Below are 57,103 nucleotides of genomic sequence, written 5' to 3' on the forward strand. Positions count from 1 at the left end.
GGCCTTCCTGTTCCTGCCGATCATCATTCTCGTGGGCTCTTTGTTTCTCGGTTATTCGGTGATCCGCGCCGGAACGCTCGCGATTGCATCCGCCGCTGTCGTGAGCTGGCTGACACCTTTCAAGATGGGTCCGCGCGAGATCATCGAGGCGCTGCGCAATGCCTCGCAAATGTCGATCCAGATCATTTCGGTCTGTGCGACCGCAGGCATCATCGTCGGCGTGATCTCACTGACCGGCGTTGGTGCGCGGTTTTCATCCCTTCTTTTCGAACTGGCCGAAACAAGCAAGCTGCTTGCACTCATTTTCGCGATGATCATCTCGATCATTCTGGGCATGGGAATGCCGACCACAGCGGCCTACGCGGTCGCCGCTTCGGTCGTGGCCCCCGGCTTGATTGAACTTGGCATCGAGCCGTTGATCGCACATTTCTTCGTCTTCTATTTCGCGGTCGTCTCGGCGATCACACCGCCGGTGGCGCTCGCCGCCTATGCGGGCGCAGCGATTGCCGGAGCCGAACCGATGCGCACCTCCGTGACCGCATTCCGTGTCGGCCTTGCCGCTTTCATTGTTCCTTACATGTTCTTCTATAGCCCCGGCCTTCTGATGGAGGCGGGCTGGCTCGAGATCATCCGCAACGCCATAACCGCAATCATTGGTGTCTACTTCCTGTCAGGCGCTGTGCAGGGTTACCTGATGGGTCCGCTTGGACCCATCTGGCGCGTTCTGTTGCTTGGAGCAGCGCTCTGCATGATTTCGGGAGACTGGCGGACCGACGTGATCGGCGTTCTTCTGGGAGCGGGTCTCTGGCTGAAGTCGCGGCGCGAGACGCCGCTTTCGTCCGCAGCCTGACTGCATTAGGGAACGGATTGCAGCGCGGGTCTCACCGGGTCCGGTGGCGGTTCAAAACGCATTCAGACACGCGCCGCAGAAACCCTGACAAGAGCTTCGTTAGCCCGCCTGCGCGACCTGCGCCTTTCCGCCCAGATCCGCCTCGGCACCCGTTTGTCTGGGGAAGCGCGCGAGCGCGCTGAGCATCAGCCAGTCCGGAAGGGCGCGACGATACTTTTCCTGGCCGACCACGGTGATGTGCCCGTTGGCGATTTCGCTGCGCAGATCACGCAGGCCACGCCAGGCTTCGACGAACCGCCTTATATCCGACGAGATCGACAGATCCTCTTCAAAGCCCGGATATTTCAGGCACATGTCGACCTCACCGTCCTCCACCACCAGCCAGAAACGGCTGAAGCCCTTGTGGGTACCGGAAAACGCAAACTCCATCACGATCCGCTTCTCGGGCATTGCATCCACGTTCAGCCTTGTGTGCATGCTCCAAGCGAGGAAGGCGGGGTCGAGATCTTCCGTTTCCATGTCCCGGGACCACTTCTGGCCCCAGACCGCCAGGTTCATGATGATCGGATCGAGATCCCGCCCGGCATCGGTGAGTTCGTAGGCAAAACCGCGGCCGTTATCGAGCGCACGGCGCGTGATCAGCCCTGCGTGTTCCAGGCTCGACAGGCGCTGGCTCAACAGCGTTGCGGAGATCTTGGGCACACCCCGGTGAATTTCGTTGAAACGCGTGCAGCCATCAATCACCCGGCTGATGACAAGCAGGGTCCAACGTTCGCAAAGGACTTCTGCAGCCAAGGCAAGCGGGCAGTACTGTCCATAACCCTTATACGGCATCCGGCACTCCTCACGTCTGGCATCATTTCTCAAAAAGAGTACGGCGGGGCCTGAAGCCGGACAACTCCAGAATCTGGAGTTACTGCATATTCATGAGTTTTTCGCGTCCGCAATTCCCGGCACGCTGCTGCCAAGATCAACGGAAAGCGGACACTGGACGACGGTATGGAAGACCTTCTCATTTCCCGATTGGCGGAACGTCTCGGCTCGCTTGCCGTCTTTCCCGGCGATGCCGGTTACGACCAGCGCAGGCAGGTTTGGAACGCGTCAATCGACCGGTTCCCCGCCGTTATCGTGCGTGCCGGAGATCACGACGATATCCGCCACGCTGTCACGACCGCCGCTGCGTGCGGCCTCAAGGTCTGCATCAAAGGCGGCGGCCACAACATCGCCGGGTCGGCCGTTGCCGACGGTGCGTTGATGATCGACATGTCGGACCTGAAAGACATCGAAATCGATGCCGAACACTTGATTGCCCGCGTTGGCGGTGGCGCAACCTGGGCCGAATTCGATGCTGCCGCACAGGCCCATGGTCTGGCCGCGCCGGGTGGCGTCGTCTCCTCGACCGGTGTCGCGGGGTTGACCCTTGGCGGCGGTTTCGGATGGCTGGCGCGGCTACACGGTCTTGCGATCGACAATCTTCTTTCAGCGGAAATCGTGCTGGCGGACGGTACGGTCGCGGTCTGCTCGCAGGATGAACACCCGGATCTTTTCTGGGCGCTTCGCGGTGGCAGCGGCAATTTCGGTATCGTGACCGAATTCACATTCAGGCTGCATCCGGTCGGGCCACAGGTTCTCTTCGGCCCGACCTTCTTTGCGCTGAAAGACGCGCGAGAGGTTTTGACCGCTTACGCGGAACACGCTCCCTTGCTGCCGCGAAAGGCCTGCGTTTGGGCGAACCTGATGACCGCGCCGCCTGTGCCAGTTCTGCCCAAGAGCGTTCACGGGACCAAGATCCTGACGCTAATGCAGTTTCATGCAGGCACCGTGGGGGAAGCGCAAGCTGACCTGCGATCTCTCTACGCCGGTTCGGAACCGCTCGGAAGTGCACTTACGCCCAGGCCCTATACGGAGGCGCAGGGCTTTCTCGATGCCGCCTATGACTTCGGCGCGCGCAACTACTGGCGTGCGCACAACCATCACACCCTGTCACCCCCCTTGATCGATCTGCTCGTGGATCTGGCCCACGGTCTCCCGAGCCCGGAATCGGAACTGCTGATCTGCCTCCTTGGCGGTGCCGTCGCCGACGTTAGCGACGATGCCACCGCATTCCCGCATCGTCAGATCCCGTTCATGACGACGCCGGGTGTGCGCTGGCACAATAAGCAAGACGACGCCCGGATGATCGGCTGGCTGAAGCACGTTTCGGAACAGATTGCGGTACATGCGGTACCCGGATCCTATGTCAATTTCATCGCCGAGACCGAAGGCAACGCGCCGCGCGCCTATGGCGGCAATCTCGCCCGTCTTGCCGCGATCAAGCGCAAGTACGACCCGGCCAACCTTTTCAGATTCAACCAGAATATTGCGCCAGACGCCCTTTCCACCGGCTAGCGCACTCTTTCCCGCTGAAGACCCACGCTTGAAAGGACCAGACGATGTTGACTTATTCCAGATTGATCCGGCAGGCCTTCCTCTCCACAGCCGGCTTTGCCGTCCTTGCAACAGGAGCCCACGCGACCGAAGCGGTGATGATCTCGCGAACGGTGGAACACATGGCGACGGCCGAGCAACCGGCAAAACCGATCAAGAGCTCGGAAGCCCGGCTGTCGCGAACGGCCAGCGGGGCAACAATGACCCTGCGGACGTCCGAACTCGTTCCCGGCCATGTCACGACGGCGTGGTGGGTGATCATGACACGGCCGGAGAACTGCTCGGCAACGCCCTGCACCGCAGAGGACGTCATCGGCAGAGCCGCAGAGGTCGGCACGCAGATCGTTTACGCCGACGGGGTCGTCAACAGCCCCGACGGGCGTGCACACTTTGCCGCATACCTTCCCGCCGGCAGCGTTTCCGGTGGTTGGTACGACCAGCGGTTCGACAGGCCGGAGACGAGCGAGATCCATCTGGTGCTCAACGATCATGGTGCGCTGCTGCCGGACATCGCCGCCTCGATGCTCACGAGTTATCGCGGCGGTTGCCGGGACGACAGCCTGCCGCCCCCATTCCCCGACACGGCGAAGGCCGACGGAACGGCCGGCCCCAACGCCTGCCGCTTGATCCAGGACGCCATTTTCACGGCACCGGTGTCCAAGGCGAAATAGTCGGCTTTTTCATAGAAAGGCGTTTTCAAGATGTTGAGGGCGTTTATCACGACTGCCGCAATTTGGGGGTTCCTGTCGAGCGCCGCGGTTGCGGTTCCCGTTGCCGCGGGTGATACGATCCGGGGAAGCTAAGCCTTTGCAACATTCGGCGCCCAAGAAATTGAACCGAACTCGCTTCTCCTGAGGCTCTCCCCGGTCGACCTGTTCGGAGGCGGCGATGCGGTCGGTGTCCGTATTCTGGATTTCAGTCTGACGCCGTTACTCTTCACCCAGGCCGACGCCCTTACTACAGCGCAAGATGCGACAGTCGGCCTCTAGACAGAGCGGCCGGAGGAACCGGTTCAGGACGGTCTGAATAACCGGGCGCGGCCAAGCTCCCTGCCGCCGCGCACGTCAACAGTGGCAGGTAACAGAATCGTATCGCGCAAGGGGTGGCCAATACCGGGCACTCGGCTAAAGTGAAGGCCTACCGTGTCTTGTGAAGAGGGTCTCATGTCCGATCGTATCAACCCCGAAACACTCTACAACAGCGTCCAGTGGGGTTTCTCCCACGCAGCCGTTTCGGAGCCGGGCAGGCTCCTGCATCTTGCCGGCCAGGTCGCCTGGGACAAGGACTGCCAGCTTGTTGGCGGCGATGACCTGAACGCACAAGCCAGGCAGTGCCTTGCCAATCTCAAGGCGGTTCTTGCCGATCTGGGTCTTGGCCCGGAGCACCTGATCCGCCTCAGAACCTATGTCGTCAACCACTCTCCGGAGAAGCTCGAACCTGTCGGCATGGCTCTTGGTGAATTCTGGGGCGATGTCACCCCGGCTCCCAACACCTGGCTCGGCGTCCAGGCGCTCGCCCTTCCCGAATTCCTAGTCGAGATCGAAGCCACGGCGGTGATGCCGTAGCGGCCACAAAGACAAGCGAGCGTTCTGTTCGTCTCTCGCATCTGTGTCGAGACTGTTCAGACACGCAGCCTAAAACGACCCATCATAGGCGCGGCGCGGGATCCGGCAGGCCAGCATCGTGAAGCCGTCTCGTGCCAGCGCGTCGGCGGTTTCGCGCCTGAGATCGGCCTCCGTTTCAATCCAGACGCCGTGACCGCCATAGGCGCGGGCAACGGCGGGAAAGTCGGTTTCGCCGAAATCGACACCCACATTCGGACGCTGGCTGCCGCGCTGTTTCAGCTCGATCAGTGCCAGACTTGTGTCGACGAGGACGCAGATGATGACCGGGATTTTCAGATCACGAAGAGTCGAGAGTTCGCCCAGGCACATTTCCAGCCCGGCGTCGCCGACAAAGGCGATGACCGGCGACTTGCCCTCAACCAGCCGGTGTCCCATGGCCAGCGGCACCGCGCAGCCCATGGTGCACAGGGCTGACGACTGCAGCATCTGGCGCGGCATCGGACAGCGCCAGATCTGGCTGACCAGAATCCTGTGGGCTCCGCTGTCGGCGGTTGCGACCGTGTCGGCCGGCATGACATCGCGCAGGGTGTGAAAAACGGTTCCCGGCCCCCAACCGCTTTCTTCCGGGGCGAAGGCCGCATTGAGATCTTTCCGAACCGCCTCCGGCTCCCCCTCCCGCCATGAGACCTGTTCCGGGTTTCGCGCATTGCCTAGAATTTCCAGGACTGGCGTCACAGCGCTCCGCAGAGTTGCTGTCACGCTGTGCATGCCGTGCGTTCTCAAGACCGGCGTAATATCAATGACCGAGGCATCATTCTGCCACGGGTTGCGCCAGTTGATGCGCATTTCAATCGGGTCGTAGCCGAGCAGCAGGATACAGTCGCTTTGATTGATCAACGGCAGAAGATGCCCGTCGGCCTTAGGCGACAGTCCTGCGCCGCCAAGTGCAAGAGGGTTGTTCTCGTCAAGAAGCCCCTTGCCCTTGTAGCTCGTTACCAGCGGGATATTGAATTTTTTGCAGAACTCACTGATCGCCTCGGAAGCACCTTCATTGACAGCATCAACACCGGCAATCGCAATCGGCCGCTCCGCCCTTGCAAAGAGCTCAATGGCCGTATCAAGGTCAGCTCCCTTTGCCGGCGCGCTTGCGACAGGTGCCGCTCGAAACGTGTTTGTCCAGGCTTCAGACGTTTCGGTCTCCGCAACCTTGATCGGGACATCGATGTGAACCGGTCCCTGCTGGCCGTCGAGAGCGATTGCGAGCGCCTTTTCCATAATGACATCGAGTGCTCCAAGACGCGCGGAGAAGCTGGCCTTGACGATCGGGCGCAGCAATTGCTGATGATCGAAGACCTGGTGTGTGTAGCTTTCTGCCTCTCCCTGGTCGACGCAACCGGTCAAGAAGATCAGCGGGACCTGGTCCTGCCAGGCGTTGGCAACGACATTCACTGCATTCGCCGCGCCCGGCCCGATCGTCGCAAGAAGGACACCGGGCGCACCGTCCGCATGCCAGCCGCCTTCGGCCATGAAGCCACCAGCGTTTTCGTGTTTGACCAGCACGAAGTTCATGCCTGCCTGGTCCAGCGACTGCATCAGCGCCAGAACCTCGCCTCCGGGAATGCCGAAAGCATGGCGGCAGCCAGCAGCAAAAAGCTTGCCAGCGATAATGTCTGCACCGGTTGTCATTTTCTTGATTGTTCCTTGCTGTTCGACATCGTTCCGAGATCCAGAACGCCCTTGTCGGAGAGGTCCGTCAACGCCTCGTCAGTCAACCCGAGATGACGTTTCAATATATCGGCGGTGTCAGCCCCGAGCATCGGCGGTGCCTTGTCGTAACTGACGGGTGTCTTTTCCAGATTGATGGGTGAGCCGATCAGGTCAACCGATCCGCTCAGTGGATGCGGCATCGTGATCCGCATCCCGCGTTCCAGTACCTGTGGATCGGAGAAAACCTGACCGAGGTCGTTCACCGGACCGCAAGGGACGCCCGCCTCTTCCAGACCCGCAATCCATTCGTCGGCGCTTCGTTCGATCGTCAGGCGCCGGATCAGCGGGATGAGTTTTTTGCGATTACGCACACGGTCGGCATTCTTGGCAAATAGCGGGTCATCGGCCAGTTCGGGAGCGCCCGCAATCTCGCAGAATTTCCGGAACTGGGTGTCGTTGCCGACTGCAATGATGAAGGACTGGTCGCTCGCCGGGAAGGTCTCGTAGGGAACGATGGTCGGATGGCCGTTGCCGAGCCGCCCGGGCACGTCGCCGGACACCAGGTAGCCGGCGCCCTGGTTGATCAGCCAGGACACTTGCGCATCCAGCAGTGAGATGTCGATATGCTGGCCTTCACCGGTCGCATGGCGGTGATTGAGTGCAGCAAGAATTGAAACGGCCGCGTACATGCCGCACATCACATCGGCGATACCGACACCACATTTGGTTTCCGTGCCACCCTCGTCGTCCGGGAACCCCGTCAGCGACATGATCCCGCCCATGCCCTGGATCAGAAAATCATAGCCGGCGCGGTGGGCATAAGGTCCGGTCTGGCCGAAACCGGAAATCGAGCAGTAGATCAAACCCGGATTGACTGCCTTGAGCGTGTCGTAGTCGAGACCACGGCGCTTCAGGTCTCCAACCTTGAAGTTCTCAAGCAGAATGTCGGCTTTTGCCGCGAGATCGGAGATCAGTTTCTGGCCCTCTACGCTCGCCAGATCGACGGCGACAGAGGATTTGTTGCGGTTGGAAGAAAGATAATATGCGCTCTCGGCGGTTTCGTTGCCGTCGGCATCTTTCAGAAAAGGTGGGCCCCAGCCGCGCGTGTCATCGCCACGGCCCGGCCTTTCGATCTTGATCACTTCAGCGCCGAGATCACCAAGCACTTGCGAGCATGTCGGTCCAGCCAGAATGCGCGATAAATCGAGGACAACGAGGCCTGACAAGGCACCGGGTTTGTTGGAAGACTGGGGCACGCAACACCTGCTGACTGACGTTTCACCGGGACAAGGACATATAGGCCCTTGCCCGTCAACTCCAGCCCCAGCGCTTGCACAACACCTTGCCTCACATTCCTGTCAGGCTGAGGTGAAGGGTCAGAAGCCGCGCTCGTTCGTTCGGCAGGTTATACCCCCACCCCTAACCCCTCCCCACAAGGGGGAGGGGAATTGAGCCCGTGCCGTTGCTTTAAGCTTGGTTCAAAAAGCCTCCGATCGCCAAAGGCGCGGCGAAAAAATGAGGCCTGGTTCCCCTCCCCCTTGTGGGGAGGGGTTAGGGGTGGGGGTCCACAAACGTCAAAGGCAAAACGAAAAGAGCAGTTCCGGCGCCAATCAGGTTTTCCGGTCCCAGCCCTTTATCTCTCCAAGCTCGGTCCAGGCGCGCTTGATCCACTTGGCCTCAATGCTGTGGCCGCCGTCGTGAAGGCAGAGTTCAAACAGCCCGCCTTCCGGTGCCCAGCGTTCGCACTCCAGATTGCCGTCGGTCAGTTTCTCCGGCTGGGCATCGGCAAGGTCGTTCTGCCGCCGCCAGACGTCGAAGCTTTCGAAAACGTCACCCTGCTTCCACTTACCGCCACCAAGCCATCGGCCTGCAAGAGGCACTACGGTGTCGCTGGTTCCGTGGACATGGAAAAGATAAGGGTTCTCCGCCGGGCAATTATCCGGGAGCGGCTCCCAGAATGCGCCGGCGATCGGGGCATAGCCGGAGAACTTGCCAGAATCCTCGCAGGCGACGTACCAGGTCATGAAGCCACCCGATGAGAAACCGGAAAGCATCGTCTTGTCCCGGTCCACATTGAACCGGTCCTCAAGGTCGGACAGGACGGTGTCGAAAAAGACCGGTTCATCCCGCAGGTTTCTCGGCGCTGTCGGAAACGACCAGGTGCCGTTGACGCCCTGAACGGCAACGAATGCGACACCCAGATCATCCGCCATCTGCTGGAAGCCCGTGTTGCGGATGGCGTTGACGGCCTTGCCGCGATGACCATGGAGATAGAAGATCGCGCCGAGAGGTGCGCTTTCGTCGCGATTTTCCGGCAGATGAATGTAATATTCGCCATTGTCGAGAACGCACGGGGTTTCGTCACCGCACGTGTTCTGATCATCCGCCGACACGGGACCTGCCGCCAGCACGGTTGCCAGAACGGCCGCACTCGCGGCGAATGGGAACTTGTAAGCTGTCAAGACCGGCTCCTATCGAACACGTTCGCCTTCTCCTTGCGGAGAAACAGACAAAAGAGAATGGTTTTCGAAGGCGATTTGTCCAGCGCAATGTCATCACAAGTCGGCGAGATCAGATAACCGCGGCGATGGTCTAATCCCACGCGCCTTCTGTCGGGATGTTCAACATGCGCCCGCAGTGTTTGCAGTGGATCGCGTCGGTGTCGTGCCGGTTCAGACCACAATCCGGACAAGCGACCTGCGCCTTGGAAGGGCGGAAGATCGTCTGCACTAGGCGCAAGAACAACGCGACACCGAAAATCATGATGAGCACGGTCATCAACCGGCCGACGCTGTCGGTCATGGTGATGTCCCCGAAACCGGTCGTGGTCAGCGTCGTCACGGTGAAATAGAGCGCATCGAGGTAGTTGTTGATGTTCTCGTTGCGGTCGTCTTCGACAACGAAGACGATGGCGGTGACGACAAAAATGAACACGACCAGATTGACGGCGGACTGAAGAATGTCCTCGTTCCGCCGGAACCAGCTCGAGGCGTCGCGCAGCTCCTTCAGGAGATGATAGGACCTGAGAAGCCTGAGCATTCTGACAACACGAAGGAAGGCAAAGTTTTCAAAGAAGGCGGGAATGACCAGCGAGACGATCACGACCACATCGGCAATCGAGGTAAAGCTGAAAATGTAGCGCGCCGGGGTCGCGGACGCGATCAGCCGCGCAAGGTAGTCCAGCATCAGAACGCCGGCGATGGCATAGTCGAGCGTGTGAAAGTGGCGTTCCGGATCAATGACGGACGACACGATGAAATACCCGATGGTGATCAGATCAAAGCCGAGCAGAACGAACCTGAAAACCCGCGCTCTGGTGGAATGACCGAAATAAAGCTGGCGCAGGAAAGTCTGTAGCGCCGGTTTTTCTGCCGCCATCAATCGTGCCCCGCCATGGTTTCGGTCTCCAGATCAGATCGTCAGGAGAAGGTAGCGACCCACAAACCCAGCTTTCAAGCATTCGTGCAGATTTTGCACGAAGTTGCTGCGAACGAGCTGTTTATTCCCCAGCCTTCTGACACTAAGTTGGCGCCGAGTTCAACAGGGACTGCACAGGTCCCCCATAGTCGAGGACGGTATATGTTTGATTTGTCTGGACAAGCAGCCCTGGTAACCGGCGCCAGCCGTGGTATCGGCGAGGCAGCGGCCAGAAGCCTGGCGAAATATGGTGCCAAAGTGGTGCTGGCAGCCCGCTCCGGCGAGCATGTCGACCGGATTGCTTCGGAAATAAATGACGCCGGCGGAGAAGCGGTCGCAATCACTTGCGATGTTGCCGATTACGCCGATGTCGAAAAAGCGATCCGGCACTGTATCGAGAGCTTCGGGGCAATCGATATCCTCGTCAACAATGCCGGGGTCATCGAACCCATCAGCCGGATCGAAAGCTCAGACCCGGAAGACTGGGGCAAGGTTATCGACGTCAACGTCAAGGGCGTCTATCACGGCCTGCGTGCGGCTGCGCCCCACATGATCGAAAATGGTGCAGGGACGGTCATCAACATCAGTTCCGGTGCCGCTACCGGTGCCCTTGAGGGCTGGAGCCATTATTGTTCGTCCAAGGCGGCCGCCCTGTCCCTCACCCGTTGCGGCGAAAAGGAATTCGGCGACAAGGGTGTGCGCGTCATCGGCCTCAGCCCTGGTACGGTCGCAACTCAAATGCAGGTCGACATCAAGGCATCCGGGATTAATCCAGTCAGCCAGCTGGATCCGTCCGTGCATATTCCTGCCGAGTGGGTCGGTGAAGCAATCTGCTGGCTCAGCACGGATGCCGGCGACACATATCGCGGTATCGACTGCTCCTTGCGCGATGAGGACGTGCGCAAGGCTGTGGGACTGATCTGACAGCTTTCAGAATCAAAAGAGGGCCGCACAGGGCGGCCCTCCCATGAGATCGACGTAGACCCAAGGTCCGGATCAGATCCCAGTGAAACCGTTCAATACCAGAGGCTGCTCCAGCACCGTTCCATTCCACCCAGACACCCGGGCCACGTTCCGATACTCACTAGACATGGGCATACCTCCTTTCCGTTGTTAACGACGCGATCAGTGTGGCGCTCGAAATCTTGCATCACAAGCCAAATCGCACATCATGCCTAACGCGTGCACAACAAAGAAAGCGGCGTGTTACTGTGATGCAACAGCCTTGTCGGCGATGGTCTGGAAGACTGCGTCCAGTTCGTTGGCCAGTTCCGCAAGGGCATCGCCTCCCTCTTCCATGTAAGGTGCAAACACGAACCCCGGTGTCTTCCAGGAGAGTGTGGCCGTGCCGTCACTGTTTTCGGTGACGTAGAACCTGATCGGCGCTTCGATCCCGGCCGCAACTGAAGCTTCCAGCATTCTGATCGCATAGTCATTGCGATAGACACCCATGACGCGGTTGCCAGGGATCGTAAGTCCGCGGCCTTTCGCACCGGCGGACGCACTTGCCTGGGTGACCAGCAGCATCTTTTCCGCCTTGATTGCCGCTTTCAGGTCATCGACGAGGGTCTGGTACTGCTTGGATGTCGGGACCACCTGCCAGCCCTCCCGGTCGGTGATGCTGTCCGACAGGGCAGGACCGGCTGCAACTGAAACCAGAAAAATGAGCGAAAGCAGAAAACGCATGTGCTTGTCCCCCGTGATCAAGCCGTGGAAATGTCGAGACCCTAACCTGTGTGAGGTCACGGCGCGCTCACAAACGGGTGTTCGTTTTGCAGCTGTTCAACCCATCCCGAGGCGCAGTCTGATACGCGTTCCGAGAAGACTGCCCAGAAATCCGAAGAGCAGCCACAACCAGCCATGCAGCGATCCGGAAACCAGTCCTCCGAGGTAAGCTCCAATGTTACAGCCATAGGCAAGACGTGCGCCATATCCCATGAGCAAACCGCCGGCAATTGCCGTCAGCAGGTCACGCCGGCTCAGGCGCCAGACCGGTGCAAAGCGGCCCGCGAGTGCAGCGGCGATCATGGCGCCCAAAATGACGCCGAAATCCATGACCGAGGTCGTGTCCCTCAGAACTGACGCTTCCAGCGCGCCGCCCTGCCACGTCCAATAGGGCCAAGTGTCGACCGGAATTCCGACTGCGTGAAAGATCTTCCCGCCCCAGAGCGCGAAAGCCGAGGTAATGCCCCAGGGGCGGCCGACGACAATGAAGGTCGCAATGCCGACAAGCGCCAGCATGACCGCACCGAGCATGGGAGACCAGGGACCGGTCAGGAAGGACTCTGTCGGGCGCGACGCGGCAAGCTCACCATGTGCGCGTCGTTCGATCCGGATCGTTGCAAGGGCAAACGCCCCCAACACCAGTGCGGTAACAAGAAAGGCACCATGCGGTCCGAATTCGCGGATTAAAGAGACCGGCGGCAGTTTCGGCAGTTGCCCCCACAGATGCAGGTGCGCGGTTGCGAGCACGGATCCGAGGACAAAGGCCGCCAGTGTGATCATCATCCGGGTCGAGCCGCCACCGGCGGTAAAGAGCGTCCCGGACCCGCAGCCACCGCCAAGCTGCATACCGGCTCCGAACATGAAAGCGCCAATTGCAGCGGCGATGCCGAACGGAAAGACGAAACCGCCGGTCGGCCATCCGAGCTGAGCCCCCCAGGCAATCAAGGGAAAGGACACGGCGCTGGTCAGGAGGATCAGGACAAACTGCGCCCGCAGTCCGGCGCCCCGTTTTTCGGTCACGATCCGGCGCCATGCAGCTGTGAAACCGAAGCTCGCATGGTAGAGCGACAATCCGGCGACACCGCCGATGAGAACTGCGACAGCCTGTCGCGGTCCGGCCTCGCTATAGGCGCCAAGAGCGATCAGTGCCAGCAGGCCCGCCGCCACGGCGATGACCGGACCTTGCGACTTTGCGATGGAAACCGCCATTTAATCCATGTCCCTATCCGGTCCATGACCTCTTCGTTAAGGGTCCGGAAGCTGCTGAAAGATTGAGCATTATCCTCGCATCAACCCCCGTTCGATCACAATTCACGTGTCGTTTTTCGCACTACACATTACCAACACCTTTTTGTGTTTTGCAGTTCATGAGAAGGCTGCGGATTTTTAGCGGTGAGTATTCATTCGGCTGTCTGCCGCCGTTTGCATTTGCAAGAGCGATGCACGGCTGTGGTCAGCATGGGAAACGAAAAGGCCAGACATGCGTCTAAGTGATCAATTCGGGTACGATCTCACTCTTACCGACAAGGGTGCCCTCGAGGCATGGAATGCGACCGTCCTGGCTTTTTTGGCACACGGAAAAACAACGCCCCAGCATCTTGAAGCCTGCCTGAGCCTCAGTCCCGATTTCGCCCTCGGTCACGCGACGCGCGGATTGTTCTGCCTGCTGCTCGGCCGCAAGGAGCTCGTTGCCACGGCGCGCGAGTGCTGCGCAGTTGCCAAGGAGTCCGCGCAGAACACGCCGGTCACCGAACGCGAAACGGCGGTCATCAACGCTCTTGACGCCTGGCTCAAGGGATTTCCGACGCGGTCCGCTGATTTACTGGATGCAGAGCTTGTCAAAGTGCCGCAAGACGGACTGATCATGAAGCTGGTGCATGCCATCCGCTTTGTGCTTGGCGATGCCCCCGGGATGCGTCAATCCATCGAACGTGTTTTCTCCGCCTACGAAGAGTCCCATCCCACTTACGGTTATCTCCTCGGCTGCCGTGCCTTTGCGCTTGAAGAAACCGGTGATTACCGTCTTGCCGAGGCGTCCGGCCGCAGAGGACTGGAATTTGCCCGCGACGATGCCTGGGGCCTTCATGCGGTTGCCCATGTCCACGACATGACCGGCCGATCCGAGGAAGGCGCAGGCTGGCTCGAGAACCACCCGGACGGCTGGGCTCACTGCAACAACTTCGGCTATCACGTGTGGTGGCACCTTGCGCTGATGTATCTGGATCAGGGTCAGGGCGACAAGGCTCTTGCGCTGTACGATGCCGACATCCGCAAGGACAAGACGGACGATTACCGCGACATTTCGAACGCCGCGTCGCTGCTGGTCAGGCTCGAGCTTGAAGGTGTTGACGTCGGTGCGCGCTGGGAGGAAATCGCCCAGCTTTCCGACAAGCGCGCTGAAGACGGATGCAACGTATTTGCCGATCTCCATTACCTGCTGGCGTTGCTGAACGGCGGGCGCCGCATGGGAGCGGACAGGCTGCTCACCGGCCTGAAGGAACGCGCCCAGCACGAAACGGATATCGGCCGGATTTCGGCAGAAGCCGGCCTGCCAACCGGGCTTGGACTGGAGCAATACCGGAAAGGCAACTATGCGTCCGCCTTTTCCCTGCTGACCTCTGCCCGCGACAACCTTTATTCGATCGGCGGCTCCCACGCCCAGCGCGACGTCTTCGAACGGATTACGATCGATGCTGCCCTGAGAGCGGGCTTTTCGACGGAAGCCGAAACCATTATCAAGAGCCGCACCAACAAGCGTGGTGCGCTTGACCGCTTTGCCGAACAGCGCCTTGAAATCTGCGGCAAGATGCAACGTGCCGAGCAGGTGATGGAAGACGAGAAATTGCGTGCGGCCAACTCCGTGTGACCTTCCCCGGCACGGATTGACCGAACTACCCTGGATCTGACGTGAACGCACATACTCAAACGAAACGCCCACGCGACCCGCGTTTGGATTTTTTCCGCGGGATCGGCATGTTCATTATTTTCATCGCCCACGTGCCCTGGAACTGGTGGACGCTCTGGATCCCTGCGCGTTTCGGATTTTCCGACGCGACGGAGATGTTCGTCTTCTGCTCGGGAATGGCGTCTGCGCTTGCCTTCGGCAAAACCTTCGATGTTTACGGCTGGGGCATTGGAACCGCGCGCATCGTGCAGCGTATGTGGCAGGTTTACTGGGCCTTCATCGGGCAGTTTCTGATCATTGCCGTTGGTCTGGTGATGCTCCACAACAGCGGCTTTTTGAACGACTGCTGCGGTCTGACCCAGGACTACGTCAACTCGCTCAACCTCTGGCATCTTTTCAACAAGACCGAAATCGCGCTTCCCGGCCTGATGACGATGACCTGGGTTCCCAACTACTTCGACATTCTGCCGATGTATGTGGTGATCCTTGCCCTGATGCCGGCAATCATGCTCGTTGCGCGCTACTCGGTACCGGGAGCCTTTGCACTTTCTATCGGCCTCTGGCTCGCTTCGCAATTCGGTCTGCTCGACCTGAGGGCCGAGCCCTGGCTGAATTCGGAAGGCGAACACCGCAAATGGTTCTTCAATCCGTTCGCATGGCAACTGCTGTTCTTCACCGGGTTTGCGTTCATGCGCGGTTGGATACCCGCGCCGCCGGTTAACCGGAAGCTGATCCTGCTTGCGATCGCCATCATCCTGGTCTCGATCCCGTTCGCCTACTTCCGCGTATATGGCGCCAATCATCTCGATCTGGTCTGGGCGCGGGAAGTCCGCGAGGCCATCAGACCGCTCTGGGTCAAGACCGAGTTCGGCATCCTGCGCTACATCCACTTCCTGGCGCTTGCCTATGTGGCCTGGGTCGCAGCCGGTGAACACGGCAAATATCTGCTTGGACACGGCGCCCTCTGGGGCGGGTTCGTTCGCGTCGTCCAGAAGGTCGGCCAGCAATCTCTTGCCGTCTTCATGGCAAGCCTCGTGGTTGCCCAAACGGTGGCAATCCTGAGAGACATGGCTTGGGCACGCGGCGAATGGTGGGCTCAAATTTTCACCAATTTCGGCGGTTTCCTTGCGCTGATCGCAGTTGCCTACGTGGTGTCCTGGTACAAGAGCCAACCCTGGCGGAAACCCCCTTCGGTGTCCGGCCCAACCGCAGGCAACGCGCCTGCCAATCCTTCGAAGGAAGGCAGCGCGCAGACCACCGAGCGCAGTGCCTCAGACCCGAAGGCGCCGGTCCTGACCTAGCTGCATGTCAAACTGGTCAGGCACGATCCGGCTGCCGAGATTGCGCTAAAAGCATAACAGGAATACGGTTTGCCTGAATGGCTCTTGGCGTGAATAGGAGTGCGCCGCTTGTTGTCCCGGCGCACCGGCATCTTCCTTATCATTCTTGGTGCGCTGGTCATCTCGCCGGTCGGCGCCATTATCGCCGACCTGGATCATGTCAGTCCGGCAGAGATCCTATTTCTCAGGTGTGTGGGTGTCGCAGCCTTCTTCTTCCTGATTATCACCGGCACGTCCAACATAGGGGCCATTCGTGCCATACGGCTCTCCGGACTGTCCGGAATCGTCGCAGCCGGATCAATGGCAGCGGCACTTGCCTGTTCCATCTTTGCTTTCCAGCATACCTCTGTTGCAAGAACGCTTTTGCTTTTTGCGCTCGCCCCCCTGTTGGCAGCCGTTCTTGCAAGATTTTTCCTCAAGGAGCGGCTTGCAAAGGCAACGCTGGTCGCCCTTGCCATTTCGCTTGTCGGGCTCGTGCTGATCGTCCTTGGCGGAAGCGAATTTGACGGCGGGCGCAGCCCGTTATCCATTGCAGGCGATTTCGCCGCATTGTGCGGATCGTTTTTCTACGCGTCCTTCGCCGTTGCCCTTCGTGCCGGAAAACTTGTCGACATGCGGCCAGCCATGCTCGTGACCGGCGTCATTGGCGCTGCCTTTGGATCGATCCTGTTTGTGTGGGGAGGTGAGCAGATCAGCTCCAGCGTTGCCGATGCCGGGCTCGTCATCGCGATCGGCTTCGCCCTCACCGGCGGCGCGTTCCTCCTGTTCACTATTGGATCGAAATCCGTGTCCTCGGCTGAATTCACGATGATTTCGCTCTCCGAAATCCTGTTCGGTTCGATCTGGGCCTGGGCATTCCTGGGTCAGGGCATTTCAAGTTTGACCCTGGCCGGCGGTGTTCTCTTCATCACCGCCCTCCTGGTCGATGTGCGCTTTGCCGGAAGCGAAAAGCCGGACCCTGCGCGCTAGGGCACGGACCCATAAATGAAGCCGATTTGGCGGCATAAATGGCGAAATCACGCAAGGAAGCGTGTGACGAGCGGGCTTTATGCCCGGTCAAGCGCGTTGACGCTGCGAGGTGAAGCCATTTTGCCGTCCTTCGGATTTGGCCGTTTTGGCCATCTGCTTCGTCGCGAAAGGCTTGAAAATGAACCACATTTCCTGCGCTTTCGCTCCTTGCCGCTGGTCAAAACGATCCAAACCAAATTGACTTCATTTATGAGTCCGTACCCTAGAGTCCGGTCCCTTGGGTCATTTGTCACCTGACGAGCGCCTAGAAGTGTGCTGAAAATACTGTCGCTGCCGCGAATGACCTGCCCAACAAAAAACACCGGCCGATTGGCCGGTGTCTTTTCGAATTGTACGCGCGGGCCGCTTAGTGAAGCGACGCCATTTCCAGCTCAGCTTCAAAGGCATTGGCGACGGCGGCTTCGCGGCTGTCCGCGAGCAGGATCGGCGTACCATCCGCATTTTGAAGTGCGTAGAGCGTGACGTTGTCGTGCAGGGGCGGGACGTCCGGGAACATTTCCTGAAGATCAACCGCCTTGATCGGCTTGATATAGGCGACATCGCCCGTGCCAAGTTCGGTCAATTCATCTGCCGACATGAATTCGGACAAAATAGATTGGTCTGCCCAGTCCGGGCTCTTGGGATCGTGCATCAGTCTTTCTCCATTATTGTTTTGCCAACGAGGGTCTATTCGCCGCTGGAGATTTCTATTTTTCTTATAACACGTTCCGGTTCCGGACGTGCCAGGTCGATGGACAATAGCCCATCTTTGAGGTCAGCTCCAAGGATCTCGATGCCTTCGGCCAGGACAAACGCACGCTGGAACTGCCTGGCGGCGATGCCGCGATGCAGATATTCCCGCGATTTGTCGTCGATCTGCCTGCCGCGGATCACCAGTTGGCTTTCCTCCACCGAAACGTCGAGCTGATCGCGCGTGAAGCCTGCGACTGCCAGAGTAATTCGGATGACATCGCCCTGACCTTCCACTTTCGGAAGTCTCTCGATGTTGTAGGGCGGATAGCCGTCATTGGCGGCCTTGGAAACACGATCGAGCACACGCTCTATATCGTCGAACCCGAGCATAAACGGGCTGGAAAACGCTGACATGCGTGACATCCTCAAAGTCCTTGTCGAAGCGACCTTGCACCCGGACCCTTCAAAAGGCATCCGAGCTGGAACCCAAAGGGCCCATTCCTGATTAAATATGGAGCCTAGTTAATATTGATTCAAGGAGGCCCCGGATTTCCGGGATATAGGCATCTGTTTTCGAGGTCATCTAAAATTCGGTTCGCAACATCGGGTCCTTCTTCAGCAGTTTTGCCAAGGCTCCCAATGCCTGACGAACCGCCGGTTCGTGGCGTTCATCCTGGTGCATCACCAACCACCTTTCCGTTTGAAGGTTTTCGATCGGGTCCGAGAGCCGCTGAAGATCCTTGTAAGCCTCTCCGACAAACATTGGCAGCAGCATGCGTGCGGCGCCTTGCCGGACAAGCGCAAGGGCAAGCGTCGCCCTGTTTACGGTGATGGAGACATCGTCACCGTGGTTTTCGCGGATCCAGTTGCCGCTTGGGAAATGCGCTTCGTCCTCAACGAGACCGACCCAGCCTAGGTCTTTGTCTTTTCTGGTTCTTTTCGATTGATAAACGGCGAACCTGACCGTGCCGATTTTGCGCCCAGCGAGCCATTCCTGCTTCGGGCGCCGGCTCCTGATGCCGATGTCGATCTGCCGCCGCGCAACATCCCGGTTGTGCGGATCGGCCAGGAATTCGGGTACCCAGGTGTCCTCCGGCGACCAGAATTCCGAAATGTTGTCCATGAGCAGGCGCGCGGTCCAGTCGCCGGCGGAAATGCGTACGCGCCGACGGGTCCGGCCGCTCTCGCGCCATTTTGAAATGGACCTGGCAACCTCGTCCATGCCTTCCAGCTGAAGCACGAGTTCGCGTCCGGCTGCCGTCAACTGATACCCGCGCGCCTCGCGCTCTACCAACCTGACATTCAGATCCCGCTCAAGGGCGGAAACACGTCTGCCGAGTGTTGCGGCGCTGACGCCGGTCGCCTCGGCGGCCCCTGCAAGACCGCCCGCCTTGGCGACGGCCAAAAAGAGGCGTAGATCCTCCCAATCCATAGTTTGTTTCATTTTTGAAATCTCGATTTCACATTGAAAACATGCAGATAACCCTAGTTTATGCGAAATTTTGCAACAAATCTCCCGCAGAAATCAAATATGAGAGGACATTGCAAATGCCAATTCCCTATTCTCTGTTGAATCCGAACGCACCCAAACAGGACGACTTGCACGCCTGGAACGATCCGCGCCGGGATCTTTATCCGCACCACGCGGAATTCTGGCCCGAGGAGACCCCGGAACATGTCCGGTTCGAACTGGAGGCACGTGAGCTCCGCAAGCGCAAGCAAGCGGCCTGGCTTCGCGCTTTCTTCCGTTTCCAGTGGTTTACGGCTTGCAAGGCTTTCTGGAAAAAGCCACTTTGGCGATATTCGATTTTCGAGAATCCCATGGAGCCTGAAAAGCCAAACGATGACTCGCGATGAGTTCGACGCGTTCTGCCGCGCATTGCCTGCAACGACCCACGTCATCCAGTGGGGAAATGCCTCTGTCTGGAAAGTCGGCGGCAAGATCTTTGCCATCTGCTCGCGCTGGGGCGACGGCGACCATCAACGGATCGGCTTCAAGTGCTCGGACATGTCCTACGCGCTCCTGATCCAGCAGGACGGCATGATCCCCGCACCCTACCTCGCCCGCGCCAAATGGGTGCAGATGGAAAAAGAGGGGGCGCTGAGCGAAGAGGATCTGAAAGCCTATATCGTCGCCGCCCACAAGATCATCGCCGGCAAGCTCACCAAAAAAGCCCGGAAAGAGCTCGGCCTTGCAGAGTGAGTTCGCCGGCAAGTGGCGCTCTCTGTCACTGTTGATGATTGCGGAAGTGGCCGGCATGGGCCTGTGGTTCATGTCCGCAGCCATCTTGCCTGACCTGACGCGGGAATTCGACATTTCCGAAACACGTCAGGCGGCGCTCTCAAGCGCGGTTCAAATCGGTTTCGTGTTTGGTGCGCTCACCTCAGCGCTCCTCGGACTTGCAGACAGGATCGATCCGCGCCGGTTCTTTGCGTTCTGCGCCATTACCGCAGCGCTCTTCAACGCCAGCCTTCTGATCGTGGAGCCCGGAGGCGCCGTCTCCATTTTTGCCCGGTTCGCAACCGGGGTGCTGCTTGCCGGGGTCTATCCGGTCGGCATGAAGATTGCGGTCGGCTGGGGACAGAAGGACCGCGGATTTCTCGTCGGCACTCTGGTCGGGGCGCTCACGCTCGGCTCGGCCGCTCCGCATTTCCTGGCACTTCTGGGTGGTGCGGACTGGCGCTGGAGCCTGATCGTTGCCTCGATCGCCTCCGCACTTGGCGGCGTGCTTTGCCTTTTTGCTGGCCTCGGCCCCTTCCATGCCAAAGCCCCGCGCATGAAAATCAAGGCGATCTTCACGGCCTGGACCAACCGGAAAATCCGCTACGCCTATGCGGGCTATCTCGGACACATGTGGGAGCTTTACGCCATGTGGGCCTGGATCGGCGTCGCGCTCACCCTCTCGTTCGCAGCGCATATGCCCGAAAGCGAGGCCATTTCCCTCTCCCGCCTGATTGCGTTTCTGACCATCGCAGCCGGCGGCGTCGCGAGCGTTTTTGCCGGCATCGTTGCCGACCGGGTCGGGAAGGCCAATATCGCGATCCTGGCAATGGCTGTCAGCGGCACGGCCGCCATCGCCTCGGCGCTGACGTTCGGCGGACCGGTCTGGCTGACGATCTTCTGCGTCCTTGTCTGGGGCGCGGCAATCCTGCCCGATTCCGCCCAGTTCTCCGCACTCGTGGCCGACTATTCCCCACCCGACCAGGCCGGCAGCCTGATGAGCTTCCAGACCGCCCTCGGCTTCGCGCTGACCTTCTTCACCGTCCAGCTGACCCCGCTCGGGGCCGATCTGATCGGCTGGCCCGGCATGTTCGCCCTGATGGCCATCGGACCGGCGCTCGGAATTGTCGGGATGGTGCGGTTGAAGCGGATTAGTTGACGTTATCATGCCGCGAAGCACCGATCGTCATCCCGGACCCAGCGAAGCGGAGATCCGGGACCCACCCGTTTCCGGAGCGGTGCGAAAATGAGCGAGGGCATGAACATCTGGACCAGCAAGCTGACAGGCGAGTAGGCCCCGGATCTGCGCTGACGCTTGTCCGGGGTGACATTTGTAGAAAAGAAGCGCCTGGGTGATGGCTTTCGGCCGTACTTGATCTTGCCTTGCGGTCGCTATTCCGGTCAGGCGCAGGGTGCGCCGGAGTTGCCGGGACAATACAGCTGAACCGGACGGTCTGATGCAAGAACGAACCGACACGCTCGTCCTCATCCTGAGGAGGACCGTAAGGTCCGTCTTGAAGGATGGGCGGCGTACTCCTGAACAAGCGGCCCATCCTTCGAGACGCGCGCAAGCGCGCTCCTCAGGATGAAGCTTGAGAGAAATCCTGTTAGGCAGCATCCCTTGAGAGGCGTATAGGCACGCTCCTCGGTATGAGGCTTTGGTGGGAGTTCTGCTAGCGAGTATCCATAACCAGCTCAAACTCTGAATACCCGAAATCCTTGCCGTTGATCCTGAGACCGACCGCCTGGATACCACCGTAATGGACGCGCGTGGTGACGGGCTTGACCGCGAGTTCGCGGGTTAGGGAAACCGTTTCGCCCGGCGCGAGCGTTAGTTTCGTCCACTTGAACACTTTCGGTGCCAACTTGCCGTTGGCTTTCCTGAAGTGAAGGAGGCAGTCGATCACCAGATCCTGCGGTTCCTTGCCGCTCGAGGTCAGTTTCAAGTCAAATACAAGGGTCGTGCCAAACTGGACGACAGGCGTTTGAACAACCGGTCCCTCGACGCTGATCTCGGGCGGGTTGAGATCGAAAACTTTCAGCGTTGCCGGATGACCTTGCTTGATCAGCGAGCGGCAGGCGTGGCGGATCAGTTTTTCCCGGTTCTTGTCCGCATCCTTCAGCCAGCGCGTGGCGATTTCTGCCACCAGATCCGGATGATCCTTGGCAATGTCATTGAGGTGGTTGGCAACGGATCGGCGGACGTATTCTTCCGGATCATCCTTGAGGGCTTCCAGAAGCGGCAGGGTCGGTGAGGGATCCTCAACGAGGTTTTTCAGGCGTATGCCCCAGGGCAGACGCGGACGCGTTCCTTCCGAAACCAGACGGCGGACATGAACGCTCTCGTCCTCCACCCAAGGTGCCATGATGGCAAGCGCCCTTGTCTGGTCCTTTGCCAGAAACGGGCGGACGTCGAACTCCGCTGTCTGGCGCTTGGTCATTTCCTTCAAGATCGCGAAGGAGTTTTCAAAATCATCCAGTCCGCTGTCGGAAACGATCATCGCAAGCGGCATGATCCCCCAGCCGCGGATGCCCCTTTCGTCGCTTCCCCGGTCGAAGGCAACTTCGATTTCCGGATGAAGAAGCGCTTGAAGAACAGCAAAGCGCTCGGAAAGATCTTCGGGCAGATGTTTGCCTGTGACATCGGCAATGTGCCGCGCCCGCTCCTTCAGCTCCAAGTCATCCAGCCGGTCGAGGATCTCGGCTTCGTAGGCAGGTTTGTCGAATGTCTCCAGCTGCCGGGAGAGAAGGTCGGCCAGGCATTTTACGAGATTGGGAGAAATGTTGTTCTTGAACGGCTCCACGACAAACGCCCTTTCGCGGGTAAAACAGCAGTCTTTTCAGGTCCAAGCCTCCGCACCGGTTGGCCGGCACGGAGGCAGTTCAAAGTGCAATCAGCAGCTTTTTGCTCAAATGTATGTTGCAAGCGACCGATACATTGGCAACTCGGCATCCATGTCCACATCCGACAGATCCATCACCGAAAAGAACTCGGCGCAATCCGGTGACGTCCTTTCGGCCTCGACGACCTTTTCAGCATCGTCCCTGCTTTTGAATTGAACGATATCGAGATATTCACCTTCGGAGGTACGGACAAGCTCCCGGCGTAGGATGCCGTCCTGATGGCTGACGAACTTTTCCTGAAACCGTCTGGAGGCTTCAAGCAGATCCGTTTCGGTCTTTCCATGTGCCAGTTTGATGGGCGCAAGGACGGTGACTGGTTCAGACATATCTTTCTCCTGAAATTGTTGATGCCGGAACCCTATGGCTTAATATGACATTTTATGTCTTATTAATTTCATGCCGAGATCATCGATACACGAACGCATGAAACGCCTCGAGTTGATCAGTGCGCGCCTGAAGTCGGACGACGCCCTGACCGTTGCAGGCCTGTCTGCCGAATTCGGCGTGAGCAGCCGGACCCTGTCACGCGACATAGAGATCCTGAGGGACCAGGGCCTGCCGATCGAAGCCGACCGAGGGCGGGGCGGCGGTATCCGGCTGCACAGGACCTGGGGCATTGGCAGGGTCAATTTCAGCTATGCAGAAGCAATTGATCTTCTTGTCAGCCTTGCTGTTGCGGAGCAAATGAAATCGCCATTCTTCATGGCTGAGCTTGCCCCCATTCGCCGCAAGCTGCTCGCCTCTTTTTCACCCAGGCTCAAGACTGAGATATCGGACATCAAATCCAGAGTTCTGGTTGGGGAAGCCGCATCACACATGGTTCTGTCCGCGTTTTCCGCACCTCGCCCGGCCGTTGTCGAGGTTCTTCACCAGGCCTTTGTGACCCGTCACCAGTTGGCCATCACCTACAGGTCAATTGATGGCCAGACCACCAACAGAATCATCGAGCCGCACTATCTGCTCCTCCATAGTCCTGTCTGGTATGTTCTGGCGTTCGATCACCTCCGGAATGACGTCCGAACCTTCCGGTGCGACCGGATCGAAAAGGTCACTCTTGTCGAAGACAGGTTTCAGGTGATCAACATCGACAGGTTCGAAGCGACCCTCAAAAATCTTGACGTGATCGGCCCATAGGTGACCGTTCCTGGACGCAGTCAGGATCCGGATTGTCTCACGCGACTGCCATCTTCTGAGAAAATCATCTCGTCTTTCGCCTCCCAGGAAAGGCCGCAGCTTTCGCCCTCTTCCGGGATTGGCAAAGCGCCTTCCTGGCGCACGGTGACATCTTCACCATCGAGCAGTTTCAGGTGCACCAGCGTCTCGGCTCCGAGCGGTTCGGAATAGACAACTTTGCCGGCAAAGTCAGTCTCGGTTTGAGGCACGATCCGGATGTGTTCGGGGCGGATACCGACCTTCGCACCACCCTCAACACGCCGTCCAAGTTGGCCGGCATCCAGGAAGTTCGTTGGCGGCGATCCGATGAAACCGGCGACAAATTCCGTAGCGGGATCCGCATAGACATCCAAAGGCTTGCCAATCTGGTCGGCGACGCCGCTGTTCATCACGATCATCCGGTCGGCAAGCGTCATTGCCTCGACCTGGTCGTGAGTCACATAAAGCGATGTCACGCCAAGATCGCGCTGGAGCGCCTTGATCTCCAGGCGCATCTGAACACGCAATTTGGCGTCCAGGTTCGACAGCGGCTCATCGAACAGGAAGACGGCCGGTTTCCGGACGATCGCGCGCCCCATGGCAACACGCTGGCGCTGTCCGCCGGACAATTCGCGCGGCTTCCGCTTGAGATAAGGCTCCAGCTGCAGGATCTCTGCTGCATTCGCCACGCGCTTTGCAATTTCGTCTTTCGGCACCTTCGCGATCTTCAGGCCGTAGGCCATGTTGTCGAAGACACTCATGTGCGGATAAAGCGCATAGTTCTGAAACACCATCGCAATATCACGGTCCATCGGTTCGACGGAGTTGACGTTTCGGCCATCGATCTGAATGTCGCCGGAGGTGACGGTCTCAAGACCCGCTACCATTCGCAGCAAGGTTGATTTACCGCACCCCGAAGGCCCGACAATCACGATGAACTCTCCATCAGTGATATCTATGTCGACACCATGGATGACCTCTGTCTTGCCGTAAGACTTCCGGAGATTTTCAAGCGTAACAGTCGCCATTCACTTTTCACTTTCCACTAGGCCGCGCACGAACAGCCTCTGCATTCCGATCACCACGAGCACTGGCGGGATCATGGCCAGTATCGACGTTGCCATGATGACCGGCCAATCGGCGGTATCGTCGCCTGAGGGGAACATCTGCTTGATGCCCATCACGATCGTGTTCATGGAGGGGTCGGTGGTGATGAGGAGCGGCCAGAGATACTGGTTCCATCCGTAGATGAAGAGGATCACGAAGAGCGCGGCGATATTCGTCCGGCTCATCGGCAGAAGGATGTCGAAGAAAAACCGCATCGGCTTGGCACCGTCGACCCGTGCCGCTTCTGCAAGCTCGTCCGGAACGGTCATGAAGAACTGCCGAAACAGAAAGGTTGCCGTTGCCGACGCGATCAGGGGAAGGATCAGGCCCGAATAGCTGTTCAGCATACCGAAATTGGCGATCACTTCGTAGGTCGGCACGATCCGCACCTCGACCGGCAGCATGAGCGTCAGGAAAATCAGCCAGAAAAACAGGTGGCGTCCCGGGAACCGGAAATAAACGATCGCGAAGGCCGAAAGCAGCGAGATCGCAATCTTACCGATCGCAATTCCAAGGGCCATGATGACCGAGTTCATGAGCATCATGGCGACGGGAGCGTTCACACCCGAGGTCAATGCGCGTGTGTAGTTCTCGACGAGCTTGTCTCCTGGCAGAAGCGGCATCGGTGGCCGGACGATTGCCTGCTGTTCGACTGTCGAGGCGACGAACGCCAGCCAGATCGGAAAGAAGATGAAGGCGACGCCGATAATCATGCCCAGATGTGTGAGCCAAAGGCCGCCGCCGCGCTTTTCGACCATGCCGTCTTGCTGCGCCATCAGTAGTGGACCCTGCGTTCGATATATTTGAACTGAACCACGGTCAGGATTGAAACAATGACCAGAAGGATCACGGATTGTGCTGCCGAAGACCCCAGATCCTGACCGACGAACCCGTCGGAATAAACCTTGTAAACTAGGATCGTGGTGGCCTGTTGCGGCCCTCCGCCGGTAATCGTGTGAATGACACCGAAGGTCTCGAAGAACGCGTAGATGATGTTGACCACCAAGAGAAAGAACGTCGTCGGCGACAGGAGCGGAAAGACAATCGTGCGGAAACGCGTCCAGAAGCGTGCGCCATCAATTGCGGCCGCCTCGATCACCGATTTCGGGATTGCCTGAAGACCGGCAAGGAAAAACAGGAAGTTGTAGCTGACGCGTCCCCAGGCACTGGCAACCACCACAAGACCCATCGCCTCGCTGTCGTTCAGCACGTGGTTCCAGTCGTAGCCAAGAAGCCCGAGATACCAGGTCACAACACCGACGCGCGTGTTGAACATGAAAAGCCAGAGGACACCTGCGACGGCAGGCGCAACAGCATAGGGCCAGATGAGCAGCGTCCTGTAGGTGCCCGACCCCTTGATCAGCCGGTCGGCCAGAACAGCCAGATAAAGAGCGACACCCATCGAGACAACCGTGACAAGGGTCGAAAAGATCGCCGTTGTCACGAAGGAAGCCCGGTAAAAGGGATCCTTCAGCAGGAACTCAAAATTGCCGAGCCCCACCCATTGCATGGAAAGTCCGAACGGATCCGGAATGAAAAGCGACTGCCAGATCGCCTGGCCTGCTGGATAGAAAAAAAAGACTGCCGTTATGACAATCTGCGGGGCGATGAGCAGCAGCGGCAGCCACATGCCTTTGAAGGTGACGCGTTTTTCCATGGCAAAACCGTGTGCCACCCCGGTCTCCCGGGGCGGCACGTTGTCATGACGTTACTGTGCGGACTGTTCAAAGCGCCGCAGCAGAGCGTTGCCGCGTTCCACTGCCGAATCGAGCGCTTCCTGTGCGGACTTGTCGCCCGCCCACACACCTTCGAGTTCTTCGTCGATGATGCCGCGGATCTGGTCGAACGAGCCAAGCCGCAGACCTTTCGAGTTCGCCGTCGGCTCTTTCGCTGTCATCTGGATGACGGCGATATCCGTTCCCGGGTTTTGCTCATAGAACCCTTGCGAGCGGGTCAGGTCGCCGGCTTCCGCAGTGATCGGGAGATAGCCGGTGTCCTGGTGCCACTTGGCTTGGATCTCAGGGCTGGAGAGGAAGTCCATGAAGGCTGCGACACCTTCATACTCAGCAGCTTCATGGCCTTCGAGAACCCAAAGCGAGGCTCCGCCGATGATCGTGTTTTGCGGTTCGCTGGCAACCGCCGACCAGTAAGGCAGCGGACGCACTTCGAAATCAAACTCGGCTTCCGACTTGATACCGGCATAACCTGCGGAGGATTCTGTAAAGAGGGCGCATTCACCCGCACGGAAGTTCGCGCCACCTTCGTTGCGGCGGCCTGCATAGATGAATTTGCCGTCTTTCGCCCAATCACCCATTGCCGAGATATGAGCAACCTGTGCCGGGCTGTTGAACGCCAGCTCGGTATCGGTCCCGGCAAAGCCGTTGTCCTTGGTGGCAAACGGCGTGTCGTGGTAGGCGGAGAAGTTTTCAAGGTGGATCCAGCTCTGCCATGCGGTCGTCATCGGGCATTCGACTCCGGCTGCTTTCAGCTGATCGAGGACTTCACTCACCTGCTCCCAGGTCGACATATCGGTATCGGGATCGATCCCTGCTTCGGAGAGCTTGTCGCGGTTGACCCAGAGAACCGGCGTCGAGGAGTTGAACGGAAGCGAAAGCATGTTGCCGTCGGGCGAAGTGTAGTAGCCCTTCACCGAGCCGATATATTTCGACTGGTCGAAGCCATCGCCCATAACCTCGAAAACCGGCTTGATCGCACCCTTGGCACCCATCATGGTCGCGGTACCGACTTCGAACACCATCAGAATGTGAGGCTGCTCGCCGGCACGGAAGGCGGCAATGCCTGCGTTCAGGGTCTCGGAGTAGTTGCCCTTGTGGCTGGCAACGATTTTGTAGTCGGACTGGGACCCGTTGAAGGTGTCTACCTGCTCGGCAACCAATTCTCCCAAGCGGCCCGTAAAGGCGTGCCAGAAATCGATCTCGGTTTGCGCGAATGCGGAAGAGGTGCCCAGAAGGGCAGCCGCAGCGACAAAACCGGCTACTGTCTTACGATAAGCCATGTTCATTTGCTCCCACGTTGAAGGGCGATTCGCCCCGATCTGCAGTTGGTTTTCACGGTGCCGAAATGGCTTTGCCGACACCTGAAGCGATAACGCCTGCATTTCGTATTGTTTTCATATGAGCGTTATATGACGCTCATATGAACATTTAAACACGCCTCAGTCGCGTCAGCAATTGAGAACAAATTTATTTTGCACCGGTCCGCCGGATCGTTGCTCGAAGCGGCAATTTTCATTGGCCGCGAGGTGAATATGCCTCGAATTCTGCTCGTCTCTTCGCCCTGGAGAAAGTGTAAGCTGCTTTTGTATTTCTTCGGAGTCGCTTGTGTGAAAGTTTGGTGACGCGCAGATAGCGGTGTAAATTTGCGCCTGCCTTCTCGCTGTCCGGGATCTGTGGGCAAACAGAAAACTGACCCGGTTCAAGCTCAACCCGTAACCGGGACCGTGTTGTGCCTGTGCGGCGGAAAGCTATACTCAGCTCATATTTCAGCCAGAACAGTTCGCCGGAAATTCATGTCCCTGCCCTTTGCCACCGCCTATCCGCTGAAACGAGCGCGCGCCCATGAAGTGTGCGGCGACGGCGGGCTGGCCTTTGCCGCCATCACGGCGGGTCAGGCTCCTGGTGCGGTGGTCTGGATCTCGGAACGCTGGCGGCCGGTGGTCAATCCGGAAGGTCTGGCGCCCTATTGCGATCCGGGCAAGCTTCTGGTCACGCGCACCGACAGCCAGCTTAATGCCCTTGCCAGTGCCGAAACGGCTCTGCGGTCCGGTGCCGTTGGCCTTGTCGTTGCGGAAATCACCGGCCCGATCGGCCTGACGGAAGGCAGAAGGCTGCAGCTTGCCGCCGAAACCGGGGGCACGACGGCCCTCCTTATGATCCCCAATGGCGGCGGCAGCAATGCAGCCGAAACCAGATGGCACTGCACCGGCACCTCCCCCCAAAACGCACCTCGTCAAAATGACCATGACTCGACTCACTGGCAGTGGTCACTTATAAAGAACAAAATAGGAACATTGTCAGAATGGGTGGTCCGTTGGGATGCAGCGGCGCGTCGTGTCATTGTGGTTTCCGAGGCTGGCGGCTGAGCGTTCGCTCCGCGCCAATCCCGTTGACGCGCCCTTTGCACTGACCCTGTTCGACCGCAATTCGGAACGTATCCACGACCTTTGCCCGCGCGCGGAAGGCACCGGGCTCAACCGGGGCATGACGCTGGTTCATGCCAGGAGCTTCTGCCCGGGTCTTCTGACCCGGCCTGCCGACCCGAAAGCCGACCAGCGCTTCCTGCGCCTGCTCGCCCGGTGGGCGACCCGCTACTGTCCCTGGGTCGGGTTCGACGGGCGTGACGGCCTCTTCCTCGATATCACCGGCTCGGCACATCTGATGGGCGGCGAGGAACCGCTTCTGGACGATATGCGCGCCCGCCTTGCCCGGGCCGGTCTCTCTGCCCGGCTGGGTCTTGCCTCCACGCCGGGCACCGCCTGGGCACTTGCCCGTTTTGCCGAGGGGATTGCCCAGCCGGGCGAAAATCTTGCGCGCATCGGCCGCCTGCCGCTGGCCGCGCTGCGTCTTGCCGATCAAACCTGCACCAGCCTGGAGCGGCTTGGCATTGCCACCGTATCCGAGCTTTACAACCTGCCGCGGGCAACCGTCGCACGGCGCTACGATCCGGAGGTGCTGCGCCGTCTCGACCAGGCGCTCGGTGCCATTCCCGAGCAGATCTCCCCCTTGAAGGAAGATCTCAGCTTCGCCGTGCGCATGACCTTGCCCGAACCAATCGGCCTCGTTGACGACGTCATGGCCGGGGCGGAGCGGCTGATCGGCCATCTGTGCGAACAGCTCGACGCTGCCCAGAAGGGTGCGCGCAGCCTGAAACTGACCTTCCGCCGGGTCGACCAGGAAGGCCAGTCGGTCGAATTGCGCCTGGCCCGGTCAATGCGCGACGGCGACCGGATTCTCGCCCTGTTCGAACGCGGGGTGAGCGCAGTCGATGCGGGCTACGGCATCGACATGATCCGCCTGGAGGCAACACAGGTGGAAGAGCTCGGTCCGCGCCAGCTCACACCATCGCAGACACTTGAAAAGGACAGCCTCGCCGATCTCATCACCCAGCTCGGCAACCGGATCGGGCTGGAGAACATCCAGCGCTTTGCCCCCGTCGACAGCCATATCCCGGAGCGCAGCTTCAAGCTGGTGCCGGCCGCCTACAGCATGCCGGTCCGCTCCTGGCCCAACCGGCGCCCGCGTCCCTTGCGTCTGTTTCCGCCCGAACCGATCACCGGTTCCGGCTCCCGTCCGCCTGGCCGCTTCCGCTGGCGTGGCCGGGCGCTGACGACGCTGACGGCAGAGGGCCCGGAGCGGATCACGCCCGCCTGGTGGGAGGGCGACGACGACTGGACCAGGGGTCTGCGCGACTACTGGCGCGTCGCCACCGGCCAGGGCCAGCGCCTGTGGCTGTTCCACACGCCGCAGAACCCTGGCTGGTATGTACAGGGGGAGTTCGGCTGATGCCTGTTTATGCCTCACCGCCCGCACATTGCCGTCCCGGCCCTGAGCCGGGACCATTGCGCGGCCTGCCTGCAAGAGGCCCCGGCTCAGGGCCGGGGCGGCGCGGAGGGAACCGCACCCCTGCGCGACCGCCTTACAAAACCCTCATCCTGAGGAAGCGCGCAGCGCTGTCTCGAAGGATGGGCAGCAGGTTCAGAGCCGTGTGGCCCATCCTTCGAGACGGACCTGAAGGTCCTCCTCAGGATGAGGTCTTTCAATTCGGCAGCGTGAAAAAAGACCCTCGGCCGATACATTCTGCCCGGCCCCAACCTTCAACGGTCATCCCCGACTTGATCGGGGATCCAATTCACGGGTTCACAAAGCGGATACTCTGTGCAAGGCACGGTCAAACCGAGAGGCCTTTGGTCAAAGTGCCGTCTCTGGAAACGAGTGGATCCCCGATCAAGTCGGGGATGACACGGAACAATACTGCCGTCCCGGACCTTCCGGCATCCTCTCTTTCTTCTCTAGGAGCGGGATATGTCAGCGGCAATGTCTTTCTTCGTCATCCCGGCCTTGAGCCGGGACCGGGGAGGCACAAACGCATCGGCTTTTTATGTTGCCCGAACAACGCACGCCGGTTCCCCGATCCCGGATCTGCGCTTTGCTGCGTCCGGGATGACGATGGAGAGAAAGAGGCAGTTCGGCTGATGTTTCTTTCTGCTCCTCCTTCCTCTCCCCCACTGTCATCCCGGACAAGCGCAGCGAGATCCGGGACCCACTCGTTTCCAGAGCCGTTCGCTGGAGGGCAGCGAAGCGGACATAACTGCCTGATCTTGCACGCAGACAGGCGAGTAGGCCCCGGATCTGCGCTGACGCTTGTCCGGGGTGACACCGGTGAGAAAGGGATAGCCCACCTGATCCGGACCCGGGCGGGATCTTATCCTCAAACCACCCTCATCCTGAGGAAGCGCGCAGCGCTGTCTCGAAGGATGGGCCACACATTCCTGCGCAAGCTGTCCATCCTTCGAGACGGACCTGACGGTCCTCCTCAGGATGAGGGTTTGGGGACGAAGGTGACAGCATCAGGGACAGGTTTTCCCGCTGTCATCCCGGCCACGCGGAGCGCGCGCCGGGACCGGGGAGGCGCAGATCCAGCGGCTTTTCCTCACCTCTCACTGTCATCCCGGCCGAGCGCAGCGAGAGCCGGGACCCACTCGTTTCCAGAGCTCTGCGAAGGGACGCTGAGAAGCGGACACAATCACCCAATGCGGCAAGCTGAAAGGCGAGTAGGCCCCGGATCTGCGCTGACGCTTGTCCGGGGTGACAGCAGGAGGAGGAAGAGGCAGGAGGTTCGCCGATGACCTCCCATGTCTCGCCGGACAGCCTGCACTGGGACATTCCGCGCTATGCGGAGCTGACCGTGACCTCCAACTTCACCTTCCTGCGCGGGGCCTCTCATCCGGAGGAACTGGTGACCCGGGCTGCCGAACTCGGGCTGGAGGCAATTGCGATCACGGACTGGAATTCACTCGCCGGGGTGGTCCGGGCCTATTCGGCCTTGAAGGAAATCCGGCGTGCGGCCAACGAGGAGGGCGTGCCCGTGCGGTCCCATTCGCAGATCGATGCCTCCTCCCGGCAGCAGACAAACGAGATGCCGCCCCTGCCCATGCCGGAGGTCCTGAAGCTGCCGCGGCTGATCGTCGGCGCACGGCTGGTGCTGACCGACAGCCCGGTCGACTTTGTCGCCCTGCCGACCAACCGGGCCGCCTATGAGCGGCTCAGCCAGCTTCTGACCCTTGGCAAACGGCGCGCAGAAAAAGGCGATTGCCATCTGGAGTTTGAAGATGTCCTGAAATTCTCCGAGGGCCTGATCTTCATCGCCCTGCCCCAGGGCGCTCATGCACAAGACGCTTTTTCCAAGACGGCTAAGCATCACCTGCGCACGCTGCGCCAGGAATGCCCGGGTCATGTTTTTCTGGGGGCTGCGCCGCGCTATGACGGCACCGACCAGGCCTGGTTCCGAATTTGTGCGAAGGCCGCCCATTCGCTCGCCACGCCCATGGTCGCCGTCGGTGACGTCCTGATGCACCATGCTGGGCGGCGGCGGCTTGCCGACGTGCTGACATGCCTGCGAGAAGGCTGCACCATCGACGAGATCGGCACCAAAGCACTGCCCAATGGCGAGCGGCGGCTGAAGCCGGCGACCGACATGACCCGCCTCTACCGACATCATCCGGCAGCGCTCCGGCGCACGATCGAGATCGCCACGCGCTGCAGCTTCGACCTCTCCGAACTCTCCTATGAATATCCGGACGAGATCACCGACGGAGAAGACCCGCAGGACCGGCTGGAGCGGCTGACCTTCGAGGGCCTTGAGATGCGTTATCCCGCCGGGGTGCCGCAGCACGCACAAGAGCTGGCGCGAAAGGAACTGAGGCTGATCCGGAAGCTCAAGTTCGCCGCCTATTTCCTGACCGTCCACGACATCATCGGCTTTGCCCGCAGCCGGCATATCCTGTGCCAGGGGCGCGGCTCGGCGGCCAATTCCATCATCTGTTATGCGCTCGGCATCACCGATGTCGGCCCGGAGACGATCACCATGGTCTCGGAGCGCTTCATCTCCGAACACCGGGGCGAGCCGCCGGATATCGATGTCGATTTCGAACATGAGCGGCGCGAGGAGGTGATCCAGTATGTCTATGAGAAATATGGCCGCCATCGGGCCGGGCTTTGCGCAACGGTGATCCATTTCCGCACTCGTGCGGCGATCCGAGAAGTCGGCAAGGTGATGGGCCTCAATGCGGATGTCACCGCCGCGCTTTCCGGCCAGATCTGGGGCAGCTCCAACAGCGGCCCGGAGGACGCGCGCATGAAGGAGCTGGGGCTGGATCTTTCCAACCGGCGGGTGGCCCAGACCATCGAACTGATCCGCGAGATCATCGGTTTTCCGCGCCATCTCAGCCAGCATGTCGGCGGTTTCGTGATCACGCAAGGACGGCTGGACGCGCTCTGCCCGATCGAGAACGCGGCCATGGAAAACCGCACGGTGATCGAGTGGGACAAGGACGATATCGATGCGCTCGGCATCCTCAAGGTCGACATGCTCAGCCTTGGCATGCTGACCTGCATCCGCAAGTGCTTCGACCTGATCGAGAGCCATCACGGTGAGGACCTGACCCTCGGCACCGTGCCCCAGAGCGACACCGACACCTATGACATGCTGTGCAAGGCCGATGCGATCGGCGTCTTTCAGGTGGAGAGCCGGGCGCAGATGAACTTCCTGCCGCGCATGCTCCCGCGAGAATTCTATGATCTCGTCATCGAGGTGGCGATTGTGCGTCCCGGCCCGATCCAGGGCGGCATGGTGCACCCCTATATCAACCGCCGCCAGGGCAAGGAGCCGGTCTCCTTCCCGTCCAAGGAACTGGAGGAGGTGCTCGGCAAGACGCTCGGCGTGCCGCTCTTTCAGGAACAGGCCATGCAGATCGCCGTCGTGGCCGCCGGTTTCACCCCGTCGGAAGCCGACAAGCTGCGCCGGTCCATGGCGACCTTCCGGCGCATGGGCACGATCGGCCAGCTCCGGGAAAAATTCATTTCCGGCATGCTCAAGCGCGGCTACGAGCTGGAGTTCGCCCAGAACTGCTTCGGCCAGATCGAGGGCTTCGGCGAATATGGTTTTCCGGAAAGCCACGCGGCGGCCTTTGCCATGCTTGCCTATGTCTCGGCCTACCTCAAATGCCATTACCCGGCCGAGTTCGCCTGCGCGCTCTTGAATTCCCAGCCGATGGGCTTTTATGCCCCGGCGCAGATCGTGCGCGATGCACGCGAGCACCAGGTCGAAGTCCGGCCGATCTGCGTCAATCAGAGCCTTTGGGACAACACTCTGGAGCGGCGCAGTGACGGTGCGCTGGCACTTCGTCTCGGGTTCCGGCAGATCAAGGGCATGCGCGAGGAGGATGCCGACTGGATCGTGGCGGCGCGCGGCAACGGCTACCCGGACACCGAGACACTATGGCTTCGCACCGGCGTGCCACCGGCGACCCTGGAGCGCCTTGCCGAGGCCGATGCCTTTGCCGGCATGGGGCTCGGCCGCCGGGACGCACTCTGGCAGGTGAAGACCATCCGCAGTCCGAAGCCGCTGCCGCTTTTCAACGACCCGATCGACGGCGAGGCGATCTTCGAGCCGGATGTCCTCCTGCCCGCCATGCATCTCGGTCAGGAGGTGGTGGAGGATTATCTGTCCACCCGGTTGACCCTGCGCGCCCATCCGATGGAGCTGCTGCGCCCGCATATCCCGCATCTCACGCCCCACGACCGGCTGGCGCGGCTCACCCCTTACGAGGCCCGGCGGGTTTCCGTTGCCGGCCTCGTCATCACCCGCCAGCGCCCCGGCACGGCCTCGGGCGTCATCTTCATCACGCTGGAAGACGAGACCGGGGTCTCCAACGTGGTCGTCTGGCCGAAGATGTATGAAAAATACCGCGCCGCCGTCATTGGCGGGCGGCTCCTGAAAGTCACCGGACGGCTGGAGCGCGAGGGCATCGTCGTCCACCTGATCGCCGATCACATTGAAGACTATTCCAACCGCCTCGCCCTTCTCGGCCACCCCAATGACGAGGTGCTCGGCCAGATGACGGGCAAGACCGACGAAGTGCCGGTGCATCTCAAATCAGACGCGCCGAAACCCCGCGCCATGCATCCGCGCGAGCAGGCGAAGAAGCTGTTCCCGAGCCGGGATTTTCATTGAGCCCTTACCCCAAAGCCTTCATGTCGTCATGCCGGGGATCTGACGAAAGCCGGTCTCCAGCGCTTCTATGAAGGCAGACAGCCTGCGCGGCTGCCGCCGGGCCGGAAGATAAGCAAGGTTCACGTCAAGCGTCGCAGCTCGCCAATCGGGGAGAAGGTCAACGAGAGTCCCGTTCTCCAGTTCCTCGGCAACGAACCAGCGTGGCAAAACGGCTGCACCGAGGCCTGATTGAACCGCTCGTTTCAAAGACATGATGTTGTTGGTTGCGAGACTTGACGTTGCTGCGAGTTCGCAACGCTCGCCTTCAGAATGCGCCAGTCCGATCTTCGCTCCTTCGAACGGGGTGAGCGTCACGAATGGAAGCTTCTCTGCTGCCTCTGGCGTGGGCGCCTCCAGCCGCGCCGAGATCTGTGGCGTACCGACAATCAGTCTTTCAACTTGTCCCAGACGCCGCACGATCAGGCTTTCGTCAGGGACCGGTCCGACCTTAATCCAGCAATCGCACCCGACCTCGGCAAACCGGATGGCCTCGTCTTCCAGGCGCCAGTTCAGCACGACATTCGGATTTGCGACCTGAAATCCGATGGCTATGTCCGCCAGGTGAAGCTGACCCAAAGCGACAGGCGCAACCACCCTGAGCGGTCCTCTCACAACCTCCGCATCACTCGTATGCCGTTCCTCCAACGCATCCCAGCGGGAGATCAACGCACGCGCATCAGACAAAACGTCCAGCCCTGCTTCCGTCAGAGCCAGAGAGTGGGTCGTACGCCGGATCAACTGAGCACCAAGACGCTCTTCGAGGTCCTTGAGCTGCCGGCTTGCCGATCCCTGGGACATTCCAAGATCGCGGGCAGCGCTGCTTATCGTTCCCCGTTCGGCAATGCGAACGAAGGTTTCCAGAAGAGCGAGGCGGTCGAGTGGTTTGCTCATGCATAATACAAATAACAAATAGCCTTATAAATTGTCTACAGAATATTTACCGACACGGCCATCTTGATCCCGACGACAACAGTCAAACCTGGAGATCAAAATGACCGACATGACTTACACCCTTGGCAACGAGCTGACAGTGAACCGTCTGGGTTACGGCGCGATGCGCCTGACAGGGCAACCGGGCAATTTCGGCCCTTTCCCGAACTGGGATCAGGGCGTAGCGCTCCTGAGACGGGCCGCCGACCTCGGCATCAATTTCTTCGACAGCGCCTGGGCCTATGGACCGGAATTTGCCGACAGGATCGTCGGTGAAGCGCTCGAAGGCCGTGAGGTCGTCCTGGCCACAAAAGGTGGCGTGGACAAGCCCGAGCCCGGCCGCATTATCGTCGACGGCAGCCGCGACGCGCTGATGCGGCAGATCGATCGCGCGCTCATAAATTTGCGCCGCGACCGCATTGATCTCTTTCAGCTTCATCGGGTGGATCCACAGACACCGATCGAGGCGTCGGTCGCTGCGCTCGCCGAAGCGCAGGCCGATGGTCGCATTGGCCAAATCGGTCTCTCCAACGTCACCCGTTCCCAATTGGAGAGCGCTCTTTCGGTCGCACCAATTGCAAGCGTTCAAAACCGCTTCAACATGCAGGAAACAGAAGCAGAGGATCTGGTCGACTTCACGGCCGAAAAGGGGATCGCGTTCATTCCCTATGGTCCGCTCGGAGCCAATCCGATGCAGCAAGGGGCCAAACTCGCACCTCGCGAGGCAATTGCCTGGCTGCTCGCCCGCTCCCCCAACATCGTCGTTATCCCCGGTACCACCTCCATCAAACATCTTGAGGAGAACTGGAGCGCCTGGGATCTCGTTTGACGCAATCGAAAAAGGAACAGAACAATGACCTCCATCTTGAATGCCGCCCTTGTTGAGCACGTCATGCTCGGGACTGCTGACTATGACGCGACACTTGCCTGGTGGACCGAAAAGCTCGGATTTAAAATCGAAATTGAGTGGACCGTCCCCGCGTTTCCAGGCCTACGCCTCGCCTATCTGACAAAGAACGGATTTCGTCTTGAAGTGGTTGGCAATCCAGATCGTTTTCAGCAAAGAACAGCGCCCGATGGCATCGAGCAACATCTTGCAGACAGCGGTTTCAGCCACCTTGCCTTCAAGGTCGAAGATGTGGATGCCGTCATGGCCGAACTTGACGCTAAGGGCGTTGCCCCCTTTCTGCCTGCAACGAGCTTTGCAGACGTGGGCCGCCGGGTCGCGTTCGTCCGGGACGATCAGGGCAACGTAATAGAATTTGCCGCCGATCTTGCCCGGGAGGCAGCGTGATATGTCTGGCCCGAACAAAAACAGAATGGCGCTCCTCACATGGGCCGTCGTCTACCCGCTGATCACTTCTCTGCTTGCGGTTCTGGAGCCGTTTCTTGCCGGTGTGCCCATGCCAATCAGATCGTTTGTGCTGACACTCATAATGGTTCCAACCATGGTCTATCTCATCATGCCAACGGCAACTTCAAAGCTGAGTGCATGGCTGAACCCGAACTGACTCCGAAGCTAACAAGACAGACCGCTGCAACCTCTCAAATCCCGGCAAGGAAGTTCATTCCAAGCCGGGATTTTCGTTGAAGAGAAAACGGTAAAGACAGGTCGAAAAGTTTCTGCCGCTGTTCCCGTGCAACGTCATGAATTGACGTCCGGCAGCGGCCAACGTGCTTCAAATGACCTAAGGTAAAAATTTTTGCATTCGTATGCAAACATGTTACCTTACCCTCGGGCAATGCGGTCAACGCACGATCCCTGGGAGGAAACTGAACAATGAAGAGACGCACATTTCTTGCGGCCGTGGCGGCTGCGGGCCTGGCATGCAGTGCACTTCAGGCGATGGCCGAGGACTTGCCGTACGGCCTGACCGCCGGCAAGCCTTATGAAGGCACCAAGCTGAACATTCTGAGCGTGGTCACACCACAGTTCGACGGACTGATGCTTCGAGACAATGAGTTTACCGACCTCACCGGAATTGAAACGGAATGGACCTTCATTCCCTTCGGCAGCCTTCAGGAAAAGATCAACGCCGAGGGCATAGCCGCAAACGGCACCTTCGATGTGGTCAATTACCTCGACAGCTGGGGACCGCCGAACGCACACTGGCTGATGCCGATCGACGAACTGATGGCCAAGGACGGCATCTCGATGGATCGCTACCCGGCAGCCTTCGCGCGTTCCGCACAGTTCGAGGGCAAGACGCTCGGCTTCCCGCTGCGCGCCCACCCTCAGCTCATGTTCTACCGCAAAGACCTGATCCCGGAACCGCCCAAGACCTGGGAAGACGTGGTTCGCATCGGCAAGGAGCTGAAAGAGAGCCACCCGGATATCGCGCCGCTCGCGCTTTATTTCAACAATGACGGCAACCGGCAGAACCTGTTCATCTGGCTGAACTTCCTGTGGGCCGCCGGAGGCGATGTCTTCAATGACGACTGCACGCCCGCCTGGACGAGCGAAGAAGCGTTGAAGGCGACCGAGGACTACATCGCGCTTCACACTGTGCACGAAGTCACCAATTCGAACTCGGTCGCCTTCGTGGAACAGGATGCACGCCAGTCGTTCATGCAGGGCAAATCCGCGATGATCCCTGTCTGGTGGTGGGCCTATTCGGGCTTCTATAATCCGGACTCCAGCACGCTGACCAAGGATCAAGTCGCATTCGCCGGTATGCCGTCTTACCAGGGGACAACCAAGACCTACGCGATTTCCATGCCGTTCTCGATTTCCGAATATTCGAAAAACAAGGACGCTGCCTGGGAATTCATGAAGTGGCTGTCGAACCCGGACATGGACAAAGCCAATGCTGTTGAGCGCGAAGTTGCGGGCAAGCCCATCGTCAACAACGTGGTCACACACATTTCCTCATTGCAGGATTCGGACGTGAACGCTGCCAATGACGGCATCCAGGCCGCAGCATGGGATTCGCTAAAAGAATCCGACATCATGCCTCAGATCGCTGAGTGGCCGGAAGTCGGCGACCTGCTTTCGGCGGCGATCGCGGAAGCCGCTTCTGGTGGAGACGTTCGCGAGCTGATGACCGGTGCCGCCGATCAGGCGACGCGGGTTCTTCGCCGCTCAGGCTGCATCCAGTAAGGACCAGGGCCCCTTCCAGTCATTGGGAGGGGCTTTTTCCCATGCGCGACAACACTCTCAAATACGTGCTGGTGCTTCCGGCAGTCATGGTGGTTTTCGCCACCGCAATCTGGCCACTGATGGAGAGCGCTCGCCTGTCGGCAACCGTCGGCCGGCTGAACCGTCCCGGCTCGCTCGACCAGTATATCGGCCTGGAAAACTACACCTGGGCCTTTTTCGAAGAGCCGGCCTTTTGGAATTCGGTCTGGGTCACAGGCATCTACACCATTCTGACCGTCGGATTGACCACGATTTTTGCATTAGGCCTCGCGCTGCTTCTGGCGCCCGGTGGACGGCTGCGTTCCGGTGTCCAAACGCTTTTGATCCTGCCCTTTGCCATGTCACCTGCGCTTATCGGCGTCTCGTTCCGGTTCATGTTCAACCCGGAATTCGGTCTGTTTGACGCTTTTTTCGGGGCGGTGATGCCACCGCTTGCCGACGTGAGCTGGCTGGCCGATCCGACACTAGCCTTCGCCGTTTGCGTGATGGCGGATGTCTGGGGCTGGATCCCGTTCCTGACACTGGTCCTCATCGGCGGGCTGGCCTCCATTCCGCAAGACACGATTGAAGCCGCACAGGTGGATGGTGCCTCCGGCTGGCGGGTGTTCAAGGACGTCACGCTGCCGCAGCTGGCTCCGGTGCTGGCGGTCGTGATCATCCTGAAGTCGATCTTCTCGCTCAAGACCTTCGATCAGATCTTCATGCTGACCAACGGCGGACCAGGCACCGCCACTCAAACGCTCAGCCATTACATCTATTTCAACGGGATGAAATACGGCCAGATCGGTTACGCGGCCTCGGTCGCCTGGCTGATGGTCATCCCGATGATCCTCTTGACGTATCTCTACGCCAGGTTCGTGTTCAGGAAGGACTGACATGACGGGAAAGCAACGCAAGCAGATCTGGAACGCGTTTCAGCTGACGCTCATCCTGATCGCGACCTTCATCATGCTGGTTCCGATCGTCTGGATTTTCCTGGCCGCCTTCAAGACGCATGTGGATGTTTATCAGCTGAAGCTGTTCTTCCGTCCGACGCTTGAAAACTTCGGCACCGTTTTCGACGATCCCTACCGGCTCGGCGAAAAGCTCTACAACTCCACCATCGTCGCTCTGGTCACGGTGGTCTTTGCCATCCCGATCGCGACCTGTGCGGCCTATTCCTTCAGCCGATTCCGCTTGCGCGGCGAAACGACGATGCTGGTGATGATCCTCGCCACCCAGTTTGTGCCGGCCGTCGTGATCATCCTGCCGTTCTTCGTCATGTTCCGGGACATCGGGCTCCTGGACACCCGCCTTGGTCTGATCCTGGTAAACCTTGCCATCGTGATGCCGTTCGCCATCTGGATGATCAAGGGGTTCATCGACGGCATTCCGCTGGACACGGAAGAAGCCGCCATGGTGGACGGGTCCTCACGAATTCAGGTGATCCGCAACATTGTTCTGCCGATGGCAGCACCCGGCCTGCTGACCGCCGCGATCTTCTGTTTCATCATCGCGTGGAACGAGTTTTTGTTCGCGCTGATCCTGACCAACAAGGACGCCGTGACGCTCCCGATCGGGCTCGCGCTCTTCAAGGGAGAAGAAGGAGATCTCTGGAACCTCCTTTCCGCCGCCGGCATCATCATCATGGCGCCCATGTTCGTGCTGGCGCTGATCATCCGAAAATACTTTGTGCAGGGCATGACCATGGGGGCGGTGCGCTAAATGGCTGAAGTCATTCTCAAGAACCTGACAAAGCGCTGGGGCGACTTCGTCGGCGTCGACAATCAGTCCCTGGATATTCACGACAAGGAATTTCTGGTGCTGCTTGGACCGTCCGGTTGCGGCAAGACAACAACCATGCGGATGATCGCCGGGCTCGAGGAGCCGACCTCAGGGGAGATCTGGATCGGCGAGCGAAAGGTCAATGACGATCTGCCAAAAGACCGGGATGTCGCCATGGTCTTCCAGAACTACGGCCTTTATCCGCATATGACGATCTTCGACAACATCGCCTATCCGCTGAAAGTGCGCGGAACGCCGAAAGCGGACATTCGTCCCCGGGTGGAGCGGGCAGCGGAGCAGGTGGAACTGACCCAGTTTCTTGGCCGCAAACCCAAGGCGCTCTCGGGCGGACAGCGCCAGCGCGTTGCCCTGGCACGAGCGATTGTGCGCACACCCAAGGTCTTCCTGATGGACGAGCCACTGTCGAACCTCGATGCCAAATTGCGGGTGACGATGCGGGCGGAACTCAAACACCTCAGCCGCGAACTCAAGGTCACGACAGTCTATGTGACCCATGACCAGATCGAAGCAATGACCCTTGCTGACCGGGTTGCCGTGATGAAGCACGGCGTTATCCAGCAGCTCGGCACGCCGGACGAAATCTACAACGATCCTGCAAATCTCTTCGTCGCAGGTTTCATCGGCTCGCCCGCCATGAATTTGGTGCGCGGCAGCGTCAAGGACGGCCATTTCATCACGGTGGACGGTGTGCGCCTGTCCACGATTGCATCCGAAGACCGCAATGAAGTCATTCTCGGCGTAAGGGCAGACGACATCAACGTGCACGAAGCGGGCGCCGGCGACATAGACACGCCCATCTACGCCTTTGAAAACACGGGAGAAGCCTCTTTCCTGACCGTTGTATGGGGCGATCAACGCGTGATCGCACGTGGGGACCGCCATCTGCGCAAGGAACAGGATGACGTTGTCGGCCTGACGCTCAACCCCGATCATCTCTATCTCTTCGATCCAGCGACAGAGAGGCGTATTCACCTCTAGGGAAAGGTCCCTGGTGCGGCGCAAGTCGCGTTGCGGCAGTGTCGTCGCCGACGTCAGAGCCGCTGAGAAGCTGACTACAAACCGGCGCATTCATTCATGCCTTTGCCGGTCGACCTTAATCGGCACTCCCCTATACTGTCGGGCATGGGTCAGATCACGGCATTGTTCGTTCAAAAAGTTATTGATGTGGCAACGTCCGCAGAGCCTTCCGGCAGCGGGCGCCGACATGAGTTGTTCCGCTCTGTAGGCATTGATCCGGACGCACCTGTTGACCCCAAGCAGATGGTACAGGACACGGATTACTACGCGCTGTGCGAGCGGGTGACACGAGAGGACGCGCACGGGGCCTCCGTGCCGATCCGCGTCGGCTCATCCATGCGCTGTGACGATTATGGTGCTTTCGGCCTCGCCTGGAAATCGGCGATCGACCTGCGCGGTTCCTACCAGCGATCCGAACGCTATGCCCGCGTGCTGACGAACGTTGCCACTTACGAATGCGTCGAGGAAGACGGCCGCTTTTTCATGACGCTCAACCGTGCCGGCGAACGTCATCTCGGAATGCGCTTGTCGAATGAACAGACGATTGTTGCCGTCACGCAGATCAGTCGGGAGGTGTCGACGGAGCCGTTTTCGCCCGACGCCGTTTATTTCAAACATTCCGGACCGGAGGATCTCTCCGCACACGAAACCTATTTTGGTTGCCCGATCTACTATGACGCCGACCGCGATGCCATCCAGGTGTCGAAGGAACACCTCGTTGCGCCGAACAAACTCGGTGACCCAAGCATCTCGGCCTTTTTCGATACCCACATGGAACGGGAAATCGCGGACCTGCCCGAAACGCAGGAGCTGGACGGGCGCGTGCGCAGTCTCGTGTCGCGCGCTTTGAGCGAAGGTGTGCCGAATGTTGCCGATGTTGCCGCCCGCCTGGGCTTGAGCGGCCGCACACTCCAGCGGCGGCTTGCGGCGCAGGGGCACGCCTTCCAGGACCTGGTTGACGAGGCGCGCAAGGAGTTGGCTCTCCGGCTGCTCAGGCGCACTGACTACGCGCTTGCAGAAGTGGCTTTCCTGACAGGTTTTGCCGAGCAAAGCGCATTCACACGGGCCTTCAAACGCTGGCAAGGCGAAACACCCGCATCGTTCCGGCGCGCCGCTCAGGTCTGATTGGCGCAGCGGATCAAAACTGTGGCACGCGCAGTCAATACCCCCGGCGCTGCCTGACTTATCCCTTGGTCATCGCTTCAACCAAGGAGACATCCGATGCAAACCAGACCTACGCTTATCATTGGTGCCACCGGCAAAACCGGTTCGCGCGTTGCAAACATCCTCGACCAGAAGGGCATCCCCGTCCGGCGCGGCTCGCGTGGGGCCGCCATTCCGTTCGACTGGGACAACGAAGAGACCTGGGGTCCTGCTCTTGAAGGTGCCGTCAGCGCGTATGTCACCTACTTTCCCGATATCGCGATTCCAGGCGCGGTCGAGAAAGTCGAAGCACTGAGCGCTGCTGCCAAGTCAGCCGGTATCGAGCGTCTTGTTCTGCTGACGGGCCGCGGCGAGCATCATGCCCGAATGGGCGAAGAGGTCGTCCGTGCGTCCGGTGTTGACTACACGCTGGTTCGTTCCGCCTGGTTCGCCCAGAACTTTTCCGAAGGATATCTGCGCGACCCCATTCTGGGCGGCGTTCTGCCGATGCCCGGCGGCGACGTGCTGGAGCCGATCATCGACATCGACGACATCGCGGATGTCGCGGTCGCCGCACTGACAGAAGACGGCCACTCAGGTGAACTTTATGAGGTCACCGGTCCACGCCTGATGACTTTTGCGCAGATGGCAGAGGAACTTGGAAGTGCCATCGGTCGGCCAATCCAGCACATCCCGATCAGTTTCGAAGACTTCAGGGCCGGTGTTGCCGAAGCAGCCGGGCCGGACATCGCCGATGTCTTTGAAGCCATTGCGCGCGAAACGCTGGACGGGCGGAACGCTCATTTGACCGATGGTGTGGAACGCGCAACCGGACGTAAACCACGGGACTTCCTGGCCTTCGCAGCAAATGCTGCCAAGGCCGGAGCATGGTCCAGTGCGGCCTGAGCGCGCCAGCGAGGACCTTCAAATGGCACACACACTCAAACGACTGTTTATCGGTCTCGCCGGCGCGATCGCCATCGGGATCGGCGCGACCATCACCTTTGCGCCGCACCTATTTTATGCCCAGTACGGGATCGCGCTTCCCACCGGCCCTGATCTGATCAGTGAGCTGCGGGCGCCCGGTGCAAATCTTGCCGTTCTCGGTGTCTGGATCATGATCGGTGCGTTTCGCTCAGCCTGGACCCAACAGGCTCTTCTTCTTGGAAGCACCGTTTTCCTGGCCTACGCGGCGGGGCGTGCAATCAGCATCGTGTTTGACGGAATGCCGTCCGACGCCCTTTTCCAGGCAATGCTGATCGAAATCGTCATCGGCGGTATTTTCGCGGCGCTACTCCTGGGACAGAACAGGCAGGCAAAAGATCCTGTTCCACTTGAAAGCCGAACCTGACGGCATCATTCAGACTTTGACAAACAAGCGCGCTCGCGAAGGCCTTCGTGAGCGCGCCTGAATTCGATTTATGTTGCACCAGATAGGATGATATCGTCCGGCAACATCGCACTGACACGGAGTGAGCATGCCCGCTCTCAGACTACCCCCACCGCTCAGGTTTCTCGAACGGCTGCGCAAGATGCAGGAAGAGGAAAAGCAGCAGGCTCTTTCAAATCCGTTTCTGGCGCAGGCCCTGGAAAAAGAGAAGATGGAAGGGCATCGGCTCGCCATTATCGCGCGCACGGTCGCCCTGGTGGTTGTGGGGCTTTTGCTGCCGTTCCTCAATTTCAGCCCGAGCGTTCTTTACTACGAGGCCACGCTTTTGCTGTTCATCGCGCTCGGCTGGCTTCAACTGCGCCTGGCAAGTGTCGGCTATTCAAAATCAGAGCTGCTGCTCATTTTCGCCGACCTCAGTCTTTTGACCCTCCTGTTCATCACGCCGAACCCGTTTTTCACGCAGGATATCCCGACTGCCTTCATGTACCGGTTCGACAACTTCATCTATTTCTTCGTGTTCCTTGCGGTCGGCACGCTGGCCTATTCGTATCGAACGGTCTGGGCCATGGGTCTGTGGGTTGCCGTGCTCTGGGCGATTGGGGCAGTGGGCGTCTGGTTGTTCGGTTACAGGATTCCAGAACTTGGAGAAGCAGCAGCAGTTGCCTTTGAGGGTCACGCGCTTATCGGAGCTGAACTCAATCCGAACAGCGTTCGGCCGGACGTTCGCGTTCAGGAAATGGTCGTCATGCTCATCGTCGCGGCGATCCTGGCGATCAAGGGCTGGCGTTCCAACCAGCTCCTCATGCGCCAGGCGAATATCGCAGCGGAACGGGCGAACCTGTCGCGGTACTTCCCGTCCAGCCTTGTTGACGTCCTTGCATCCACTGACCGGGATATCGGCGCGGTCCGGACGCAGGACGTCGCCGTGCTCTTCACCGACATCGTCGGCTTCACCCGCTTCGCGGAACAGAATTCACCTGAAGACGTGATGGACCTGTTAAGGCACTATCACGCCTTCGTTGAGCGCTCGATTTTCCAGAACGGCGGCACGCTGGACAAATATCTCGGCGACGGCGTCATGGCGACATTCGGCACGCCGGAGACGACCCCGGGCGATGCCGCAAACGCGCTCAGGGCGGCGACGCAGTTGCTCGAAGAAACGGACGCCTTCAACAAGGCCCGGGAAGCAGACGGGCTTGCCCCAATCCAGGTCTCCGTCGGTGTCCATTTCGGACCTGTCATCCTTGGAGATATCGGTCCATCGAGACGTCTTGAATTTGCCGTCGTAGGCGACACGGTCAATGTGGCAAGCCGGTTGGAAGCCTCCACGCGTGAACTCGGTTGCAAATGCGTTGTCAGCGAAGCGCTCATGCAACATGCCGCGCTGGCAAAAGACGCAGAGAACCCGCAGCAGAAGTTCTCCGCAAGAGACCAGATCAAGTTGCGCGGCCGGCAGAACTCAATCAACGTTTGGACCGCGTGAGACAAACGGCGGAACCGGACCCATCCTTCTGCCTGCATCCTGAGTTTTGAAACGTCCTTCAAGATCCGTCGGGCAAGGTCTCGAGCCAATCCAGACCCTGACTGACCCATTCGGCGGGAATGGAATGCCCGCGCTCGTGCAGGCAAAGTTCCAGAACGCGCCCGCTTTCGCTCTCGTCCCACCGACTGCAGGAAAGGCGCTGGTCGTTGCTCGCAACTTCCCTGCTTTTGTCGGTCGTTCCATTCGTGCGTGCGAGAATATCGAACCCCTCCGGAATGGGCATGGAGTTGTAAATGCCGACCTCATCAAAGGCGACAACGCCATCTGCAAGCCCATGGATATGCCGCAGGTTGACCGGGCCGGATGGACACTCTTCGGGATTTGAGCGCCAGAAACCACCGGCAATTGGCGCGTAGGCCCGGAACAGCTCACCCGTGTAGCAGGCAACATTCCAGACCATCGATGCCCCGCGCGAAAAACCCGAGGCAAGCGTTCGCCGATCGTCGACCGGCCATCGGCGGCGTACGTCTTTCATGACAGCGCGAATGTAGTCGGCTTCGTCCCGCCCGCGTTCGGCCCTGCCGGATCCGATCTGCCGCCAGTACCCTCTTTCCGCGAAAGGCGCCACGAACAGAGCGCCTCGTTCGGTTACGCCGCGCACCATGGCTTGGTTTCGAAACGTCCCTTCGGGCGAACTGTTCCAGCCATGAAAAAAGACAACCACCGGCAGCGGCGTTGTCCCGTCCCAATTCTCCGGCGCGGCTGCAAGATAGTACCCGCCGGGCACGTCGCATTTCGTATCAGCGCTGCAGGCTTCCGCTGAAAACGGTCGTGCGAAAAACAGGAGCATCAGAAGGAGTACGCGCATTCATCACCTCGGCAGAAAAACGATGCGATTTTTTGCTGATAGACGGTGACCTGCAAGGCACTTGTGCGTGAGCGTAGCTCGTTTGGTGATGCTGGGGTCAGTACCGGCAGATCGCGCGTCACAGACGGCATGAGTTGAAATCAGCACCCCTGTAACCTGGATCACAGAAAGAAATTCAAAAAGTTCTTAATGTCTAATCATTCAATACTGATGGAGTTCGACATGACAGATATTTCACTCAACTATTCTAAAATCGAATGGACTTATGACCGTGCGTCAGATCAAAGCAATTACGATCCTTTTGACTTCAAGGATCCAACTGCCGACGACGTAGAGCAAGAATTGTTTGACCTCGCATTTTCCGACGAAGATTTCTCCGACGACAGCGATATTGCCATGGAAGAACTGACAATCGCCCATGAATACATCGAACGACACGATGGTTCCGAGGTGCCGATGCTCGACGACTATTTCGCGTGACGCGATCGTAGGGAAGGCGCCCGGAACACCTCATATCCGGAGCTGTTCCGTTCAGGAATTTGAATTAGAAATTTGATTTATACTTTTGGGGCCTGACGAGGCCCCGCCCGCTTTGCTCCAAGACCAGATTCAATGGGTCTGTACACTAACGCTCCGACACGAGCAGATTGACGCCGAGTGCAATCAGGACGGAACCGGCAGCCTTTCTCATCCAGCGGCCGGCAGCGCGAGATTTTCTGAAAAGGGTTGCGACCTGATCCGCAAAGAACACACAGCCGACTTCAGCGAGCGAGAAAATCAGGTTGGCGATCACACCAAGCATGACGATCTGCAGCCAGAATGGCGCAGCAGAACCCGGGTCCGTGAATTGGGGCAGGAAGGCAATGAAAAAGACCGCCGACTTGGGGTTGGTAACCTCGACCAGGAAACTTTCCTTCAAGGCAGTGCGATGAGACGGTGAGCTGCCCGGCGCTTGAGCCTGTGCGGGCGCCTCCTCAAGCATCAGGAACTTGAAACCAAGCCAGAACAGATACAGCGCACCGGCGACTTTCAGCGCGAGATAGGCGACCGGGACTGCTTGAAGCAAAAAGCTCAATCCGAATGCCGTCGCCGTAATATGAACATAGCTTGCTAGATGCGTTCCAAGCGCTGAAAACCAGCCCGCTTTGCGACCTCGTCCGACTGTCTGTGCCGCGATATAAAGCATCCCCGGCCCGGGAGTGACCGACAGGATCAGTACCGTCACGAGGAATGGCAGTATGTACTCAGCACCCGGCATTCACACTCTCCTTTTGCGCCGCCATACACTCACAGGATCGCCCGCGCATTTCAAACGGCGTGAGGCCTGAGCCGCTCGACTTCTTGCCGATAAGGGGTCGCACCTTCGGGCAACTCGGGCACGATGACGGCATCAGCATATTTGAGCTGCCGGACAAGCACGGGAACCAGCCGCCGGAACGCAGCGAAAATGGACGGATCCGGTGCCGGGACGTCGTGCCTGATCAGCTCATGCAGTTTGGGAAGATGGTAATAAGGCACCATCGTGAACATGTGATGTTCCAGATGGTAGTTCATGTTGAGGTAGATGAACCGGCTTAAGGGGTTCATCAGAACCGTGCGCGTGTTCAGTCGATGGTCGGTGACGTTCTCCGCAAGTCCGAGATGCTGCAGCAGACCGGTCATGACGTGATGCCAAGCGCCGTAAAGGCGTGGAAGGCCGACGACCATCAAGGGAAGGATGGAACCCATCCAGAGGCTCAAGGCGATCGTTGCAAGATAAATCCCCAGCCAGATACGGGCGACAAGAAACACCTTCGGCGCCTCGTCTTCTGCAACATAGGTCTGCTCGTCCGGATGCAGGCGCCCTGCCACATGCACAAACATGCGCCGCAGCAGTTGCAGCGTGTCGATGATGCCGAACAGATTGAGCACGACTTTCAGGAGATCCGGCGGGCGCATTGCAACGATTTCCGGATCCCGTCCCACGATAATGGTGTCGGTGTGATGCCGGACGTGGCTGGCGCGCCAGACGACCGGATTGCGGATCAGCATGAAGCTGGCGATCTGATAGACGACGGTGTTCATCCAGGGCGTCTTGAAGGCAGTCCTGTGGCCGCACTCATGCCAGCGGGAATCAGACGCCGAACCGTAGAGCACGCCATAGACGAACCAGAACGGCGCCGACCACCAGGACGGCCACAGCCAGATTGCCATGCCACAGGACACGGCCATCAGACCGAGCCAGAGCACCGTGTCGCGCAGTGCAATCGCGTCCGACTTTTCTCGCAATCGCCGGATCTCCCCGGGATCAACCTTGGGCCGATACCAGGTGGGATTGGCAAGCCCCTTCTCTACGGCCATCCGTGCCGTCTCGCCGATGAGCGCATAGTCCTTCGTCATTCAGAAACGCTAATCCAAGTCGCCAGAGCGGTCTACTTCTACAACGTCCGAACGCGGCAAGTCGCCGAAGAGGTGATTTTCAAGTCTCATCGGCAGCGCCACTTAAATGCGCAGAATGCGGCACAGCAGCCTTCTCACGATCAGACTTCGACGCCGATGCTCTCTATTCGGTCCGAAAACTTCGTCTGTAGTCGGAAGGCGCGACACCAAGCACTCTGACAAAGGCCCGCCGCATGCGCTCTTCATCGTTGAAACCACACTGAACAGCGACCTGCTTTATGCTGCGCCCAGACGTCTCCAACAGGTCTCTGGCCACTTCCAGTCGAATGGCTTCAACAGCCTTGGCCGGCGTCAGGCCCATTTGCGCGGAATACTGCCGGGCAAAATTGCGAGGGCTCATGTTCGCTCGGTCGGCCAGCGCCTCGACCCGCAGATCCGCCTTCAGATTTTCTGCAACCCACTGATGTAACTGCTCGAACCGGCCGGTAGCATCGCGCAGCTGGCGCCCGAGAACAGGACTGAACTGCGACTGCCCGCCTGAGCGCGCCATGTGGGTTACCATCGATCTGGCAACCTCCAGGGCGGATTGGCGACCAAGGTCTTCCGTCACGATTGCCAGCGCCATATCGATCCCCGCTGTAATGCCTGCAGATGTCCAGACATCTCCATCCTTGATGAAAATCGGGTCCATCTCGACGCAGACCGCCGGAAACTCGTTTTGGAGCATGTCGCAATCCTCCCAGTGAGTGACCGCCCGTCTTCCATCCAGTAGTCCAGCTGCCGCCAGAACAAGAGCGCCTGAGCAAACCGAGCCGACACGTTGGGCCCTGGAAGCAAGGTGACGGATATTTTTAAGTAAGGCCTCATCGAACATGGCGCTAAGCGCACCGTCGCCGCCAACAATCACAAGCGTGTGGATGTCCAGGTTCAGGAAGCGGTCTATCGGTTCGCTGGGAATTGCGACAACCGTATTCGTTTCCACCAAATCGCCGGCGACGGATGTCACCGCGCAGGAATACCCGACTTTGCCCCTTTCCAGATCGGGCGCGTGGCTGAACACCTGCAAGGGACCGACCAGATCAAGAAGGACAATGTTCGGATAGACAACGAAAAGGACTCGCCTTGCGTCACAATCGGCATCAAGAAAGTTGGCAGAAATCGAGGTCATCTTGTCCTTCATGCCATGACCCTTCCCGCTAGTCTATCGGTCGGTCGAAAGGAGACTGGCATGCGCGATCTGCCACATATTCTGAATTGGCGCCGTATCACCGACAGGATCACGACGTCCGGACAGCCAAGCGAAGAACAACTCGCCGAAATCAGCACGCTCGGGGTGACCCATATCATCAATCTCGGGCCTCATCACAACAAGGGCGCGCTCGAGGATGAAGCTGCCACGGTGACAGCCCTCGGGATGGAATACGTCTATATCCCGGTGGAATTCGACAACCCGACAGACGAGGACTTTTCGACATTCTGCGATGCCGTCGAACGCCTCGACCAAACCCCCATCCATGTGCACTGCATCTACAATGCAAGAGTGAGCGCCTTTTTCTACCGATACGCCAGAACCGGACGCGGTCTTGGCGAATCTGAAGCTTTGACCCTCATGGATGGCATATGGCGTCCCGGCAGCGACTGGGCGGATTTCATCGATGATCCTGGAGCAAAGGACCAGCCCAACCGGTATGCCGGCGAAGACTACTGACGTCGATTCCGGCTGCGCTTTCACCGCCGTGCCCTCGTCTTGTGGAACGTAAAATTGTGTTGCAATCCGGATCGGAGAAGGACCGGCCATTGGACTGAATACCGTCATCGCTCTAAGTGCCCCTCTTACAAAGCCGCCATCGCTGGCAATGATGAGATTGGTTGGGACGGGGCGCGGCAGACGGGATTGGCAGATTGAACATTTTCGAGCAGGCCGACACGCTTAAGCTCGGCCCATATCTCCATATTGCCGACAAGGATTTGCAAATCCTTTCGGTGTTCGACGATCTCAAATACGATCGCGCGGACGCTGACATGCTATCGCCTGCCATGCGCCGCCATGTGGTTCAGCGGCTTGAAAAACTCGGCTTCAAGCAGACTTCCGGCACGGTACTGACCCACCAGAAATCCGGCATCTGCGGCCTGATGCCGAAGTTCCATGCTCTTGGTGCGTCTCCATTCGACATCACGAGGTATACGCAGAAACGCCCGCAGGACTTCTACATCCTCACCCCGACGCAAACGGCTTGCCGGTTCATCGATACCTATCCGCTGGAAGAAGCCGTCGAGCGCGTAAAGAACCTCATTGAAAGGCAGCCGATCAATTTGTACCGATTGATGGACTTCCTGGAGCCGAAACCCACCCACCAAAACTTTCTGACGGCGATCGGTCACCTGAAATACGTTCAGCGCGTCGCTGTCCAGTCAGAACCTCTGCGCAGCATGCGTGCACTTGGTTGAAATACTCAATAAATCGTGCTGTGATTGCAGGTGATTACTGATTGCTTATCATGTTTATCTTTAAACTGGTGACTAACGGCCTAAACATCGCAAGAATTACCAATCCCATTGAAAGTCAGATCCTTTTTTATCCTGCCTCCTTTCATTTGTTTATGTTTATCTAACGCGCTTGCACTACACTAAACATGCGGGGTGTGGGGCTACATGAATTTCGAAGCGCTCAAGAACGACTTTATGGACCTTACGGCAGATGCCATCGCAATCGGGCATCTTCCCGTCGGTGCATCCTCCGCAATACTGATCCATGTGAACAAGTCCTTTTTGGATCTCTTCGGTTACGCACCGGAAGATGTTCTTGGCAGGGCAATGGACAGTCTTCACGGCGAAGACACCCCCCAAAACCTTGCGGGCCGTCCCCAGGCTTTCCAGGACGATGTTCAATGCGTTTGTGCCGACGGTACGAAACTGCCCATGAGCGTTTCGGTTGTTTTCGCACAGAACACGGAAGACGGCGGGCACTTTGTCTGCGCAACGTACCGCCGCATGACAAACGATCACGCAGCTGGCACCTCCGCAGCCGACACACAAAACAGCGACAGTGCCGGAGCTACCGGACAGGTTGCTGCGAATGCAAGCGCAGCAGAGGAACTTGAACGCCTTCGGTCCGCGCTTGAAGCCTATGCCTGCCCAATCGCAATCTATGACAAAGACTATCGCCTCCACTTTTGGAACGAGGCGTTTGCCGCTTCCATGTCCGACGATCCTGCGGCGATAACGTCCGGACTTTCTCTGGAGACGGTCTTGAGAACCGGCCTGAAACATGACCGATTTCCGGACGCGCGCGGGCGGGAAGAAGCGTGGCTTAAACAGCATCTTGCCGACGCTGAAAACACCGAACCGGTCATCGATCTGGAGCTTGATGGTGGCGTTCACCACCGCGTTGTTCGCAGCCGTGCTTCAAACGGAGACCTGCTGGTTTTGCGCTTCGACGCGACCGAGATCATTGACCGGCAAGAGACGTATGACGCCATGCATAGCCGCCTGGTCGATGCGCTCAATGCCTACCCGGACCCCATCGTCATCTATGACAAGGATCTGAAGCTTGTCCGCTGGAACCACGGGTATGCGGCGTCGATGACCGATGATCCCGGCGACCTTGTTGAGGGCATGCATTTGAAGGATGTGCTCCGAACCGCCATCCGCCACGGGCGCTATCCGGATGCCACTGGCCGGGAGGAGGAATGGGTCAACAGCATCATAGACCCGAACACGCTTGAGCGGCTCTGGCAGGATGTTGAGCTGGACGGCGATATCCATCACCGCTTGTTGCGCTCCCGTTCCTCCAATGGCGACTACGTCGTCATCCGCCTGAATTCGACGGAACTCGTGCGCCAGAAACGGGCTGCCGAAGCGACGGAAGCGAGATTGATTGCGGCGCTCAACGCCTATCCGGCGCCGTTCGTGATCTATGATTCGGACGACTGCCTTGTCGTGTGCAACGACGCCTACCGGGATTCAATGACCGAAAACCCGGACGACCTTCAAGCCGGAATGCATCGCACGCACGTGGCTCGCATCGCTATCCGCGCCGGAAAGATTGCCAACGCGATCGGGCGCGAAGAAGAGTGGATGTCCGACGAGCACCAGACCGTCGACGTGAGCAAACCGGTGCAGGACCTGGAGCTGCCCGGAGATGTGCATCACAGGTTGCTCCGCTCCCGGGTCGAAAACGGCGATCTGGTGATGCTGCGCATTGATACGACCGAACTCGTTCGTCAGCGCCGCGCGGTCGAGGAGTACTCAAAGAAACTGGAGACGGCGAACCAGGAGATTACCTACAAGGCGTTTCACGATGACCTGACGGGCCTCGGAAACCGCCGATACCTGTCACAAAAGTTTGACGAACTTGTTCGGAAACGCCAGAACAACGGCGGCGAGATAGCGGTTCTGCATATCGATCTGGACCGGTTCAAGCAGATCAACGACACGATGGGGCATGCGGCGGGCGACAAGGTTCTCCTGGATGTCTCGCTGCGCATTTGCGATTGCGCCGATGACGAGGACATCGTTGCCCGTATCGGCGGCGACGAATTCGTCGTTTTGCTCCACATCGATGCCAAGAGCGACCGACCCGAGAAACTGGCAAGGCTGCTCCTGGAGGTTTTGTCACGGCCGATGCGGTTTGAAGGGAAGGTCTGCCGCGTCGGAGCATCGATCGGGATGGCGCGAACTCCGCTCGCGGATGTCGACCAGTTGCTGACGAATTCCGACGTCGCACTTTACAAGGCGAAACGGCACGGCCGCGGTCAGCTTGGTGTTTTCGACCGTTCGGATCTTGAGGAGGTGCAACAGACCAAGGAAGTGGCCGACGACCTTCTTCGCGCGATTGACCATGCCGAGTTCGAACCCTTTTTCCAGCCGCAAGTCGACGCTGTCACGGGCCGGGTTGTCGGTATCGAAGCTCTTGCGCGCTGGCGTCATCCGGACAAGGGTGTGCTTGCACCGGCGGCCTTCCTTTCGGTCGCAACGGATCTGAATGTCGCAGCCGACATTGACCGCATGATTTTTGAACGCGCGATCACAGAGTGCGAGAGGGCGTTCGGGACGTTGCGCGAACCGCTTTCGCTGTCGTTCAACGTCAGTGAAAACCGCATAAGTGACAGTGAAATCGCGGCCATCCGCGAGCATGTTCAATCTTATTCCGGCAAAGTCAGTTTCGAGCTTCTGGAAACAATCTTTCTGGAAGAACAGGACGACGACTTTCATTTCCGGCTCAACCAGCTACGCGCGCTTGGGATCGGCATCGAGGTCGATGACTTCGGCAGCGGGCGCGCCTCCGTAATTGCCTTGCAACAGATCAATCCGGACCGGTTGAAAATCGACCGGCGCCTGGTGTCTCTCGTGGAGGAAGGTAGCGGCGGCCTTCGCCTGCTGAGATCGATCATCGAAATCGGCCAGGCGCTCGAAATGGGTGTCACGGCAGAAGGTGTCGAAACGCGCGAGCAGGCGGAAGTTCTTGCAAAGCTCGGATGCGACCGTTTGCAGGGCTACTATTTCGCCCGTCCCATGGCCTTTGCGGATCTGCTTAAGTTTCTGGAACTGCCGGTCAGCCGGTCGCAAGGTGTGCAGAACTAGGGAGCCTTGCTCATGGCAGATGACATCGATGGCTCCGAGAGACTGGATCTTCAAGACGCGATCAATGCCGCCAAACACGCAATCAGCGATCATATCGATCACGCTCAGGACCAGATGCATCGCCTCTATCGCAGAATTCACCCGGACAAGCTCCAGGCGGATCTGGACGCTTTGGAAAACATGCGTGCGCGGCTTGCCGGTCACTTTCGATCGGCGGAAAACTCCAAGCTCTCGAATAACGAGCTGAAGACTGTTCTGGAACACATGGAAGGCATTCACGCGGAGGTCAGAACGTTCCTGAAAGAAAGGCTCGACCCTTCGGCTTCTCGCTAGTTTTCATGTGCGCTGCACCTTGTGCAGGTGAGCCGACCCCGAACGTTTGAGCCACATGACCGATTTGATCAAAGCCGCTTCACCGCGCCTCTTGCTTCCAGGAAGGTGATGGTCTTTTCAAGCAGCTCCGGTGTCGACGCGGACACGTCAAGTTCCGGGCGATCTCCGGATCGGGGGTCGATTTCAAGGCGCTGATTGTTGTCCGTGGACCAATACTCATTGGTATCGTTCTTCACCCGCAAGGCGATCATGAGCCGCCGCCAGTTGTCATCATCCGGTCCGTTTGCATCCCCGTCAGCGTCAAAGATGCAGTCATCGCCCCAGATAAAATAGGCGACGTCTCTCACAAACGGCATTTTCCCGACGATTTCGACCTTCGCGCGGGTGTCGTTTTCCATGGTTGGTCTCCGTCTGTTTCCCCGTCTGCTTAAGCTGCCATCGCGTCATCACGTCTACCCGTTCGAAAGAAAGCGGGTCCGACAAAATCCGCTGAACCGTGCAGGGATAAATTTGCTAGTATCATTACGAGCTTAGATGACGGTGGCTTTATTTTCGACGGATCAGAAGAATTCCGGCAGCACCGCATCAATGGGAGGCGGTTTTGGAGACGATAGAATTCACGACTGAGATGGCAGTCGTCCTGGCGTTGTTGGCATTCACTGTCTATCTCTTCGTTTCGGAAGTCATGCGCATCGATCTCGCGGCCATTCTGGTTCTGGTCCTGGTCGGGATCCTGAGCTACATGCCGGGTCTGCATCAGCTTGCCGACGTCAATCAGCTCTTCAACGGTTTCGCATCGAACGCGGTGATATCGATCATCGCGGTCATGATCGTGGGTGCCGGTCTGGACCGGACCGGGATCATGAACAAGGTCGCCGCCGAAATCCTGCGCCGGGGCGGACGATCGGAAACAAGCATCATTCCGATCGTTTCCGGGATCGTCGGCGTCATATCCTCTTTCATGCAGAATGTGGGCGCCGCCGCACTGTTCCTGCCGGTGGTCAGCCGCATCTCCGCGCGTTCCGGCATTCCGTTGTCGCGGCTTTTGATGCCGATGGGCTTTTGCGCCATTTTGGGGGGAACCATGACGATGGTCGGCTCCTCTCCGCTTATTCTGTTGAATGACCTGATACAGACCGCCAACAGCGGGCTACCGGAAGGCCAGAAGATGGAGCCTTTCAGCCTGTTTTCGGTCTCACCGATCGGCGCCGCGCTGATTGTGACGGGCATTTTGTATTTTCTGCTGCTCGGCCGCTGGGTGCTCCCCGGGGTAGCCACCAAAATTGCGGCAACGACAGGCCATGGCACGTCCGATTACCTCAAGAGGGTCTACGGTCTGAAGGCAGACGTCTTCGAAGTCGACGTGCCTGCCAACAGCCCGCTTGTCGGCAAGGTGATTGCCGACATCAACAATGAGTACAACCTCTACATCATCTCCACTTTCTATCGCGGAAAGGCGACGATGATTCAGATCCTAACCGCGGAGATCGCTGCGCCCTGCCGGCTGGCGATCATCGGAAAGTCGTCGGTCGTGCATGAATTTGCGAAAGAGTTCGGGCTTAGGGTCCGGCCGGATCTGGATATTTTTTCCGAAGCCTTTGCGCCGACAAATGCCGGCATTGCCGAAATCGTCATTCCGCCAGACTCAAAACTCATCGGTAAAAGCCCCAGGGACCTTTTGCTGCGCATGACCTATGGGGTCAGTCTGCTTGCGATCCACCGGGGCGAAGAAACGCTGAGCC

Annotated in this window: 55 protein-coding genes (2 of these 55 only partly in view); 33 read left to right on the forward strand and 22 right to left on the reverse strand. The window is 59.0% G+C overall.

What is annotated here, in order from left to right; genetic code table 11:
- Positions 1-850, forward strand: the 3' end of a protein-coding gene (locus tag RBB47_RS05005) for a TRAP transporter permease (RefSeq protein WP_305984650.1). Its footprint begins 1,277 nt before the window's first position; the window shows 850 of its 2,127 coding nt (coding positions 1,278-2,127); the start codon falls outside the window, past its left edge; it ends in the stop codon at positions 848-850.
- A gap of 99 nt (positions 851-949) precedes the next feature.
- On the opposite strand, the gene RBB47_RS05010 is transcribed toward RBB47_RS05005, so the two are convergent.
- Positions 950-1,684, reverse strand: a complete 735-nt coding sequence (locus tag RBB47_RS05010) for a helix-turn-helix domain-containing protein (protein ID WP_305984651.1) — start codon at positions 1,682-1,684, stop codon at positions 950-952.
- Positions 1,685-1,849: 165 nt separating this feature from the next.
- Between RBB47_RS05010 and RBB47_RS05015 the strand changes: the two genes are divergently transcribed.
- The 3 genes from RBB47_RS05015 (at position 1,850) to RBB47_RS05025 (ending at position 4,842) form a co-directional block, all read left to right on the forward strand.
- A complete protein-coding gene (locus RBB47_RS05015) occupies positions 1,850-3,238 on the forward strand; it encodes an FAD-binding oxidoreductase (RefSeq protein WP_305984652.1) in 1,389 nt (462 codons plus the stop codon).
- Positions 3,239-3,282: 44 nt separating this feature from the next.
- Positions 3,283-3,948 carry a hypothetical protein gene (locus tag RBB47_RS05020; protein WP_305984653.1) on the forward strand — a complete coding sequence of 222 codons (666 nt, stop codon included), beginning with the start codon at positions 3,283-3,285 and terminating at the stop codon, positions 3,946-3,948.
- Between the two features lie 492 nt (positions 3,949-4,440).
- The gene (locus tag RBB47_RS05025; RefSeq protein WP_305984654.1) at positions 4,441-4,842 is read left to right on the forward strand and encodes a RidA family protein; all 402 of its coding nucleotides are present in this window, start codon (positions 4,441-4,443) and stop codon (positions 4,840-4,842) included.
- Positions 4,843-4,911: 69 nt separating this feature from the next.
- Here the strand turns inward: RBB47_RS05025 and RBB47_RS05030 are convergent, their stop codons facing one another.
- The 4 genes from RBB47_RS05030 to RBB47_RS05045 form a co-directional block, all read right to left on the reverse strand.
- Entirely contained in the window at positions 4,912-6,528 is a 1,617-nt protein-coding gene (locus RBB47_RS05030; protein WP_305984655.1) for a thiamine pyrophosphate-binding protein, read from the reverse strand.
- Positions 6,525-7,805, reverse strand: a complete 1,281-nt coding sequence (locus RBB47_RS05035) for a CaiB/BaiF CoA-transferase family protein (protein ID WP_305984656.1) — start codon at positions 7,803-7,805, stop codon at positions 6,525-6,527. The genes RBB47_RS05030 and RBB47_RS05035 overlap by 4 nt, the downstream gene beginning before the upstream one ends.
- A 354-nt stretch (positions 7,806-8,159) precedes the next feature.
- The gene (locus RBB47_RS05040; RefSeq protein WP_305984657.1) at positions 8,160-9,011 is read right to left on the reverse strand and encodes a PHB depolymerase family esterase; all 852 of its coding nucleotides are present in this window, start codon (positions 9,009-9,011) and stop codon (positions 8,160-8,162) included.
- A gap of 130 nt (positions 9,012-9,141) precedes the next feature.
- Positions 9,142-9,927: an ion transporter gene (locus RBB47_RS05045; RefSeq protein WP_305984658.1), complete on the reverse strand. Its 786-nt coding sequence runs from the start codon at positions 9,925-9,927 to the stop codon at positions 9,142-9,144.
- A 201-nt stretch (positions 9,928-10,128) separates the two neighbouring features.
- Between RBB47_RS05045 and RBB47_RS05050 the strand changes: the two genes are divergently transcribed.
- Positions 10,129-10,890: an SDR family oxidoreductase gene (locus RBB47_RS05050; RefSeq protein WP_305984659.1), complete on the forward strand. Its 762-nt coding sequence runs from the start codon at positions 10,129-10,131 to the stop codon at positions 10,888-10,890.
- A 282-nt stretch (positions 10,891-11,172) separates the two neighbouring features.
- Here the strand turns inward: RBB47_RS05050 and RBB47_RS05055 are convergent, their stop codons facing one another.
- Together RBB47_RS05055 and RBB47_RS05060 are read right to left on the reverse strand one after the other, a co-directional pair.
- The gene (locus tag RBB47_RS05055; RefSeq protein WP_305984660.1) at positions 11,173-11,652 is read right to left on the reverse strand and encodes a DUF302 domain-containing protein; all 480 of its coding nucleotides are present in this window, start codon (positions 11,650-11,652) and stop codon (positions 11,173-11,175) included.
- Positions 11,653-11,748: 96 nt separating this feature from the next.
- Positions 11,749-12,900 (reverse strand): YeeE/YedE family protein, encoded by a 1,152-nt coding sequence (locus tag RBB47_RS05060; RefSeq protein WP_305984661.1) that lies wholly within the window; start codon positions 12,898-12,900, stop codon positions 11,749-11,751.
- Between the two features lie 271 nt (positions 12,901-13,171).
- Here RBB47_RS05060 and RBB47_RS05065 point away from each other — a divergent pair, with 271 nt between their 5' ends.
- The 3 genes from RBB47_RS05065 to RBB47_RS05075 all read left to right on the forward strand — a co-directional run bounded on the left by RBB47_RS05065 (position 13,172) and on the right by RBB47_RS05075 (position 16,905).
- Positions 13,172-14,557, forward strand: a complete 1,386-nt coding sequence (locus RBB47_RS05065) for a tetratricopeptide repeat protein (RefSeq protein ID WP_305984663.1) — start codon at positions 13,172-13,174, stop codon at positions 14,555-14,557.
- A gap of 107 nt (positions 14,558-14,664) precedes the next feature.
- Positions 14,665-15,897, forward strand: a complete 1,233-nt coding sequence (locus RBB47_RS05070) for an OpgC family protein (protein WP_371932742.1) — start codon at positions 14,665-14,667, stop codon at positions 15,895-15,897.
- 111 nt (positions 15,898-16,008) lie between these two features.
- Complete coding sequence (locus RBB47_RS05075) at positions 16,009-16,905, forward strand: DMT family transporter (RefSeq protein ID WP_305984664.1); 897 nt, start codon at positions 16,009-16,011, stop codon at positions 16,903-16,905.
- Positions 16,906-17,311: 406 nt separating this feature from the next.
- Here the strand turns inward: RBB47_RS05075 and RBB47_RS05080 are convergent, their stop codons facing one another.
- From RBB47_RS05080 to RBB47_RS05090, 3 genes are all read right to left on the reverse strand, one after another.
- Positions 17,312-17,596 carry a DUF1150 domain-containing protein gene (locus RBB47_RS05080; protein WP_305984665.1) on the reverse strand — a complete coding sequence of 95 codons (285 nt, stop codon included), beginning with the start codon at positions 17,594-17,596 and terminating at the stop codon, positions 17,312-17,314.
- Positions 17,597-17,631: 35 nt separating this feature from the next.
- Entirely contained in the window at positions 17,632-18,060 is a 429-nt protein-coding gene (locus RBB47_RS05085) for an Hsp20 family protein (protein WP_305984666.1), read from the reverse strand.
- A gap of 160 nt (positions 18,061-18,220) precedes the next feature.
- Entirely contained in the window at positions 18,221-19,081 is an 861-nt protein-coding gene (locus tag RBB47_RS05090; protein WP_305984667.1) for a LysR family transcriptional regulator, read from the reverse strand.
- A 104-nt stretch (positions 19,082-19,185) separates the two neighbouring features.
- Between RBB47_RS05090 and RBB47_RS05095 the strand changes: the two genes are divergently transcribed.
- From RBB47_RS05095 to RBB47_RS05105, 3 genes are read left to right on the forward strand one after another with little or no spacing between them, the layout of a single operon-like run.
- Positions 19,186-19,494 (forward strand): hypothetical protein, encoded by a 309-nt coding sequence (locus RBB47_RS05095; protein WP_305984668.1) that lies wholly within the window; start codon positions 19,186-19,188, stop codon positions 19,492-19,494.
- A complete protein-coding gene (locus RBB47_RS05100) occupies positions 19,481-19,840 on the forward strand; it encodes an MmcQ/YjbR family DNA-binding protein (protein WP_305984669.1) in 360 nt (119 codons plus the stop codon). Before RBB47_RS05095 ends, RBB47_RS05100 begins: the two co-directional genes overlap by 14 nt.
- Positions 19,830-21,017: a nitrate/nitrite transporter gene (locus RBB47_RS05105; protein WP_305984670.1), complete on the forward strand. Its 1,188-nt coding sequence runs from the start codon at positions 19,830-19,832 to the stop codon at positions 21,015-21,017. Before RBB47_RS05100 ends, RBB47_RS05105 begins: the two co-directional genes overlap by 11 nt.
- Before the next feature lie 514 nt (positions 21,018-21,531).
- On the opposite strand, the gene RBB47_RS05110 is transcribed toward RBB47_RS05105, so the two are convergent.
- Positions 21,532-22,662, reverse strand: coding sequence for a DNA alkylation repair protein (locus tag RBB47_RS05110; protein WP_305984671.1), 1,131 nt, complete (start codon positions 22,660-22,662; stop codon positions 21,532-21,534).
- A gap of 105 nt (positions 22,663-22,767) precedes the next feature.
- Positions 22,768-23,088 carry a hypothetical protein gene (locus tag RBB47_RS05115; protein WP_305984672.1) on the reverse strand — a complete coding sequence of 107 codons (321 nt, stop codon included), beginning with the start codon at positions 23,086-23,088 and terminating at the stop codon, positions 22,768-22,770.
- Between the two features lie 97 nt (positions 23,089-23,185).
- Here RBB47_RS05115 and RBB47_RS05120 point away from each other — a divergent pair, with 97 nt between their 5' ends.
- A complete protein-coding gene (locus tag RBB47_RS05120) occupies positions 23,186-23,896 on the forward strand; it encodes a YafY family protein (protein WP_305984673.1) in 711 nt (236 codons plus the stop codon).
- Positions 23,897-23,916: 20 nt separating this feature from the next.
- Here the strand turns inward: RBB47_RS05120 and RBB47_RS05125 are convergent, their stop codons facing one another.
- Genes RBB47_RS05125 through ugpB form a run of 4 tightly spaced genes read right to left on the reverse strand, consistent with a single transcriptional unit; the run spans position 23,917 to position 28,037 of the window.
- Positions 23,917-24,942 carry an ABC transporter ATP-binding protein gene (locus RBB47_RS05125; protein ID WP_305984674.1) on the reverse strand — a complete coding sequence of 342 codons (1,026 nt, stop codon included), beginning with the start codon at positions 24,940-24,942 and terminating at the stop codon, positions 23,917-23,919.
- Positions 24,943-25,779, reverse strand: a complete 837-nt coding sequence (ugpE, locus tag RBB47_RS05130; RefSeq protein WP_305985002.1) for a sn-glycerol-3-phosphate ABC transporter permease UgpE — start codon at positions 25,777-25,779, stop codon at positions 24,943-24,945.
- 17 nt (positions 25,780-25,796) lie between these two features.
- Positions 25,797-26,678: a sn-glycerol-3-phosphate ABC transporter permease UgpA gene (ugpA, locus tag RBB47_RS05135; protein WP_305985003.1), complete on the reverse strand. Its 882-nt coding sequence runs from the start codon at positions 26,676-26,678 to the stop codon at positions 25,797-25,799.
- A 51-nt stretch (positions 26,679-26,729) separates the two neighbouring features.
- Positions 26,730-28,037 (reverse strand): sn-glycerol-3-phosphate ABC transporter substrate-binding protein UgpB, encoded by a 1,308-nt coding sequence (gene ugpB / locus RBB47_RS05140; RefSeq protein ID WP_305984675.1) that lies wholly within the window; start codon positions 28,035-28,037, stop codon positions 26,730-26,732.
- A gap of 513 nt (positions 28,038-28,550) precedes the next feature.
- On the opposite strand from ugpB, the gene RBB47_RS05145 reads away from it, so the two are divergent.
- From RBB47_RS05145 to RBB47_RS05160, 4 genes are all read left to right on the forward strand, one after another.
- Positions 28,551-29,123: an ImuA family protein gene (locus tag RBB47_RS05145; protein ID WP_305984676.1), complete on the forward strand. Its 573-nt coding sequence runs from the start codon at positions 28,551-28,553 to the stop codon at positions 29,121-29,123.
- Positions 29,092-30,543 (forward strand): DNA polymerase Y family protein, encoded by a 1,452-nt coding sequence (locus RBB47_RS05150; RefSeq protein ID WP_305984677.1) that lies wholly within the window; start codon positions 29,092-29,094, stop codon positions 30,541-30,543. The genes RBB47_RS05145 and RBB47_RS05150 overlap by 32 nt, the downstream gene beginning before the upstream one ends.
- Positions 30,544-31,062: 519 nt before the next feature.
- The gene (locus RBB47_RS05155) at positions 31,063-31,233 is read left to right on the forward strand and encodes a hypothetical protein (protein ID WP_305984678.1); all 171 of its coding nucleotides are present in this window, start codon (positions 31,063-31,065) and stop codon (positions 31,231-31,233) included.
- 649 nt (positions 31,234-31,882) lie between these two features.
- Positions 31,883-35,272, forward strand: coding sequence for an error-prone DNA polymerase (locus RBB47_RS05160; protein ID WP_305984679.1), 3,390 nt, complete (start codon positions 31,883-31,885; stop codon positions 35,270-35,272).
- An 18-nt stretch (positions 35,273-35,290) separates the two neighbouring features.
- Here RBB47_RS05160 and RBB47_RS05165 read toward each other — a convergent pair whose 3' ends face one another.
- A complete protein-coding gene (locus tag RBB47_RS05165; RefSeq protein WP_305984680.1) occupies positions 35,291-36,202 on the reverse strand; it encodes a LysR family transcriptional regulator in 912 nt (303 codons plus the stop codon).
- Positions 36,203-36,302: 100 nt separating this feature from the next.
- Here RBB47_RS05165 and RBB47_RS05170 point away from each other — a divergent pair, with 100 nt between their 5' ends.
- From RBB47_RS05170 to RBB47_RS05220, 11 genes are all read left to right on the forward strand, one after another.
- Positions 36,303-37,070 carry an aldo/keto reductase gene (locus tag RBB47_RS05170; protein ID WP_305984681.1) on the forward strand — a complete coding sequence of 256 codons (768 nt, stop codon included), beginning with the start codon at positions 36,303-36,305 and terminating at the stop codon, positions 37,068-37,070.
- A 24-nt stretch (positions 37,071-37,094) separates the two neighbouring features.
- On the forward strand, positions 37,095-37,535 hold the full coding sequence (locus RBB47_RS05175; protein ID WP_305984682.1) for a VOC family protein: 441 nt from the start codon (positions 37,095-37,097) through the stop codon (positions 37,533-37,535).
- A 1-nt stretch (position 37,536) separates the two neighbouring features.
- On the forward strand, positions 37,537-37,752 hold the full coding sequence (locus RBB47_RS05180) for a hypothetical protein (protein WP_305984683.1): 216 nt from the start codon (positions 37,537-37,539) through the stop codon (positions 37,750-37,752).
- 269 nt (positions 37,753-38,021) lie between these two features.
- Positions 38,022-39,341 (forward strand): sugar ABC transporter substrate-binding protein, encoded by a 1,320-nt coding sequence (locus RBB47_RS05185; protein ID WP_305984684.1) that lies wholly within the window; start codon positions 38,022-38,024, stop codon positions 39,339-39,341.
- 41 nt (positions 39,342-39,382) lie between these two features.
- Positions 39,383-40,255: a carbohydrate ABC transporter permease gene (locus tag RBB47_RS05190; protein ID WP_305984686.1), complete on the forward strand. Its 873-nt coding sequence runs from the start codon at positions 39,383-39,385 to the stop codon at positions 40,253-40,255.
- Between the two features lies 1 nt (position 40,256).
- Positions 40,257-41,084, forward strand: a complete 828-nt coding sequence (locus RBB47_RS05195) for a carbohydrate ABC transporter permease (RefSeq protein WP_305984687.1) — start codon at positions 40,257-40,259, stop codon at positions 41,082-41,084.
- Positions 41,085-42,143, forward strand: a complete 1,059-nt coding sequence (locus RBB47_RS05200) for an ABC transporter ATP-binding protein (RefSeq protein ID WP_305984688.1) — start codon at positions 41,085-41,087, stop codon at positions 42,141-42,143.
- Between the two features lie 231 nt (positions 42,144-42,374).
- The gene (locus RBB47_RS05205; RefSeq protein WP_305984689.1) at positions 42,375-43,307 is read left to right on the forward strand and encodes an AraC family transcriptional regulator; all 933 of its coding nucleotides are present in this window, start codon (positions 42,375-42,377) and stop codon (positions 43,305-43,307) included.
- Positions 43,308-43,403: 96 nt separating this feature from the next.
- A complete protein-coding gene (locus RBB47_RS05210; protein WP_305984690.1) occupies positions 43,404-44,231 on the forward strand; it encodes an NAD(P)H-binding protein in 828 nt (275 codons plus the stop codon).
- 22 nt (positions 44,232-44,253) lie between these two features.
- A complete protein-coding gene (locus tag RBB47_RS05215) occupies positions 44,254-44,676 on the forward strand; it encodes a DUF4345 domain-containing protein (RefSeq protein ID WP_305984691.1) in 423 nt (140 codons plus the stop codon).
- Positions 44,677-44,803: 127 nt separating this feature from the next.
- Complete coding sequence (locus RBB47_RS05220; RefSeq protein ID WP_305984692.1) at positions 44,804-46,198, forward strand: adenylate/guanylate cyclase domain-containing protein; 1,395 nt, start codon at positions 44,804-44,806, stop codon at positions 46,196-46,198.
- A gap of 58 nt (positions 46,199-46,256) precedes the next feature.
- On the opposite strand, the gene RBB47_RS05225 is transcribed toward RBB47_RS05220, so the two are convergent.
- Complete coding sequence (locus RBB47_RS05225; RefSeq protein ID WP_305984693.1) at positions 46,257-47,066, reverse strand: PHB depolymerase family esterase; 810 nt, start codon at positions 47,064-47,066, stop codon at positions 46,257-46,259.
- A gap of 222 nt (positions 47,067-47,288) precedes the next feature.
- On the opposite strand from RBB47_RS05225, the gene RBB47_RS05230 reads away from it, so the two are divergent.
- Complete coding sequence (locus RBB47_RS05230) at positions 47,289-47,546, forward strand: hypothetical protein (RefSeq protein WP_305984694.1); 258 nt, start codon at positions 47,289-47,291, stop codon at positions 47,544-47,546.
- A 145-nt stretch (positions 47,547-47,691) separates the two neighbouring features.
- Here RBB47_RS05230 and RBB47_RS05235 read toward each other — a convergent pair whose 3' ends face one another.
- The 3 genes from RBB47_RS05235 to RBB47_RS05245 all read right to left on the reverse strand — a co-directional run bounded on the left by RBB47_RS05235 (position 47,692) and on the right by RBB47_RS05245 (position 50,625).
- Entirely contained in the window at positions 47,692-48,324 is a 633-nt protein-coding gene (locus RBB47_RS05235; protein ID WP_305984695.1) for a LysE family translocator, read from the reverse strand.
- A 50-nt stretch (positions 48,325-48,374) separates the two neighbouring features.
- Entirely contained in the window at positions 48,375-49,445 is a 1,071-nt protein-coding gene (locus RBB47_RS05240) for a fatty acid desaturase family protein (protein WP_305984696.1), read from the reverse strand.
- A 163-nt stretch (positions 49,446-49,608) separates the two neighbouring features.
- Positions 49,609-50,625 carry a GlxA family transcriptional regulator gene (locus RBB47_RS05245; protein WP_305984697.1) on the reverse strand — a complete coding sequence of 339 codons (1,017 nt, stop codon included), beginning with the start codon at positions 50,623-50,625 and terminating at the stop codon, positions 49,609-49,611.
- A gap of 48 nt (positions 50,626-50,673) precedes the next feature.
- Between RBB47_RS05245 and RBB47_RS05250 the strand changes: the two genes are divergently transcribed.
- The 4 genes from RBB47_RS05250 (at position 50,674) to RBB47_RS05265 (ending at position 55,361) form a co-directional block, all read left to right on the forward strand.
- Entirely contained in the window at positions 50,674-51,153 is a 480-nt protein-coding gene (locus RBB47_RS05250; protein WP_305984698.1) for a protein tyrosine phosphatase family protein, read from the forward strand.
- A 194-nt stretch (positions 51,154-51,347) separates the two neighbouring features.
- The gene (locus RBB47_RS05255; RefSeq protein WP_305984699.1) at positions 51,348-51,893 is read left to right on the forward strand and encodes a hypothetical protein; all 546 of its coding nucleotides are present in this window, start codon (positions 51,348-51,350) and stop codon (positions 51,891-51,893) included.
- A gap of 204 nt (positions 51,894-52,097) precedes the next feature.
- On the forward strand, positions 52,098-55,028 hold the full coding sequence (locus tag RBB47_RS05260; RefSeq protein WP_305984700.1) for an EAL domain-containing protein: 2,931 nt from the start codon (positions 52,098-52,100) through the stop codon (positions 55,026-55,028).
- A 12-nt stretch (positions 55,029-55,040) separates the two neighbouring features.
- Positions 55,041-55,361: a hypothetical protein gene (locus RBB47_RS05265; protein ID WP_305984701.1), complete on the forward strand. Its 321-nt coding sequence runs from the start codon at positions 55,041-55,043 to the stop codon at positions 55,359-55,361.
- Positions 55,362-55,429: 68 nt separating this feature from the next.
- Here the strand turns inward: RBB47_RS05265 and RBB47_RS05270 are convergent, their stop codons facing one another.
- Positions 55,430-55,759 (reverse strand): hypothetical protein, encoded by a 330-nt coding sequence (locus RBB47_RS05270; RefSeq protein WP_305984702.1) that lies wholly within the window; start codon positions 55,757-55,759, stop codon positions 55,430-55,432.
- A 203-nt stretch (positions 55,760-55,962) separates the two neighbouring features.
- On the opposite strand from RBB47_RS05270, the gene RBB47_RS05275 reads away from it, so the two are divergent.
- Positions 55,963-57,103, forward strand: partial view of an SLC13 family permease gene (locus tag RBB47_RS05275; RefSeq protein WP_305984703.1) — the 5' portion only. The gene runs 743 nt beyond the window's last position; only the first 1,141 of its 1,884 coding nucleotides appear in the window; it begins with the start codon at positions 55,963-55,965; the stop codon falls past the right edge of the window.

Origin of the sequence: Roseibium sp. MMSF_3544, assembly GCF_030732845.1 — a bacterium.
Lineage (GTDB): Bacteria > Pseudomonadota > Alphaproteobacteria > Rhizobiales > Stappiaceae > Roseibium.

Excerpts from the sequence above, each read along its gene's own strand:
- RBB47_RS05175 (WP_305984682.1), top strand. The coding sequence starts at position 37,095 with ATGACCTCCATCTTGAATGCCGCCCTTGTTGAGCACGTCATGCTCGGG.
- RBB47_RS05260 (WP_305984700.1), top strand. The coding sequence starts at position 52,098 with ATGAATTTCGAAGCGCTCAAGAACGACTTTATGGACCTTACGGCAGAT.
- RBB47_RS05235 (WP_305984695.1), bottom strand. The coding sequence starts at position 48,324 with ATGCCGGGTGCTGAGTACATACTGCCATTCCTCGTGACGGTACTGATC.
- RBB47_RS05195 (WP_305984687.1), top strand. The coding sequence starts at position 40,257 with ATGACGGGAAAGCAACGCAAGCAGATCTGGAACGCGTTTCAGCTGACG.
- RBB47_RS05270 (WP_305984702.1), bottom strand. The coding sequence starts at position 55,759 with ATGGAAAACGACACCCGCGCGAAGGTCGAAATCGTCGGGAAAATGCCG.
- RBB47_RS05180 (WP_305984683.1), top strand. The coding sequence starts at position 37,537 with ATGTCTGGCCCGAACAAAAACAGAATGGCGCTCCTCACATGGGCCGTC.
- RBB47_RS05170 (WP_305984681.1), top strand. The coding sequence starts at position 36,303 with ATGACCGACATGACTTACACCCTTGGCAACGAGCTGACAGTGAACCGT.
- RBB47_RS05240 (WP_305984696.1), bottom strand. The coding sequence starts at position 49,445 with ATGACGAAGGACTATGCGCTCATCGGCGAGACGGCACGGATGGCCGTA.
- RBB47_RS05100 (WP_305984669.1), top strand. The coding sequence starts at position 19,481 with ATGACTCGCGATGAGTTCGACGCGTTCTGCCGCGCATTGCCTGCAACG.
- RBB47_RS05010 (WP_305984651.1), bottom strand. The coding sequence starts at position 1,684 with ATGCCGTATAAGGGTTATGGACAGTACTGCCCGCTTGCCTTGGCTGCA.
- ugpB (WP_305984675.1), bottom strand. The coding sequence starts at position 28,037 with ATGGCTTATCGTAAGACAGTAGCCGGTTTTGTCGCTGCGGCTGCCCTT.
- RBB47_RS05215 (WP_305984691.1), top strand. The coding sequence starts at position 44,254 with ATGGCACACACACTCAAACGACTGTTTATCGGTCTCGCCGGCGCGATC.
- RBB47_RS05210 (WP_305984690.1), top strand. The coding sequence starts at position 43,404 with ATGCAAACCAGACCTACGCTTATCATTGGTGCCACCGGCAAAACCGGT.
- RBB47_RS05165 (WP_305984680.1), bottom strand. The coding sequence starts at position 36,202 with ATGAGCAAACCACTCGACCGCCTCGCTCTTCTGGAAACCTTCGTTCGC.
- RBB47_RS05145 (WP_305984676.1), top strand. The coding sequence starts at position 28,551 with ATGTCCCTGCCCTTTGCCACCGCCTATCCGCTGAAACGAGCGCGCGCC.
- RBB47_RS05095 (WP_305984668.1), top strand. The coding sequence starts at position 19,186 with ATGCCAATTCCCTATTCTCTGTTGAATCCGAACGCACCCAAACAGGAC.
- RBB47_RS05125 (WP_305984674.1), bottom strand. The coding sequence starts at position 24,942 with ATGGCGACTGTTACGCTTGAAAATCTCCGGAAGTCTTACGGCAAGACA.
- RBB47_RS05265 (WP_305984701.1), top strand. The coding sequence starts at position 55,041 with ATGGCAGATGACATCGATGGCTCCGAGAGACTGGATCTTCAAGACGCG.
- RBB47_RS05060 (WP_305984661.1), bottom strand. The coding sequence starts at position 12,900 with ATGGCGGTTTCCATCGCAAAGTCGCAAGGTCCGGTCATCGCCGTGGCG.
- RBB47_RS05055 (WP_305984660.1), bottom strand. The coding sequence starts at position 11,652 with ATGCGTTTTCTGCTTTCGCTCATTTTTCTGGTTTCAGTTGCAGCCGGT.
- RBB47_RS05230 (WP_305984694.1), top strand. The coding sequence starts at position 47,289 with ATGACAGATATTTCACTCAACTATTCTAAAATCGAATGGACTTATGAC.
- RBB47_RS05015 (WP_305984652.1), top strand. The coding sequence starts at position 1,850 with ATGGAAGACCTTCTCATTTCCCGATTGGCGGAACGTCTCGGCTCGCTT.
- RBB47_RS05190 (WP_305984686.1), top strand. The coding sequence starts at position 39,383 with ATGCGCGACAACACTCTCAAATACGTGCTGGTGCTTCCGGCAGTCATG.
- RBB47_RS05220 (WP_305984692.1), top strand. The coding sequence starts at position 44,804 with ATGCCCGCTCTCAGACTACCCCCACCGCTCAGGTTTCTCGAACGGCTG.
- RBB47_RS05085 (WP_305984666.1), bottom strand. The coding sequence starts at position 18,060 with ATGTCACGCATGTCAGCGTTTTCCAGCCCGTTTATGCTCGGGTTCGAC.
- RBB47_RS05115 (WP_305984672.1), bottom strand. The coding sequence starts at position 23,088 with ATGTCTGAACCAGTCACCGTCCTTGCGCCCATCAAACTGGCACATGGA.
- RBB47_RS05045 (WP_305984658.1), bottom strand. The coding sequence starts at position 9,927 with ATGGCGGCAGAAAAACCGGCGCTACAGACTTTCCTGCGCCAGCTTTAT.
- ugpE (WP_305985002.1), bottom strand. The coding sequence starts at position 25,779 with ATGGTCGAAAAGCGCGGCGGCGGCCTTTGGCTCACACATCTGGGCATG.
- RBB47_RS05025 (WP_305984654.1), top strand. The coding sequence starts at position 4,441 with ATGTCCGATCGTATCAACCCCGAAACACTCTACAACAGCGTCCAGTGG.
- RBB47_RS05080 (WP_305984665.1), bottom strand. The coding sequence starts at position 17,596 with ATGCACGATCCCAAGAGCCCGGACTGGGCAGACCAATCTATTTTGTCC.
- RBB47_RS05225 (WP_305984693.1), bottom strand. The coding sequence starts at position 47,066 with ATGCGCGTACTCCTTCTGATGCTCCTGTTTTTCGCACGACCGTTTTCA.
- RBB47_RS05070 (WP_371932742.1), top strand. The coding sequence starts at position 14,665 with ATGTTCATTATTTTCATCGCCCACGTGCCCTGGAACTGGTGGACGCTC.
- RBB47_RS05155 (WP_305984678.1), top strand. The coding sequence starts at position 31,063 with ATGTCAGCGGCAATGTCTTTCTTCGTCATCCCGGCCTTGAGCCGGGAC.
- RBB47_RS05050 (WP_305984659.1), top strand. The coding sequence starts at position 10,129 with ATGTTTGATTTGTCTGGACAAGCAGCCCTGGTAACCGGCGCCAGCCGT.
- RBB47_RS05185 (WP_305984684.1), top strand. The coding sequence starts at position 38,022 with ATGAAGAGACGCACATTTCTTGCGGCCGTGGCGGCTGCGGGCCTGGCA.
- RBB47_RS05030 (WP_305984655.1), bottom strand. The coding sequence starts at position 6,528 with ATGACAACCGGTGCAGACATTATCGCTGGCAAGCTTTTTGCTGCTGGC.
- RBB47_RS05200 (WP_305984688.1), top strand. The coding sequence starts at position 41,085 with ATGGCTGAAGTCATTCTCAAGAACCTGACAAAGCGCTGGGGCGACTTC.
- RBB47_RS05245 (WP_305984697.1), bottom strand. The coding sequence starts at position 50,625 with ATGAAGGACAAGATGACCTCGATTTCTGCCAACTTTCTTGATGCCGAT.
- RBB47_RS05120 (WP_305984673.1), top strand. The coding sequence starts at position 23,186 with ATGAAACGCCTCGAGTTGATCAGTGCGCGCCTGAAGTCGGACGACGCC.
- RBB47_RS05160 (WP_305984679.1), top strand. The coding sequence starts at position 31,883 with ATGACCTCCCATGTCTCGCCGGACAGCCTGCACTGGGACATTCCGCGC.
- RBB47_RS05090 (WP_305984667.1), bottom strand. The coding sequence starts at position 19,081 with ATGAAACAAACTATGGATTGGGAGGATCTACGCCTCTTTTTGGCCGTC.
- ugpA (WP_305985003.1), bottom strand. The coding sequence starts at position 26,678 with ATGGAAAAACGCGTCACCTTCAAAGGCATGTGGCTGCCGCTGCTGCTC.
- RBB47_RS05250 (WP_305984698.1), top strand. The coding sequence starts at position 50,674 with ATGCGCGATCTGCCACATATTCTGAATTGGCGCCGTATCACCGACAGG.
- RBB47_RS05020 (WP_305984653.1), top strand. The coding sequence starts at position 3,283 with ATGTTGACTTATTCCAGATTGATCCGGCAGGCCTTCCTCTCCACAGCC.
- RBB47_RS05065 (WP_305984663.1), top strand. The coding sequence starts at position 13,172 with ATGCGTCTAAGTGATCAATTCGGGTACGATCTCACTCTTACCGACAAG.